General features: G+C 48.9%; 45 protein-coding genes and 2 riboswitches (1 of these 47 cut by a window edge). Of the genes, 8 read left to right on the top strand and 37 right to left on the bottom strand.

Going from position 1 to position 57,671, the window contains the following annotated elements; translation table 11 throughout:
• The 11 genes from C1I60_RS23795 to gcvH all read right to left on the bottom strand — a co-directional run.
• Window positions 1-1,180 (bottom strand): ECF transporter S component (locus C1I60_RS23795; protein WP_289306545.1); only part of this gene is annotated, 1,180 nt, incomplete at its 3' end.
• A 52-nt stretch (window positions 1,181-1,232) separates the two neighbouring features.
• Window positions 1,233-2,219, bottom strand: a complete 987-nt coding sequence (locus tag C1I60_RS23800; protein WP_137063973.1) for a S66 family peptidase — start codon at window positions 2,217-2,219, stop codon at window positions 1,233-1,235.
• A gap of 306 nt (window positions 2,220-2,525) precedes the next feature.
• Window positions 2,526-3,167 carry a 50S ribosomal protein L25 gene (locus C1I60_RS23805; RefSeq protein WP_137063974.1) on the bottom strand — a complete coding sequence of 214 codons (642 nt, stop codon included), beginning with the start codon at window positions 3,165-3,167 and terminating at the stop codon, window positions 2,526-2,528.
• Between the two features lie 232 nt (window positions 3,168-3,399).
• Window positions 3,400-5,901 (bottom strand): type I pullulanase, encoded by a 2,502-nt coding sequence (gene pulA, locus C1I60_RS23810; protein WP_137063975.1) that lies wholly within the window; start codon window positions 5,899-5,901, stop codon window positions 3,400-3,402.
• 286 nt (window positions 5,902-6,187) lie between these two features.
• The gene (gene cydC, locus C1I60_RS23815; RefSeq protein WP_137063976.1) at window positions 6,188-7,843 is read right to left on the bottom strand and encodes a thiol reductant ABC exporter subunit CydC; all 1,656 of its coding nucleotides are present in this window, start codon (window positions 7,841-7,843) and stop codon (window positions 6,188-6,190) included.
• Entirely contained in the window at window positions 7,836-10,001 is a 2,166-nt protein-coding gene (locus C1I60_RS23820; protein ID WP_137063977.1) for a DUF454 family protein, read from the bottom strand. Before C1I60_RS23820 ends, cydC begins: the two co-directional genes overlap by 8 nt.
• A 217-nt stretch (window positions 10,002-10,218) precedes the next feature.
• Window positions 10,219-11,364 carry a mannitol-1-phosphate 5-dehydrogenase gene (locus C1I60_RS23825; protein ID WP_137063978.1) on the bottom strand — a complete coding sequence of 382 codons (1,146 nt, stop codon included), beginning with the start codon at window positions 11,362-11,364 and terminating at the stop codon, window positions 10,219-10,221.
• Window positions 11,361-11,795: a PTS mannitol transporter subunit IIA gene (locus C1I60_RS23830; RefSeq protein WP_137063979.1), complete on the bottom strand. Its 435-nt coding sequence runs from the start codon at window positions 11,793-11,795 to the stop codon at window positions 11,361-11,363. The genes C1I60_RS23825 and C1I60_RS23830 overlap by 4 nt, the downstream gene beginning before the upstream one ends.
• Window positions 11,792-13,870, bottom strand: coding sequence for a BglG family transcription antiterminator (locus tag C1I60_RS23835; protein ID WP_137063980.1), 2,079 nt, complete (start codon window positions 13,868-13,870; stop codon window positions 11,792-11,794). Before C1I60_RS23835 ends, C1I60_RS23830 begins: the two co-directional genes overlap by 4 nt.
• 82 nt (window positions 13,871-13,952) lie before the next feature.
• Window positions 13,953-15,437 (bottom strand): PTS mannitol transporter subunit IIBC, encoded by a 1,485-nt coding sequence (locus tag C1I60_RS23840; RefSeq protein WP_137063981.1) that lies wholly within the window; start codon window positions 15,435-15,437, stop codon window positions 13,953-13,955.
• 515 nt (window positions 15,438-15,952) lie between these two features.
• Window positions 15,953-16,348 carry a glycine cleavage system protein GcvH gene (gene gcvH, locus C1I60_RS23845; RefSeq protein ID WP_137063982.1) on the bottom strand — a complete coding sequence of 132 codons (396 nt, stop codon included), beginning with the start codon at window positions 16,346-16,348 and terminating at the stop codon, window positions 15,953-15,955.
• A gap of 399 nt (window positions 16,349-16,747) precedes the next feature.
• Window positions 16,748-16,838: riboswitch (glycine riboswitch) on the top strand.
• Window positions 16,839-16,935, top strand: a riboswitch (glycine riboswitch).
• Window positions 16,936-17,015: 80 nt separating this feature from the next.
• Between gcvH and gcvT the strand changes: the two genes are divergently transcribed.
• From gcvT to gcvPB, 3 genes are all read left to right on the top strand, one after another.
• A complete protein-coding gene (gcvT, locus tag C1I60_RS23850) occupies window positions 17,016-18,116 on the top strand; it encodes a glycine cleavage system aminomethyltransferase GcvT (RefSeq protein ID WP_137063983.1) in 1,101 nt (366 codons plus the stop codon).
• Between the two features lie 128 nt (window positions 18,117-18,244).
• The gene (gene gcvPA / locus C1I60_RS23855) at window positions 18,245-19,600 is read left to right on the top strand and encodes an aminomethyl-transferring glycine dehydrogenase subunit GcvPA (protein ID WP_137063984.1); all 1,356 of its coding nucleotides are present in this window, start codon (window positions 18,245-18,247) and stop codon (window positions 19,598-19,600) included.
• Entirely contained in the window at window positions 19,597-21,123 is a 1,527-nt protein-coding gene (gcvPB, locus tag C1I60_RS23860) for an aminomethyl-transferring glycine dehydrogenase subunit GcvPB (protein WP_137063985.1), read from the top strand. Before gcvPA ends, gcvPB begins: the two co-directional genes overlap by 4 nt.
• A gap of 119 nt (window positions 21,124-21,242) precedes the next feature.
• Here the strand turns inward: gcvPB and ptsP are convergent, their stop codons facing one another.
• The 10 genes from ptsP to C1I60_RS23910 all read right to left on the bottom strand — a co-directional run bounded on the left by ptsP (window position 21,243) and on the right by C1I60_RS23910 (window position 34,164).
• Complete coding sequence (gene ptsP, locus C1I60_RS23865) at window positions 21,243-22,955, bottom strand: phosphoenolpyruvate--protein phosphotransferase (RefSeq protein ID WP_137063986.1); 1,713 nt, start codon at window positions 22,953-22,955, stop codon at window positions 21,243-21,245.
• The gene (locus C1I60_RS23870) at window positions 22,948-23,223 is read right to left on the bottom strand and encodes an HPr family phosphocarrier protein (RefSeq protein WP_014282905.1); all 276 of its coding nucleotides are present in this window, start codon (window positions 23,221-23,223) and stop codon (window positions 22,948-22,950) included. The genes ptsP and C1I60_RS23870 overlap by 8 nt, the downstream gene beginning before the upstream one ends.
• A 121-nt stretch (window positions 23,224-23,344) precedes the next feature.
• Window positions 23,345-25,390, bottom strand: coding sequence for a glucose-specific PTS transporter subunit IIBC (gene ptsG, locus C1I60_RS23875; protein WP_137063987.1), 2,046 nt, complete (start codon window positions 25,388-25,390; stop codon window positions 23,345-23,347).
• Between the two features lie 256 nt (window positions 25,391-25,646).
• Window positions 25,647-26,504: a glucose PTS transporter transcription antiterminator GlcT gene (gene glcT / locus C1I60_RS23880; protein WP_137063988.1), complete on the bottom strand. Its 858-nt coding sequence runs from the start codon at window positions 26,502-26,504 to the stop codon at window positions 25,647-25,649.
• A 193-nt stretch (window positions 26,505-26,697) separates the two neighbouring features.
• Window positions 26,698-28,233, bottom strand: coding sequence for a flotillin lipid rafts scaffold protein FloT (gene floT, locus C1I60_RS23885; RefSeq protein WP_137064060.1), 1,536 nt, complete (start codon window positions 28,231-28,233; stop codon window positions 26,698-26,700).
• Between the two features lie 48 nt (window positions 28,234-28,281).
• Complete coding sequence (locus C1I60_RS23890; RefSeq protein ID WP_137063989.1) at window positions 28,282-28,797, bottom strand: NfeD family membrane protein; 516 nt, start codon at window positions 28,795-28,797, stop codon at window positions 28,282-28,284.
• 183 nt (window positions 28,798-28,980) lie between these two features.
• Window positions 28,981-30,144 carry an iron-containing alcohol dehydrogenase gene (locus C1I60_RS23895; RefSeq protein ID WP_137063990.1) on the bottom strand — a complete coding sequence of 388 codons (1,164 nt, stop codon included), beginning with the start codon at window positions 30,142-30,144 and terminating at the stop codon, window positions 28,981-28,983.
• Window positions 30,145-30,332: 188 nt separating this feature from the next.
• Window positions 30,333-31,976: a UDP-glucose--hexose-1-phosphate uridylyltransferase gene (locus tag C1I60_RS23900; protein ID WP_137063991.1), complete on the bottom strand. Its 1,644-nt coding sequence runs from the start codon at window positions 31,974-31,976 to the stop codon at window positions 30,333-30,335.
• Between the two features lie 18 nt (window positions 31,977-31,994).
• Window positions 31,995-32,984, bottom strand: coding sequence for a UDP-glucose 4-epimerase GalE (gene galE, locus C1I60_RS23905; RefSeq protein ID WP_137063992.1), 990 nt, complete (start codon window positions 32,982-32,984; stop codon window positions 31,995-31,997).
• A 1-nt stretch (window position 32,985) separates the two neighbouring features.
• The gene (locus tag C1I60_RS23910) at window positions 32,986-34,164 is read right to left on the bottom strand and encodes a galactokinase (protein WP_137063993.1); all 1,179 of its coding nucleotides are present in this window, start codon (window positions 34,162-34,164) and stop codon (window positions 32,986-32,988) included.
• 219 nt (window positions 34,165-34,383) lie between these two features.
• Here C1I60_RS23910 and C1I60_RS23915 point away from each other — a divergent pair, with 219 nt between their 5' ends.
• On the top strand, window positions 34,384-35,250 hold the full coding sequence (locus C1I60_RS23915) for an AraC family transcriptional regulator (RefSeq protein ID WP_137063994.1): 867 nt from the start codon (window positions 34,384-34,386) through the stop codon (window positions 35,248-35,250).
• Window positions 35,251-35,446: 196 nt separating this feature from the next.
• Here the strand turns inward: C1I60_RS23915 and mgrA are convergent, their stop codons facing one another.
• The 4 genes from mgrA to C1I60_RS23935 all read right to left on the bottom strand — a co-directional run bounded on the left by mgrA (window position 35,447) and on the right by C1I60_RS23935 (window position 38,883).
• A complete protein-coding gene (gene mgrA / locus C1I60_RS23920) occupies window positions 35,447-36,466 on the bottom strand; it encodes an L-glyceraldehyde 3-phosphate reductase (RefSeq protein ID WP_137063995.1) in 1,020 nt (339 codons plus the stop codon).
• An 84-nt stretch (window positions 36,467-36,550) separates the two neighbouring features.
• Window positions 36,551-37,294 carry an NAD-dependent protein deacylase gene (locus tag C1I60_RS23925; RefSeq protein ID WP_137063996.1) on the bottom strand — a complete coding sequence of 248 codons (744 nt, stop codon included), beginning with the start codon at window positions 37,292-37,294 and terminating at the stop codon, window positions 36,551-36,553.
• Entirely contained in the window at window positions 37,282-38,061 is a 780-nt protein-coding gene (locus C1I60_RS23930; protein ID WP_137063997.1) for an HAD family hydrolase, read from the bottom strand. Before C1I60_RS23930 ends, C1I60_RS23925 begins: the two co-directional genes overlap by 13 nt.
• 15 nt (window positions 38,062-38,076) lie before the next feature.
• The gene (locus C1I60_RS23935; protein ID WP_137064061.1) at window positions 38,077-38,883 is read right to left on the bottom strand and encodes an alpha/beta fold hydrolase; all 807 of its coding nucleotides are present in this window, start codon (window positions 38,881-38,883) and stop codon (window positions 38,077-38,079) included.
• Window positions 38,884-39,196: 313 nt separating this feature from the next.
• Between C1I60_RS23935 and C1I60_RS23940 the strand changes: the two genes are divergently transcribed.
• From C1I60_RS23940 to ilvD, 3 genes are all read left to right on the top strand, one after another.
• On the top strand, window positions 39,197-40,231 hold the full coding sequence (locus C1I60_RS23940) for an acyltransferase family protein (protein ID WP_137063998.1): 1,035 nt from the start codon (window positions 39,197-39,199) through the stop codon (window positions 40,229-40,231).
• Window positions 40,232-40,406: 175 nt separating this feature from the next.
• Window positions 40,407-40,655, top strand: a complete 249-nt coding sequence (locus C1I60_RS23945) for a KGG domain-containing protein (protein WP_137063999.1) — start codon at window positions 40,407-40,409, stop codon at window positions 40,653-40,655.
• A gap of 359 nt (window positions 40,656-41,014) precedes the next feature.
• The gene (gene ilvD, locus C1I60_RS23950) at window positions 41,015-42,703 is read left to right on the top strand and encodes a dihydroxy-acid dehydratase (protein WP_044648168.1); all 1,689 of its coding nucleotides are present in this window, start codon (window positions 41,015-41,017) and stop codon (window positions 42,701-42,703) included.
• A gap of 89 nt (window positions 42,704-42,792) precedes the next feature.
• Here ilvD and C1I60_RS23955 read toward each other — a convergent pair whose 3' ends face one another.
• Complete coding sequence (locus tag C1I60_RS23955; protein ID WP_137064000.1) at window positions 42,793-44,190, bottom strand: polysaccharide deacetylase family protein; 1,398 nt, start codon at window positions 44,188-44,190, stop codon at window positions 42,793-42,795.
• Between the two features lie 269 nt (window positions 44,191-44,459).
• On the opposite strand from C1I60_RS23955, the gene C1I60_RS23960 reads away from it, so the two are divergent.
• Window positions 44,460-45,614 carry an AI-2E family transporter gene (locus C1I60_RS23960; RefSeq protein ID WP_137064001.1) on the top strand — a complete coding sequence of 385 codons (1,155 nt, stop codon included), beginning with the start codon at window positions 44,460-44,462 and terminating at the stop codon, window positions 45,612-45,614.
• Here C1I60_RS23960 and C1I60_RS23965 read toward each other — a convergent pair.
• The 11 genes from C1I60_RS23965 to alaS all read right to left on the bottom strand — a co-directional run.
• Window positions 45,569-47,377 (bottom strand): peptidoglycan D,D-transpeptidase FtsI family protein, encoded by a 1,809-nt coding sequence (locus C1I60_RS23965; protein ID WP_170970891.1) that lies wholly within the window; start codon window positions 47,375-47,377, stop codon window positions 45,569-45,571. The two genes, C1I60_RS23960 and C1I60_RS23965, sit on opposite strands and share 46 nt — an antisense overlap.
• A gap of 148 nt (window positions 47,378-47,525) precedes the next feature.
• A complete protein-coding gene (locus tag C1I60_RS26080) occupies window positions 47,526-47,627 on the bottom strand; it encodes a sporulation protein YjcZ (protein ID WP_137064002.1) in 102 nt (33 codons plus the stop codon).
• Between the two features lie 368 nt (window positions 47,628-47,995).
• Window positions 47,996-50,245: a methyl-accepting chemotaxis protein gene (locus C1I60_RS23975; RefSeq protein WP_137064003.1), complete on the bottom strand. Its 2,250-nt coding sequence runs from the start codon at window positions 50,243-50,245 to the stop codon at window positions 47,996-47,998.
• 227 nt (window positions 50,246-50,472) lie between these two features.
• Window positions 50,473-51,804, bottom strand: a complete 1,332-nt coding sequence (locus C1I60_RS23980; RefSeq protein ID WP_137064004.1) for a peptidase U32 family protein — start codon at window positions 51,802-51,804, stop codon at window positions 50,473-50,475.
• A gap of 33 nt (window positions 51,805-51,837) precedes the next feature.
• On the bottom strand, window positions 51,838-52,767 hold the full coding sequence (locus tag C1I60_RS23985) for a peptidase U32 family protein (protein WP_137064005.1): 930 nt from the start codon (window positions 52,765-52,767) through the stop codon (window positions 51,838-51,840).
• 11 nt (window positions 52,768-52,778) lie between these two features.
• Window positions 52,779-53,807: an endolytic transglycosylase MltG gene (gene mltG, locus C1I60_RS23990; RefSeq protein WP_137064064.1), complete on the bottom strand. Its 1,029-nt coding sequence runs from the start codon at window positions 53,805-53,807 to the stop codon at window positions 52,779-52,781.
• A 95-nt stretch (window positions 53,808-53,902) separates the two neighbouring features.
• On the bottom strand, window positions 53,903-54,208 hold the full coding sequence (locus tag C1I60_RS23995) for a DUF1292 domain-containing protein (RefSeq protein ID WP_014282931.1): 306 nt from the start codon (window positions 54,206-54,208) through the stop codon (window positions 53,903-53,905).
• On the bottom strand, window positions 54,205-54,507 hold the full coding sequence (locus C1I60_RS24000; RefSeq protein ID WP_025682191.1) for a DUF1292 domain-containing protein: 303 nt from the start codon (window positions 54,505-54,507) through the stop codon (window positions 54,205-54,207). Before C1I60_RS24000 ends, C1I60_RS23995 begins: the two co-directional genes overlap by 4 nt.
• Window positions 54,508-54,520: 13 nt before the next feature.
• Window positions 54,521-54,937: a Holliday junction resolvase RuvX gene (gene ruvX, locus C1I60_RS24005; protein ID WP_014282932.1), complete on the bottom strand. Its 417-nt coding sequence runs from the start codon at window positions 54,935-54,937 to the stop codon at window positions 54,521-54,523.
• 9 nt (window positions 54,938-54,946) lie between these two features.
• Complete coding sequence (locus C1I60_RS24010; protein WP_007431624.1) at window positions 54,947-55,207, bottom strand: IreB family regulatory phosphoprotein; 261 nt, start codon at window positions 55,205-55,207, stop codon at window positions 54,947-54,949.
• Window positions 55,208-55,349: 142 nt separating this feature from the next.
• Window positions 55,350-57,671: the 3' portion of an alanine--tRNA ligase gene (gene alaS / locus C1I60_RS24015; RefSeq protein ID WP_137064006.1), read on the bottom strand. 306 nt of this gene lie beyond the right edge of the window; only the last 2,322 of its 2,628 coding nucleotides appear in the window; its start codon lies beyond the right edge, outside the window; it ends in the stop codon at window positions 55,350-55,352.

The following is a 57,671-nucleotide window of genomic DNA, read 5'->3' on the forward strand; positions in this document are numbered from 1 at the left end:
GCTCTCGTGCCTTATCCGGCTTGGTGCGCGTCGTAGAGGCAATGGCGTTCAGCGCGTTGAACAGAAAATGCGGATTGATTTTAGTCTGGAGCGCCTTCAACTCGGCTTTATTCGCCGCTTCCTTAATTTGCTCCACACGCGATACTTCCATTAACGTGGATATAATTTGGGACAAGCCAATCGCCATTGTTTGCAACGGGTACGTGATTTTATAAGCTTTGCGGTAGTAAATTTTCAGGGTTCCGGTAACCTCTCCCCGTTCCTCCAACGGGATAATGAGCAGAGACTGGATTTGGGGTGTTTTATCGTCGGCAATATGGTTGCGAATCGTGATTTTACCGCTGCGGATCGTCGATTTGGTCACATCGCTAATGATCTCGTCGCCGATATGATAACGTTCCTCTCCAAAACCAACGTAGGCCAATACATCCCTGGTATCCGTAATCGCCACCGCGTCCGCCTTGATATCCTCCTTAATGATCGAACAAATGGTATGCAGCGATTCGGCATTAATGGAGCGAAAATAAGGCAGCGTCTTGTTGGCAATATCTAGAGCCAGCTTGGCCTGTCTGGCCGCGATATTTTCCTTTTCCCCCTCGACACTCTGAATCAGCAGAACGATCAGACCGACGCTGACTTGCCCCATAATCATGGGCAGACCAATCTTCGAAACGATGTCCAAACCAAGCTCATACGGTTGTGCCATCACCAGAATGAGCAGCATCGTTAATGTTTCGCAGATCATCCCGGCGGCAATGCCGACCAGCCACCTCTTGGAGCGGTCGACCCGGCGCCCGATATATCCCGATACCACACCTGCCAGAATACTCGTAATCAGACACGGAATCGAGGTCACTCCCCCGATATCAATCAGATAACGGTGAATACCCGATACAATACCCGTAATAATCCCGACCCACGGTCCAAATAAGATGCCACCCGCCATAATCGCAATAATCCGAACATTTACGAGCGACCCTTCGACTTCGATCCCGGTATAGGTGCCGAACAGCGCAAACATACAAAAAATCATCGTCAATAGCGTCAGCTCTGCCGGGGAATGGCTATTCTTTTGCAAGGTTTCTTTAAACCGGGGAATACGGGTAATAAAAAATAGACAAATCAGCAACAACGCTGCGCGTTCAAATAGCTGCATCAACGTTTCCAAAAAGCCGTTCACATGCGTTCCTCCCAAATATAAACCCATCATCAAGCCTTCTCTCCCCCACTCACTATTCACATATTTCAAGATCAATCATGCCATTCCGGGCACGAATACTTGCCTTCCCGCCAATCGGATATGTAAATTGCGGTGTGGTGTGTCCGAAATCCGCATCTGCGATCACCGGGATCGAGGCCAGTTCCTTTTTCGAGCTAATGATTTGCCGCAGCAGCTTTTCCGTCATTTTAGATGCCTGCTGAAAACGCCCGATGATGATTCCTCTCACCTGATCGAAGCCCGGCTGGAGCAGCAGGGATTGCAAATCCCGATCAAACGTAGCAGGAGAGCTTTCATAATCATCCTCAACCAATAGAATCGTTCCTTCCAGGCTCGGCATATACGGCGTTCCCTGCAACAAATTCAGGGTACACAGGTTTCCACCCACAATCGTACCGTGTGCTTCTCCTTCGTGAATCGCATAAGGCCCGACATTGGGGTAAAAGATTCGTTGATCCTGATCCAAATACCATGTATCGTCACTCCACTCAGGCGAGGACTGAATTTGGATACTCCCCTCCTCCAACATCATTTTCTGAAAATACGCTAATGTATATTCATTTCCTTGCAACATGCCGAACGTCAAAAAATGAGGTCCTGCATACGTGATAAGCCCTGTTTTTGCATATATGGCATGACTTAAAGCAGTAATATCCGAATAACCACATAACCGTTTAGGATGAGCGCCAATCAGTTCATAGTCAAGGTGGGCAAGGAGCTGATTAGCATTATACCCGCCAATGGCAGTCAGAATGCCCTTCACCTTCGGATCGGCAAAAGCTTCGTGCAAATCTGCTACTCTGGATTCTATTGAGGAAGATGTAAAATCATCGCTTTCCAGCACATGTTGCGAAAAGCTCACCGCAAATCCAAGTTGCTCCAGCTTTTGCTGGGCGATCAGGCGATTTTTCTCGGAAACGATAGACAAACTTCTGGACGGCGAAAGAATGCGTATCTCGTCTCCAGCCTTTAGTTTGGGCGCTTGCTTTCCGATGATCATGGTCATTTCCCCCTATATACGAAGCATTTAAAACTGCCACAAATTATACCATCAACTTCCATCAAATTATAGCTTTTAGAAATACGCTCTCCATTAGCCCGATGATGAAGCTATCAATATTCAAAATCGGCATAACCGCTGCGACAACAAAACCTACTCCATTAGACACACACACCGAGGGATTAGATAATGCCGGGACATATGTAAACGCAAAAAATCGCCCCCTGATCAGGGAGCGATTTTACATTTATCTTTGAATAGCCGTCTTTAGCAGGAAGGCACCCATCTATTCGATGACCTACAGCATCAGGCTTCCTTGTTTTCGGAAGCCTTTTCTGTACCTTCTGTTGCAGCTGCATCGCCTGCCACAGCAGCATTTTCCACCTCAACCGAACGCGGAACGATAATGGAAGCAAGCAGCTCTTCCTCAGGAACGTGCAACGTTACTCCTTTAGGAAGTTTCAGGTCGCTTGCGCTCAGCTTGTCACCAACATCCAGTGCGGATACATCCACCTCAATGGTAGATGGCAGGTCAGCAGGAAGACCCTCAACTTCGACCTCGGTTTCCTGGATTTGCAGAATACCGCCCGTTTTTGTACCTACAGGTGTACCCTGATAATCAATAGAAACCCGTACGCGAAGCGGCTTATTTTTGGAAATTTTCAGAAAATCGGCATGCAACCAATGGTTGTCACGCTGCTGATAATCCTTAATGATGACCGGAATGGTTTCTCCACCCTCTACTGTGAGGTTGAACACCTCGGAACGTCCGGTTCTGACTACTTTATTAAATTCTTTGGCATCAACATGTACAGGGGTTCCTTCAAGCTCAGAGCCGTAAACCACAGCTGGAATCCGTCCTTTTAACCTCAATCCACGAAGTGCCGAACCCTTCTTCTCTGTTCTCGGCTGGGCGGTCAGTTGAATACTTCCTCCATTAGAACTCATGATATACAACCTCCTTCAGGTTACCTTACAAATGATTATTCCTCAAGAATCTTGCCTGTTCACCAGTCGCACTACAAGGTATAAGCCAGCAAGCTGGCAAAACCAAACAAGTCCATAATTATATATTACCCCTTTTTTCTGAAACTGACACACGTTTGCATAAAAAAATAGCATTTCTCGAAATCCTCGAAAAATGCTATTCAATGTACGAAAGACAACCACCCCTATAGAGCTATCCTGCCCGGTTGTCGTTGACCAGCAGCAAATATTCTTCTCTGCCACTGTGAATCAATACCTGCATCACAGATCGGTTCAGGTCTACATCAATATACCGATCGGCCTCAATATCCTTGGCATCCCACTGATTGAGGCGGACGATGTAGCCGATACGCCGCACATAAGGAGCCACTTGAATACGCGCTACTGCGCGACCGTCATCCAATTCACTCAATTCTACATGTCCGTCCCGGTATCCGGTGCCCCATACCCACACATTCCAGCCGGAATATTGTCGATCCGCACGCTCGTAAATCAACTCAACGGTGCGATACAACGCTGCTTCTTCGTAGTGACCTGCGATTTCCTGGTCTGTTCCTTCATCCGAGCCTGCCAATCCGTTCTCCCCTAGCTCGGTCGTCTGATCCTGTAAAGTCAAAAGGGATGACTGAGCGGGTTCCTCCTGATCATACAGTACCATCATCGACCAGCGCGAAACGGCCACACGATGGCCTGCTACTTCATACCGTATCTCATTTCCAGCCCCGTGAGCATCCACAACGACATGCCAGCGATCCGATTCCGGAGGCAGCAGTATCGTCTGCTCCATATCCGAGCCGTTATAAATCACCACAATATAATTCCAGGTATCGCCGTTTGCATGGTGCCTCAATGCAAAAGCCACCACATGCCCACTGCTGTGCAGCACCTCCATATGCTGCTCCACCAGCTCCCGGTGATCCATTCGGAATGCCGGGTGACTGCGCCGTAAAGCGATTAACCCCTGATAGTAATCAAATATAGGACGAAATCTCGCCTTGTTCTCCCACCGAATAGCATTCACCACATCTACACTACGATAGCTATTATGGTCTCCATATTTGGAGCGCAACAGTTCATCACCTGCATGGATAAAGGGAATGCCCTGGGAGGTCAGTACCATGCCGTTTGCCAGCAAGGATTTGCGTACAGTTTCGTCCTCCAGCAATTCATGCTCATTCAATTCCCGGTACGGGTCTGCTTCCGCCACGGCTTGTTCAGCTGTTCTCCCATCCTGCGGCTGACCCTGCTCCCATTGCGGAAAACCGCAACGCTCCCGCAAATACCGCACCGTCAAAATTTTATCCCACAGGTTGAGATTATCGTGAGCCGTGACATAATTGACCGTTTCCGAAGGTTGAGCCGTAAAATCATGAATAGCTCCAAAAGCACCTTTAAGCACCAACTCCTCCTGATCCCATGCCCCCGTAGCAAAGCCGCTTGCGGTACCATCACTGTCACCCTTAATAGCAGAACGGTAGTTGTCATTGAAAACGGCAAAGCCTTTGTCCCGTTGTGTTCCTTTTAACGTAAGCAGAGTCTGCGGGGATTCTCCTCCCGTCCAAGGCTCTCCATAAATGAGCAGATCGGGCCGAACCTCGGAGCGAAGCTCCTGTGTAAGCTGCTCCACCGTCGGCGTATCCATCAGGCCCATCAGATCAAAGCGGAAGCCGTCTATATGATATTCCTCTGCCCAATAGCGCAGTGAATCCTTGATATACTTGCGAACCATCGGGCGTTCGCTTGCCACCTCATTACCCACACCCGAGCCGTTGGAGAGCTGCCCATGCTCATCCGTACGGTAATAGTAACCCGGTACAACGGGCTCAAACGGCCCTTTTTCCACCGAGAAGGTATGGTTGTATACGACGTCCATAATGACACCGATGCCAGCAGTATGCAGGGATTGCACCAGCAGCTTCAACTCCCGTATTCGTGCCTCCGGGTCAGCCGGATTCGAGGAATAAGATCCCTCAGGCACATTATAGTGCTGCGGATCATAGCCCCAGTTATATTCCGTGCCCTGTTCCGCAAAATCATTTACCGTATGGAAATCAGCTACTGGAAGCAGATGGACATGTGTAATGCCCAGCTCCAGCAAATGATCCAGTCCGATGCTGTTGCCCACCGAATCTTTTAGTCCCGTATACGTAAAGGCTGCAAACCGTCCTTGTGCGGCAGATAAGCCTTTTTCTCCAGTATTAAAATGTGTATCCATTGAAAAATCACGCACATGAAGCTCATATATAATAGCATCCGTAGCCCGGGCAAGTGTGGGTCCAGCATCCTCTTTCCATCCGTCCGGATGGGTTTGAGCCAAATCAACAATGGCCGTACGCTGTCCATTGGCTGATACCGCTGTCGCATAAGGGTCGGCGGCATAATGAAGGGTACTGTCTGCCCATTCCAGCCTGTACATGTAATAATACTTGTTCCAGTCGCCTTCCAGCTCTACGGACCATACACCACGCTCATCACGGCTCATCGGAAATTCCCGGCCACCGCTATGGTCCTGAACGTTACCTTCCTGGTCGTACAATCCAACGTTGTCATATAGCGCTACATGGACCTGCTTTGCAGTCGGTGCCCATACTTTAAACATGCTGCCCGCAGGCGTATAAGTAAGACCCAAATCATGGCCTTCATATGTGGGATATGTTGTGTGCTCAAGCTCCTTGAGTTGATTGAAATCAGACATTCCTGTTCACCACCCATTTCTGTACATCGGCTTTCAGCCTCTGTTCATCCATCATTTATGATGTTTACGACTTGTCAATATACCTCAGGATTTTGCAAAAATCCTTACCTACTAGGCTATCAAAATAAGACAAGCTTGAAAAGTCGGATGATTTCAAATACGGATGCTGCTTTCATTTCACACGCACACTCCATTTTATGACAAAACTATGAACAGGCTACAGCAGCAGCCCTCCAAGCACCATAAATAACTCCCTTTATCCCTTCAAACACATATGTAAAAAAAATCAGGACAGCCTGCGGTTATCCATCTGAAACATGTCGTCCGCAATCCGCATGGTGGAGCTTCGGTGGGAAACAAGGACAATCGTTTTATCCTGCTGCTGTTCCTTTAACGATTTTAAAATGATCGCTTCGTTCAGGCTGTCCAAATTGCTGGTAGGCTCATCGAGCAGCAGGAGCGGAGCATCATGAACCAAGGCTCTGGCCAGCCCCAGCCGCTGACGTTCACCACCGGACAGCCTGTCCCCCAATTCTCCGACACGGCTGTCATATCCTTGAGGCAAGGTCATAATAAAATCATGCACCGACGCCCTGCGGGCTGCTTCCACAACCTGCTCATGCGTAGCATCAGGTTTTCCAATTTTAATATTGGCCGCAATCGTATCATCAAACAGGAACGTATCCTGATCCACATAGCTTTGCAGACCTCTCAAATGCTTCGTTCCGATTTCTTTCAAATCATGTCCAGAGAACAATATCCCGCCCTGCTGTGGGTCCCTGAATCGCATCAACAGCTTGAGCAAAGTGGACTTGCCAGAGCCGCTTTTACCCTGAATACCTGTAATCCGCTTGTGCGGTATCGTGAGACTTACATCATCCAACACCGTCTGGCCCTCATATGCAAAAGTTACCTTGTCTACCTTCGCCCCGGAAAAGGCAACGCTCATTCCCCCGATATTTTCCTCGACCTCCGGGGTTTCCTCCAGCAGACTCAGTACGCGTTCCCCGCTCGCCAGCGTTTGCAGCAGATTGTTGGACAAATTGCTAAGCGCAACTACCGGGCCAAACGAGCTAAACAGGGCAATGACGGAAATAAGCATCCCTGTAAAGCTGACTTGCCCCTTGGACATACCATACAATCCAGCCAGCAGCATCAGAAATGAAAATCCCACGACCGCCGCATCCGTTATCGCCCTTGTAATGCCTTCATGATGCTTCAAGCTCTTCTGCTTGGCATCCAATTGATCCGTGCGACGGTTAATCTCAGACAGTCGCTGTTCTCCGCGCCCGTATTGCACAATTTCCTTCATACCACGCAGGCTGTCCAGAAAATAACTGCTCAGCTTGCCGAAGCTGCTCCGGTATTCCATGCCCTGACGTCTGCCCATACGCGAGGTTAGCAGAGGAATAAACAGGCCGACTGTGATGTAAGCAAGCGCAGCGAGCCAACCTAATAGAGGCTCATAAGAACCGATAAAGAATACCATTAGCAGTGAAATGATGATGCCGATCATAACAGGCGCTATCGTGTGTGCATAAAACACTTCCAGCAGCTCAATATCACTCGTAATCAGCGAGATCAGATTTCCTTTGTCCTTGCCTTCGAGCTTGGCTGGCGCCAGTCTGCGCAGGGCTTGAAGCACCTTGTCACGCAGCACAGCCAGCAGTTTGAAGGCGAGGTAATGACCACTCATTTGCTCGCCATAACGGAACACCCCACGCAGTACAGCACAAATCACGATGGCCGTGAGCAGAAACGTCATACTGTAGCCTGTCGTGATGCCCGTTGCTGTAAACAGGGCAAGGGCTCCATAGACAATAATGCCAATAGCACAAGCAAATCCAAGCACTCCTGTAACAATCGTTATGAGTAGCACTGGTAAAAGAGGCCCGGCCAGTACCAGTAATTGGGCCATGATCCGTAATCCGTGTCTACGCATATACAGCACCCCCTTTTACAAACTGCTCTACCCGGAGTTGACTGAGATACATCTCCGCATAATGTCCCTGCTGGCTCAACAGCTCATGATGCGTTCCCGATTCTGCCACCAAGCCGTTTTGCAGCACATAAATACGGTCGGATTGGACAACATTTTCCAGTCTATGCGAGATGAGAATAATGGTTTTTCGGCCTGCCAACGCATGTATAACCTCCATAATACCTTCCTCGCTCTCACTGTCTATGTTAGAGGTAGCCTCGTCAAAAATGTACACGCTACTATCATGCAGCAGCGCTCTTGCCAGCGCTAGCCGTTGGCGTTGTCCCCCTGACAGGTTGGTTCCCTGCTCCTCCAGCTCTACTTCCAGCCCTCCCTGTGAGAGAACAAAGTCATACAGCTTCACCTGCCGCAACGCTTCCAGCATTTGTTCCTCATTCGCGTGCTCATTGCCCATTTTCAAATTAGCTCCGACCGTGCCCTTAAAAATATAGCTGTTGAAGCCGATCCAGGTCATATGCCGCATACGGCTTTCTTCTGAAATGGCGGCAAGCTCGGTTCCTCCAACGGTCAGACTTCCTTGATAACCCTCATGATGACCAACGATTAATCCGGCTACCGTGCTTTTACCAGAGCCTGATTCCCCGACAATGGAAATGAAGCTGCCCTGAGGAATATCCATAGATATATTTCGCAGGGTGTCCCTTTCGTCGTAGGCAAAATTCACCTGATCCAGTCGAATATCGGTAGTCTCGATGCTTTCTTTTCCTTGTACCAGTTCCTCTGTACTCAGAATTTGAAATATTTTGTCACTCGCTGCCATCCCGTTCATGGCGATATGAAAGTAAGAGCCCAGCAGACGCAGCGGAATGAAGAACTCCGCCGACAGCAGCACAATGATCAGCGCTCCCGCCAAGCCGATATGACCAGCGGTATATTCGCTCACTGCGACCAGAACACCAGCAGCGGCACCGCCAAATGCAATAAGGTCCATGACTGCCACCGAATTAAGCTGCATGGTCAGTACTTTCATGGTCATTTTGCGAAAATCCTCGGCCGCCGTGTTCATTTCCTGGTGCTTCTGCTGGTCTGTTCCATATATTTTAAGTGTGGTCAGACCCTGTACATTTTCCAAAAAGCTGTGACCCAGATTGACATAGCTGCCCCAATATTTGCGAAACAGCTTTTTAGCCATCCTCATAATGACTATAATCGACACCGGAATCAGCGGAACGCAGATCAACAGAATAATGGCAGCCTTGAAGCTGACAAAGGATAGTGTGATGAACAACGTTACGGGTGCAAGCAGACTGTAAAATAGCTGAGGCATGTATCTGCCAAAATAGGTTTCAAGCTGCTCCACTCCTTCTACAGCAACCTGAATAACCCCCGACGTGGAGGTATGATCCGTATACGCCGGCCCCAGCTTTAGCAGCTTGCCGTAAATTTGCGAGCGCAGCGTTTTTTTGGCATTCACGGAGGCCCGATAGGACAGCATACTGGCTGCATAATTGCACAAGCATCGGACTGCAATCGCAGCAATAACAATGGCCGTCACAGATAGGATCAGCTTACGGGTAACTTGTCCCGCCCATGCCTGCTGCAAAACATAGGACATGGACAAAACAGCGGCTATACTGCCTAAAAGACCAATCCACTGCACAAGCACGCCCAGAACGATATACTTTCGGGAATGCTCCACCAGACCAAGCAGACGGCTGTCGACCATTTTAGACCTTTTCTTCGTGGTATCAGCAAGCTCAGCTACAGATGAGCTTGAGGACGGAGTTTCCGCTGTAGTGCCTCTCACCGTTCCGATCCTGAATATAAAGTAATAATATTTGAAGAGGATGACTAACCCGATAATCACCTTGGCCCACACTGGCGGGGTTAAAATAAAGCCGGTAATGAGCATGGCTGACGCCAATCCCAGAGTCATTACTTTTGTGGACAGCTTCAACGATCTTGTTTGGACAAAGCTTTCCAGATGCTTATGGTACAAAGAGGTATTCGAAAACCAATGATGGAGCCGTTCAGACCCCCGCATAAAGAAAAAGGCTGCCAGCAGCAAAAACGGCGTAGTCGGCAGCAACGGTACCACCACGCCAATGACTCCAAGCGCCAAAAATAGAAACCCTAAGGTAACATAGATCGGTTTCACTGTAATCCTCCCTAAAAAGATATGATGATGACCCATTTGATGGATAATGATAATCATTATCAATATAAACAATTTAGACAGGTTGTTATGTGATGTAAATCACGCATAAAAAATCCTCTTGAAGCACATCTCTACAGAACACGCTTTTGCGGGTGTTGGTAGTAGATGTATTGGCTTCAAGAGGATTATCGAAAATAATGCGCGATATTACGTTGTTTTATGAATTTATAATATCATATTGCTCCAATACCTGCCGATGTAGCGGGTGGTCTGCGGGTATGGATGTATAGCGTGTCAGCGCCACACCCAGTCCTTCGCTGCGGATCACCTGCTGAAGCTCGACCGCCTCAGGGTCCTCCGCAATATCAAATTTACAGGCAGCAGCCATTCCTAGCGCCAGATGATCCGTCAAGATGTCATACTCCTCCGCTTGCAGTGCCGGACGTACAAGACGGTCATTGGGAGACAGCTTCCGCAATGGTGAACGTCCAACCCGAGTGACCTCGTCTGTCAGATTAGGGTTGCGGAAGCGATCTAAAATTTTGGAGATGTACTTCTGATGCTCTCCCTGATCCAAACCGAAGCGCTTCACAAGCACCGCCCCTGTTTCCTCCAGTGCCCCTTGGATAGAATCCACCACCTTGTCATCCTTCATCGCTTCCTGAATGGTGGCATAACCCGTAGCATAACCAAGGTAGGCCGCCACGCAATGTCCCGTATTCACCGTGAACAGCTTGCGTTCAATGTAAGGCTCCAGATTCTGCACGTAAAGGATACCTTCAATCTCTTCATGGTCAGGAGCCATTTGCGAACGATCCACTACCCACTCGTAAAAGGGCTCTACCTGCACATGCAACGGGTCCTCATGATGCTGGATCGGCACAATCCGGTCTACAGCAGCATTCGGAAAATACACCGCAGTCTCCGCCTTGGCACGAGTCGCCTCATCCAGTAGCGCAAAAACATGCTCCTTCAGTTGGGCGCTGCCTCCGATTGCATTTTCGCAGGCAATCACATGCAGCGGCGCTGCCCCGCGCTCTACCCGCCGCTTAATTCCCTCGGCAATGCCTGCTGCAATATGCTTGAGGATGCTGACACCCACTGCGGTCGTTACCAGATCAGCGTGGTCTACCGCATCCGCTACAGCCCCTGCATCTTTGCCGTCAATCGCGGTTACATTCGTGACCGTTTCCGTATCCCTGGTATCATTCGCCAACTCTACAGTGTATTGCTTGCGCCGCCGTAACTCGGATACAAGGGTGTCGTTAACATCCGAAAAGACAACCTCATAGCCTGCACGCGACAGAATCAATCCGATAAAGCCGCGACCGATATTTCCTGCTCCAAAGTGGACGGCTCTCATAGCTCCATCTCACTTTCGAACAGATCTATAATTTCCTGAGGGGTCACCGCGCTGCGAAGTTTGTCCATGTTTTCTTCCTCGGCACACACCACAGCGATACTCGTCAAAATCTCCATATGATCGCCGCCTTGTGCTGCGATGCCGATCACCATATATGCTTTTTCTTCCCCAAAATCTACACCTTGCGGGAACTGAATGATTGAGATGCCTGTCGATTGAATGAACGTCTTGGATTCCTTCGTGCCGTGTGGAATAGCCAGCCCGTTCCCGATATAGGTGGACACGATCTCCTCGCGTTCCAGCATCTTGTCAATGTACTCACCTGTAATATGTCCCGCATCCAGCAGGATTTGTCCAGCCATACGAATCGCCTCATATTTATCTTTGGCGGTTGCGTTCATTTTTACTTTGTCTATCGTCATAATGCTCACGGTAGGTTCCTCCCTGTCCCTAATTTACTGTGAAAAAATTCAGCCAGTTCACTCGATATATAATTGGAGATATGCTCACGGCTACCGTGTTTCAGTAGCGTAACCATGTCTTCCCGAAGTAGTAATGCACTAATCTCGCTCAATACCTCCAGACTTTCTCTCGGCAGTTCACGAGGTCCCAGCATAAGCAGCACGCAATCTACCTGTTCGCCTGCATCCGCCAGCAGCGGCTCTGCCAGCTTATACAGGGTAAGCGAAGGCTGGCGAATATAGTGGCTACGCGTATGAAACAAAGCAATGGAGGTATCAAGGATCACCTGACTACCCTGGCGCTCTCTTTCCATGAGTTGTGCAGCAATGACAGAAGGCTCTGTAATATTCCCCCGCCCCGCCTCCAGCATGCAGATAGCCTGTACGGTAGCCTGCATATCCATCCCCTGATTTTCTAGCGTATATACTTGAAATTGCTGTACAATGTGTACAATTTCCTCGATACTTCTTCGCAGCCCGGTGAGCCATTCCATCCCCTGACCGGGCTGAACGGACTGTTCCTGCTGCTGATCATTGGGGTGCTTGAGTGTAATATGCTGGATAAAATGACGCAGGCGATCACTTTCCTCCTGCGTCAGCAGCGGGCTGATCTTGAGATAACGATCCGGTTCAAGCGGTAGCTCCACCGTCGAAATGATCAGATCATAATCCTCTTTCGGAATCCGCGCTGCCTCATACCATGAGGCCCTATCCACGATTTTGATCTGTGGCAGCTCCTTGGCGAGCCTTGTTGCCAGCAGCCTGGAGGATCCAATGCCGCTCGTACAGACGACGATGGCCCGCACCTCCCGCCGCAATTGTCGCAGCCGCTCCAGCGAAGCTCCGAAATGCATGACGAGAAATCCGATCTCTTCATCCGGCACTTCCATTTCTGTCATGTCCGCCGCAGCCTTCTTCACCGAGTCGAACAAGTTGCCGTAATCCTTGCGGATTTGCTGGAGCAGAGGATTGCGGATGGATCTTCCTTCCTTCAAACGTTTGAGTACAGGAGCCATATGGGCAATCAGTCCTTCACGCAGAACGCGATCCTCTGCCAATGGCGTATCTGTCTCTTCCTCCACACGACGAATCAACTCATGAACCGACTCCAGCAGTACGAGATCATCCAGCGGCAGCAGCCGGGTGGAATGATCCTCGGCATCCCGGAACAACAGTCTGAAATAAGATCGTTCCGGCTCCGGAAAATCAATATCCAGCGCCTCTGACAATTCAGTGCATATGCGTTCCACCATAGCTGTGCGCAGCATGATATTCTCATCCGAATCTGATTTGGAATACGAGGGACGGTGATCCACAACGTATCCAAGTCGCAGACGTGCCAGCGAAACGCAAATTTGAATCAACAGCTCCATATATTTGCTTTCCACCATGCTTTTCAGCCATTTCTCATGGGGCTGCCAGAGGGCATTTTCCACGGTCAGCAGGTTCTCTCTGCCAATCATCTCCAGCAACTTGTCAGCGACACGTGTCACAGGACGGAGCTCCTCACGGCTAGAAAACAGATCCGATTCATCCAAATACTCTAGAGCCAGCTCGGAAATCGCCCGTCTTTTGTCCATCTCCCGGCCTGTAATCTCGACGCCGTACCCGCGTCTGCGAACAAGCACGAGTCCTCGTTTCCCAATCCAGTCTTGCAATTCGTCCAGATCATGACTGACAGTAGTTACCGTGACCTTCAAATCAGCAGCCAGCGCCAGCAGCTTGATCGGATCCTGTGAATCCAGCAGCATACAGAGGACTACAATCTTTCTCTCCTCAGCCGAATATTCGTCCGACTTCGTATGCATCAATTGCTCCCGCAGACATACAAGCTGAGCCGGGTCGGCATCCACATAGATACCAATCCCTGATTTTTTCTCCAGCTTTACCTCATGAGCCGCTAGCCAATGCTCGACTGCGCTGAGTTCCCGGTGAACCGTCCTTGTGCTGACATTAATCTTCGTGGCAATTTCCCCAGCCGTTACCTCTTGGGACTGCTCCAGAAGGTATTCCACGATGTCACGTTGTCGTTTCGTAATATTCATAAGCGATACCGTTCCTTCCCAAGCTCATCCCTTCAGCAGAACAAACGAACTGCATACAAGGCGGCCTGAATACTCCAGGGGATTAAGAATCGGATTTCAGACGTTCCACCAGCGCTTCGTATGCAGGACTCTTCAGGAAATTATCAATAGAAATATGCTCGGCATTTGGAGCCACCGTTTTAGCCCGGTCCGTCAACGTTTTTTGCGTAATAACAATATCCGCATCCTGCGGAATCTCACTGATTGCCGTGTTCGTTACCGTAACATCCACACCCGCCTGCTTCATTTTTTTGCGTAAAATCGAGGCGCCCATAGCGCTTGAGCCCATACCTGCATCACAGGAAAAGACGATCTTGTTCACATCTGATTTATCCTTGAGCGTTTGAACTTCGACAATCCCCGCAGCCCGATCAGCTTCGCGGTTATCTTCCGTTACAGTGGCATTTTCGCCTGCAGCCTTACTTTGAGTTTGAGTTTTCATATCCTTCATGCGGGAGGCCGCTTCCTCAAGACCCTCTTCTTTTTGCTTACCTGTCTTGAGTAACACAGCAGCAACAGCAAATGATACGACCGCAGCAGCAATCACACCGCTCAGCATTGGCAAATATCCGCCTTTTGGTGTCATCAGGAAATAAGCGATGATACTGCCCGGTGAAGGTGCTGCAACCAGTCCGGCACCTGTCAGCATGAAACAGAAGGTTCCCACCACGCCTCCTGCTATAGCAGCAAGAATCAGAATCGGCTTCATCAAAATATAAGGGAAATAAATTTCATGAATCCCGCCGAAAAAGTGAATGATGACCGCGCCGGGAGCCGACGACTTCGCAGAGCCTTTACCAAACAGGCAGTAGGCCAGCAAAATACCGAGCCCCGGTCCAGGGTTGGATTCAAGCATGAACAAAACGGATTTGCCTGTTCTTGAAGCTTCCTCCAGCGCAATTGGACTTAATACTCCGTGGTTCAATGCGTTGTTTAAAAATAATACTTTTCCGGGCTCAATAATGAGGTTGACGAGCGGCAAAAGCCCTGCGTTTACGAGGAACTGTACCCCTGCTGACAACACTTGACTGATAATTTGTACAAACGGTCCGATTGCCACGTGGGCAAGCAGCGCTAAAATCGCCCCGATAATCCCTGCCGAGAAATTATTGACCAGCATTTCAAAGCCTGATTTAACTTTGCCGTCAATCGCCTTGTCGAACTTCTTCAATATCCATGCAGCCAACGGACCCGCTACCATCGCGCCGAGGAACATCGGAATGTCCGCCCCGACAATGACACCCATCGTCATAATGGCCCCGATCACACCTCCGCGCTGTCCGTGAATCATGGTGCCACCCGTATAACCGATCAGCAGCGGCAGCAAATAATTTTTCATCGGATCAACCAGTTGTGCAAAACCCTCATTTGGGAACCATCCGGTCGGAATAAAAAGTGCCGTGATCAATCCCCACGCGATAAAAGCTCCCATATTGGGCATAACCATACCACTGAGAAAACGACCAAAACGCTGTACGGCAACGCGTGCGCCTCCGTTTGAATTGGACTTTGCGTCCACTGTGCTCATATTCATATCCTCCTTATAGGTCAGCATTTTGCATCATTCGATTCCCTACGCTCGAAAGTACAATAGATAGACGAACTAAACCGTTTCGATCTATCTATTGATGATTTGAAATCGCTCTTGGGATTGCTGCAAAATACTCAGGTAATAAGCATCACTACCTTTTCTTAAAATTCATACTAAATGACAACGCTATCTTCATCAACGAAATGAAAACGTACTTTCGTCATGAACGTTGATGACAACATTTAAATTTAAGATAAACAGGCGCGAAATCATTAGGCATAATTCCTCTTAATATGGCCTGTAACGTTAGAAATTAGTCGAGAAACCATGCGTCATCTATACCATTTCTGTACAAGGAATAACCTCTAAGTAAGGAAAAAACACGTAATTACGCTTGCTAAAAAAGACAGCAAAAAATAGCCGCTATGCCCAATCATCGCGACTATTTTTATACAAAACCGAGCGGACAAACGCCACTCTTATTCAGTTATCCAACCTAATTTGCCCCATTATTACTCATTGGCAGTCAACTGCTCGTACTGATCCGCAGACAGCAGCTTGCTTAGTGCTTCCTCTACATCTTCTCCAATCTCCACTTCGATCATCCAGCCTTTTTCATAGGGAGACTCGTTTACCAGTTCAGGCGTGGTTTCCAGTTCTTCATTCACCTTCAACACCGTTCCCGTCACCGGAGCGAACAGGTCGGATACTGTCTTTACCGATTCAATAGTACCAATCTCTGCCCCCTGCTCAATCGTTGCTCCCTCCCCAGGCAGCTCCACGAAAACGATATCCCCTAGTTGATGCTGTGCAAAGTCCGTGATACCGATTCGTACCGTTCCATCCTCTGTGCGCTGAACCCACTCGTGTTCCTCCGTGTACCACAAATGCTGCTTCACTTCACTCATCCTGCTCCGCCTCGCTTCCATATGGATTACATCGTTTCGCCTACCCATCTATGACAGGTTAAGATTATGACAAGAAGAACTATTATGTCAATAATACTAACAAAAATATTTCATATCCCTCCATATGTTGTTTTAATTAAAAATACGACAGGATATAACAAACGCTTACATATCCTTATCTATGAATAAAATGTTTTTAATAATATTTTTCATGACATTTTTGTTGACATTTCGAATAAATTTGCGTATTAATGGGTTATAACAAGTGCTTTTGGAAATACCCGATAACTGTAAACGCGGATGAACGTGGAGGGAGAGACTGCCAAAAACTCGCATAGCTGCTGCCACTTGTGAAAACAAGGTAGCAAGCGAGTGGAATCAAGCTGTTACCGGCAGGACCGGATGGCATATAGCTGATCCAAGGGCAGCGCCGAAGGAGTAAACCTGCATCGCAGGTGAATCTCTCAGGCAAAAGGACCTCTGCCGGACGCATCTCTGGAGAGCATTCGCCATACAGGCGGATCACCCAAGGGGAAACCTGGTACGCACCGGGGTAACTCTCAGGTATCAAGGACAGAGCTGAAAAAAAGTGTGTGGACTGCCGTTCATACGTTTTTTTCGGCCTGTCTTTTTTGTTTAGCTGATCACACCGGATAGGAGTGGAAAAATGACTAACTTGCGAAAAACGCCGCTGTATTCGTCCTACGGCACGCTGCCGGGGGTTCGTTGCATTGATTTTGGCGGCTGGGAGCTGCCTGTACAGTTCAGTGGCATTCAAAAGGAGCATGAGGCCGTCCGACAACGTGCGGGATTGTTCGATGTATCGCATATGGGTGAATTCTTGGTCGAAGGCCAGGAAGCCGAAGCATTTCTGCAACAGGTAACGACGAACGATGTCAGTCAGTTGGAGCCAGGTCAGGCCCAATACTCGCTCCTGTGTTACCCGGATGGAGGTGTAGTAGACGACCTGCTTGTTTACTGTAAAGGGTCGGAGCGTTACATGCTCGTTGTGAATGCCTCCAATATCGACAAGGATTGGGATTGGCTGCTTCGCCATGCTCCTGCATCCGTTCATCTGGAAAACGTATCAGATGCGGTAGCACTGCTGGCATTGCAAGGACCTGAAGCTGCTCGTATTGCCGCAGCCGTGACAGACACGGACATTACGAAGCTGGCATCCTTCCGATTCAATGAGGATGTGCAGTTGTTCGGGGCAAAAGCGCTCGTCTCCCGCACCGGATACACGGGGGAAGACGGCTTTGAATTCTATGTGCCTGCGGTGGATGCACCGGCAGTGTGGGACGGATTGCTTCGCATCGGTGAGCCGTATGGTCTGGTTCCCGCCGGACTTGGAGCCAGGGATACGCTGCGCTTCGAAGCGCGGCTACCGCTGTACGGGCAGGAGTTGTCCGCTACCATTTCCCCACTGGAAGCTGGTTTAGGCTTCTTCGTCAAGCTGAATAAGGGAGATTTTATCGGCAGAGAGGCCCTGCAACGTCAGAAAGAACAAGGTATTCCGCGCAAGCTGATCGGACTGGAAATGCTCGACCGCGGCATACCGCGTGCCCATTATCCCGTTTTTGCGGAAGGACAGCACATTGGCGAGGTCACAACGGGAACCCAGTCGCCCACCTTAAAGCGTAATCTGGGTTTGGCTCTGGTGGACTGCCGTTTCAGTTCCCTATCCACACCGCTGGAGGTCGAGATTCGTGGCAAGCGCCTGCGTGCCGAGGTGGTAGCAGCGCCCTTTTATAAACGTCCACGCTAATTTAAATGCTCGGCTTACTATAACTATCGTGATCCGTTACTAACGCTGCCCCGTTCGCAATCGTTTATTAATCATTCGTTAATCGTTCTACGTTTTTACGATTTGTTGGTTGAAAGGAGCCAGACCCAATGAAACAACATCGCTACCTTCCCATGACTGAACAGGATCAAGCTGAAATGCTACGCGCGGTCAGCGCATCGTCTATCGACGATCTATTCAGCGATATTCCTGAGGCGATCCGGTATGAGGGGGAGCTTCCCCTGTCTTCTGGGCTAGACGAAAGAGCCTTAACCCGCCACTTATCCGGACTGGCCGGGCAAAATGCCAATACAGACACGCACGCCAGCTTTCTCGGCGCAGGGATTTACGATCATCATATTCCATCCGTCATCCAGCATATCACTTCGCGCTCGGAATTTTATACGGCCTACACTCCTTACCAGCCGGAGGTAAGCCAGGGCGAGCTGCAAGCCATCTTCGAATTCCAATCGTATATATGCGAATTAACAGGCATGGCTGTAGCCAATGCCAGTATGTATGATGGAGCGACTGCGCTGGCAGAAGCAGGCTCATTGGCTGCCGCTGCCACCCGCCGCAAGCAACTCATCGTATCGCGGACCGTCCATCCAGAGGCACGCCAGGTGCTGGCTACTTATGCGCGCGGGCTGGATTTAGATATCGTGGAAATCGGCTGTGCAGACGGTGTAACCGACGTGAAAGCATTAGCGGTAGCCATATCGGAACAGACGGCGGCTATTTTGGTCCAAAGCCCTAATTTTTTCGGGGCCGTGGAAAATCTGAAGCCGATGGCTGACCTGGTCCATGCCCACAAGGGCCTTATGGTCGTCAGCGCCAATCCGCTGGCGTTAGGCCTGCTGGAAGCACCCGGCAAGCAGGGTGCTGATATTGTCGTAGGAGACGCGCAGCCGCTTGGCATCTCCTCCTCCCTCGGTGGCCCAACCTGTGGTTACTTTGCCGTTTCTCAGGCGCATATGCGCCGTATCCCCGGACGTATAGTGGGCCAGACCACAGATCGCAACGGTAAACGCGGCTTCGTGCTGACCTTACAGGCACGGGAGCAGCATATCCGCCGGGAAAAGGCCACCTCTAACATATGCTCCAATCAGGCGTTGCTCGCCTTATCCGCCTCTGTGTATTTGTCCGTCATGGGTAGACAGGGCATCGCGGAAGTAGCCGAGCTAAACCTGCACAAAAGCCGCTACGCATTGGAGCAATTACTCGGCTTGAAGGGCGTAACCGCCTCCTTTACCGCACCCACCTTTAACGAGTTTGCCCTTCGGTTGCCTGAGGGTACGGATATGAGTAAACTGCAAGCCGGATTGCTTGCTGCCGGCTTTATCGGCGGCTACGATTTGGGCCGGAATTATGAGGAATATGCAGGTCACATCCTGATTGCCGTGACAGAGCAACGAACAAAGGAAGAGATCGATCAATTCGTACACATCTTGGGGGGATTGCTATGACGCATACTACAGGACAGGATCAGGGTACACCGAATCCAGAAGTCGAATCCAGTCAAAATCAGAAGAAAAAGCATGAGCAGGCGCTCATTTTTGAATTGAGCAGACCGGGCCGTATCGCCTATTCCCTGCCTGAATGCGATGTTCCCCGGCGTCCAGTGGCAGAGCTTTTGCCGGATTATGCGCAGCGCAACGAGCCTGCGGCATTGCCCGAGGTATACGAAGTAGACGTTATTCGACATTATACCGCACTGTCACGGCGTAATTTTGGCGTGGACAACGGATTTTATCCACTCGGCTCCTGTACGATGAAATACAACCCCAAGGTGAACGAGGATGTCGCCCGTTATGCAGGCTTCGCCAAAATCCATCCGTACCAGCCGGAGGACAGCATCCAGGGCGCCATGGCGCTGCTCCATACGCTTCAAAACGATCTGGCCGCGTTAACTGGCATGGATGCTGTCACCCTTCAGCCCGCCGCGGGCGCCCATGGCGAATGGACCGGGCTGATGATGATTCGCTCCTACCACGAAGCGCGTGGTGAGCGGCGTACCAAGGTGCTCGTGCCGGATTCCTCGCATGGAACGAACCCCGCCAGCGCCACTGTGGCAGGCTTCGAAACGATAACCCTCCCCTCCACACCACAGGGGCTGGTGGATCTGGACGCGCTGCGTCAAGCCGTAGGCAACGACACCGCTGCGCTTATGCTGACCAACCCGAACACGCTCGGGCTGTTCGAAAAGCAAATCGCTGACATTGCCGCGATTGTGCATGAAGCGGGTGGCCTGCTCTACTATGACGGCGCGAACTCCAACGCCATTATGGGGATCACCCGCCCTGGGGATATGGGCTTTGACGTGGTGCATCTCAATTTGCACAAAACGATGAGTACCCCACATGGCGGAGGCGGGCCCGGCGCGGGACCTGTGGGGGTAAAGCAGCGGCTCATTCCGTATTTGCCCAAGCCGCTTGTCGTGCGTGATCCACAGGGCACGTACCGTTGGGACCGAGAACAGGGAGATTCTATCGGACGGGTCAAAGCCTTTTATGGCAACTTCGGTATTCTTGTCCGTGCCTATGCCTATATCCGCAGCTACGGTCCTGATGGCTTGAAGCGGGTATCCGAATGTGCCGTACTCAATGCCAATTATATGATGCACCGATTGGCTCCGCATTTTGACATCCCTTATCCGGGGTATTGCAAGCACGAATTTGTGATGTCTGGGCGCGGCTTACAGAAATTCGGAGTGCGTACGCTTGATGTTGCCAAGCGATTGCTCGATTTCGGCTACCATCCACCTACGATATATTTCCCGCTGAATGTAGAGGAATGTATCATGATCGAGCCGACCGAAACGGAAAGCAAGGAGACGCTTGATGCCTTCATCGACACGATGATCCAAATTGCGCGGGAAGCTGAGGAAACGCCTGAATTGGTGCTGAATGCTCCGTATACCACTCCAGTCACGCGACTGGACGAAGCAACTGCAGCTCGCAAGCCTATATTGAATTGCTCATGCAGCTAAAAGCAAACTTAAATTTTGGGCATACAAAAAAGCCGGTATCTATTAGATACCGGCCGCTGTATGTAGACAGCACTTTTTGTTGGAAAAAGATATAACCTTTGAAAATGTGATACCCTTCCTTAGCCTTCAATGCTTTGAACCAATTCAACAACCTGCTCGGCTGTTTGCATGTCCAAAGCTTTTGCAGCCAGTTTCTCCATATCCGCGCGGGACAATTTCGAAATTTGACTGCGTGCTGGCAGAATGGAAGTGGCACTCATGCTGAACTCATCGAGTCCCAGACCCAGCAGCAATGGAATTGCTGTTGTATCCCCTGCCATTTCGCCGCACATACCAACCCAACGTCCTTCACGGTGAGCGGCATCAATAACCATTTTCACCAGACGCAGAATGGATGGGTTATATGGTTGATACAGGTAAGAAACCCGCTCGTTCATGCGATCCGCTGCCATTGTGTATTGAATCAGATCGTTCGTACCGATACTGAAGAAATCAACCTCTTTTGCGAATTGGTCAGCCAATACTGCTGTAGAAGGAATTTCTACCATGATGCCCAACTGAATTTCTTCAGATACAGCTACACCCGCTGCTACCAACTTTTCCTTTTCCTCCAGCAACACAGCTTTGGATTCACGGAATTCGTTCAGTGTAGCAATCATTGGGAACATGATCCGCAGGTTACCGTGTACACTTGCCCGCAGCAAAGCACGCAATTGAGTACGGAAAATATCCTGACGATCCAGACACAGACGAATAGCACGGAATCCGAGGAATGGATTCATTTCCTTCGGCAGATCCAGATAAGGAAGCTCTTTGTCGCCACCGATGTCCAACGTGCGGACTACAACCGGTTTGCCTTCCATTCTTTCCAGAACGGTTTTGTATGCTGTGTACTGTACTTCTTCGGATGGAAGCTTATCGCGTCCCATATACAAGAATTCAGTACGATACAGGCCAACGCCTTCGCCACCGTTATCCAAAACGCCAGCTACATCGTTAGGCGTACCGATATTGGCTGCCAGTTCGACATGCACACCATCGACGGAAATTGTAGCTTCGCCGCGCAGCTTGCGCCACTCTTCGCGTTGCTTGTCGTATGCCACTTGTTTAGCCTTGTACTCCGCAACGATCTCTTCGGAAGGGTTCACGAATACGTGACCATCCAGACCGTCGACGATAATCAAATCGCCGCTTTTAGCTTGGGACAGTATATTTTTAGTTCCAACAACCGCAGGAATTTCAAGAGAACGAGCCATAATAGCCGAGTGCGAAGTACGTCCACCGATATTGGTTGCAAAGCCTTTAACAAATTCGCGATTCAGCTGAGCTGTGTCGGAAGGTGTCAAATCTTCTGCAAGTACAATCGTTTCTTCGGCAATTTCTGCAGGACTGACAAAATGAACACCAAGCAGGTGATTCAGGATCCGCTTGGTTACATCCCGCATGTCCGATGCGCGTTCTTGCAAATAAGCACTTTTCATGTTTTCGAACATGGAAATAAACTGTGTAGCTACCTCGTTCAGAGCATAGTCAGCATTAAGCTGCTCATCTCTGATTTTGGCTTTAACTGGATCGATCAATTCAGGATCATTCAGGATCAACAGGTGAGAAGCAAAAATCTCTGCTTTTTTCTCGCCAAGCTCCTGTAAAGTTTTCTCCTTAATCGCTTCCAATTCGGTTTGAGATTCTGCCAAAGCCGCATCCAATCTTGCAATTTCAGCTTCAACATCACCAACCGCGCGTCTCTCTACAGCGTAATTCGGATGCTCCAAGATAAACGCCCGGGCAATGGCGATGCCTGCCGAAGCGGCAATCCCGGAAATTTTAAGCATGAATTTCGCCCAGCCCTTCGTTAACGATTACATTTTCAAGAGCTTTCAGAGCGTCAGCAGCTTCAGCACCTTCACAGATGATGTTGATTGTATCGCCTTGTTCCAGACCGAGAGACAATACACCCAGAATGGATTTCAAAGTTACTTTTTTACCGTTAGCTTCGGCGAAAGACTCAGCACCGCTGAATTTGTTAGCTGTATTTACCAGCGCAGTTGCAGGACGTGCATGGATACCGTCTTCATCTGTAATTCTAAAAGTTGTTTGCATAATTGTTCCTCCCACTTTCCTAATGGATAATATTTGTTTACACGCAGTATACGTGTAGTGAAACCGGGTCATTGATGAGGCGGCCTAGGCCGCCTCATCACGAATCCGAAACACATAGAGTTTATTTTATCGTAATTATACCATCTTCGCCAGCCTTCAATACTCCAGTTTTGTTTAAAGTTACCGAAGAACCTTCTGGAAGGTTGGTAAAAATGACTGGTGAGATGATGGATTTTGCGTTTGCCTTCACGTATTCCAGGTCTACTTTCATAATCGGCTGACCGGCTGACACAAGATCGCCTTCGTTCACCAAAACGTCAAATCCTTGGCCCTTAAGCTTCACTGTGTTCACCCCGATATGAACAAGCACTTCTTTACCGCCATCAGATTGGATACCAATGGCATGCTTGCTTGGGAATACATTGAATACTTTACCATATACAGGTGACACAATCGTTCCATCATTTGGCACGACAGCAAAACCGTCTCCTGTCATACGTTCTGCAAATACCGGATCGGGAACAGTCGAAATATCAACCAATTCTCCGTTAACAGGCATCACGATATCTTCAACGATAATGGTCTGTTTTTCTTCACCAGCTTCCTTCTCTTCTTGCGGAGCAGGTTGAGCCGGGGCCGGAGCAGGTGTGCGTCCCGCCATAATATCAGCCATTTGCGTTTTAATCGTGTCGGAACGTGTACCGAAAATGGCCTGTACGTTGTTGCCGACTTCAAGTACGCCCGATGCGCCAAGCTGTTTCAGACGAGCCTTGTCAACATTGGACTTTTCGTTAACTTCAATACGAAGACGTGTGATACAAGCATCCAAATGCTTGATATTGGACGCCCCGCCGAAAGCTGCCAAAATATTGCCTGGAAGCTCGTCTGTGGTACCGACTGCGGCTCCTTCAACATTTTCTGTGGCTTCTTCACGACCTGGTGTTTTCAGGTTAAACTTCCGTATGATGAATCGGAATCCGAAGTAGTAAATAACCGCCAAAATCAAACCGACGATGATGACGTACCACCAAGGCGTACGATTCGGAATAATCCCGAAAATCAGGAAGTCGATAAATCCGCCAGAGAAGGTCATACCGATTTTAACATTCAATATTTGCATCGTCATAAACGACAACCCTGCAAACACAGCATGCACTGCGAACAGCAGTGGAGCTACGAACAGGAAGGAAAATTCCAGTGGCTCCGTAATCCCTGTCAGGAAAGAAGTCAAAGCTGCTGAACCCATAATACCTGCTACATATTTCTTGTGTTCCGGTCTTGCTTCATGATACATCGCAAGCGCTGCGGCTGGCAAACCGAACATCATGAACGGGAATTTACCCACTTGGAACGTACTTGCTGTCAATGTAACTCCATCACGAAGCTGGTTAAAGAAGATTTGCTGGTCACCATGAATCGTTTGACCTGCCTTGTTCACATACTCGCCGAACTCAAACCAGAACGGGGAATACCAAATGTGATGCAATCCGAAAGGAATGAGTGAGCGTTCAATGACCCCAAAAATGAAAGCGGCCAGTGTCGGGTTGGAATCAACCATGAAGTGAGACACGACGTTCAGTCCTTGCTGTACGGGAGGCCACACAATGACTAGCAATAGTCCGATTAGCAATGAAGATACTGCTGTTACAATCGGAACGAAGCGCTTACCCGCGAAAAAGCCCAGATACGAAGGAAGCTCGATTTTGAAAAAGCGATTGTACATGGCCGCGGCCAATATACCGATGATAATCCCGCCGAACACCCCGGTTTGCAGCGTTGGAATCCCCAACACGTTCGCATAGCCCGGGATTTTTTGAGCAATCAGACCCGGTGTAACACCTACGGCAGTACCCAATGTAATATTCATAACGAGATAACCGATGATCGCAGCCAAACCTGCTACACCTTCACCGCCTGCCAGACCGACGGCTACGCCGACTGCAAACAACAGTGCCAGATTATCAAAAACAATTTGTCCGGCATTCATCATGATCGTCGCTACCGATTGAACCCAGCCCGCATTTAATGCCGGAATGTACTGGAGAAAATCGGGATTGACCAGCATGTTGCCGATTCCCAATAATAGTCCCGCAGCCGGCAAAATGGCTACAGGAAGCATTAAAGCTTTGCCGACACGCTGTAAAACGCCGAAAAGCTTTTTAAACATACGTTCCACTTCCTTCTCTGAAAATTAGAATACAGAGGCAAAACAACAAAAAAGGCATGAGCCGAATTAAGTATGTTTGAACACAACCTTGGGATATAGCTTACCCCAGTAGGCTGTAAACAATCATAACTTAAAACAACTCATGCCTGATCGAATCAGTAACACGTTAGATATTCATTTGTTGTCTTGCTCATTACGAAGTTTATTATAGCATTCTGCCAAAAGTGAGGCAATACTTTTTTCGATTCTAGCTGTTCTAACGTTGCTCTCCCTGCTCTTTGCGTTGGGACAACCGCTGTAAATGCATCGTCAAATAGCTAACCTCAGCCGTATAAACGGATTTGCGTAGCCTTTTCTCCATAATTTTCGTGAGTTTCCAGGCTAACATATACATTTCTGGATACTCTTCATTCAAAAGCTTGTCCAATCGGTAAATCTCCTGCACAATCTCTCCCCGACGTACACGTTCAATCGCAAACCTCAGATGGGTCAGCAGACGCGAGTAATCCAGGGATTGGAGAGGAATGCGATAATCCAGCGTAGTCTCTACTACCTGTACCATATCAGCAATCAATTGAGAATCCTTCCTGACCTCGGAAATATGCTGGTTCGTCATAGCACTGTAAATATGCAAGGCCACGAATCCGATTTCATCTTCTCCCAGATCCACACCCATTTTGTCCTTGATCAAAGAGACTGCCTGTTCAGCCATCTTGTATTCCTGAGGATAAATTTCTCTCGTTTCATACAAAAACGGATTATGGATCGTAATGCCCTGCTTCTGACGATTAATGGAAAAGGCGATGTGATCGGTTAAAGCAATCAATATGTGCTCATTCAGAGGCTTCTTCGCTTGAAGCTGAACATGGTGAAGCACCTCACCGATGACCTCAATGAGCTTTTCATCCAGTTCAGGAAGCAATCGCTTGTATTGCTCCTGCTCCTCATGGCTTTTTAATATAAATAATTTTTCAACTGAATCCAACGAAATAAGATCGCCGTTTTTACGATTGAAGCCGATTCCTTTTCCAATCACAACAACCTCATCATGCTCGGGATGCATCCCGATAATCACATTGTTATTCAGCGCTTTCGCCACTTGTAGGCTGCTCACATCCGCACCTCTTTTTATCTGAACCTTGTTCCTAATAATTAGAGCATGAAGCTCAGAGGAATCCACGTTAAAGTACCAAATATTCCGCTAAAGGTCAATAAAAAGAAAACGCTTTTCTTCACAATAGTCGGGAAAACCAGTGATGAAAAGCGTTCTTTCTGTTAAGGGATATCTGCTCCTGAAAGCCCTGCGGCTATTCTTTATCCCGCGGCGCAACCTCAACCGGGGCATGAATATGCAGCTTATCCGTTTCACCGAAGGACGGTGCGGAATGAAGGCCCTTTTTCCCCGTGGTCAGCCCCCTGATTAACTGCTCCACATCAATACCGGACACACTCTTGAGCATCTCTGGAGCCGTAGCCATTAGCTCTGTGACATAATTGCTGACACGCGCTGCTCCTTCTCCCTTGCCTGTATCCACAACTGTTAATTTATCAATGGACGCAATCGGCTCGGCAATCCGCCCGGCCAGCTCAGGCAGCATGTTCACGATAATATCGAGTACGGCTGCCTCGCCAAATTTCTGGAACGCCTCGGCCAGCTTTTCCTTGGCCTCGGCTTCCGCAAGACCACGTAAACGGATGACATCAGCATCCGCCGTACCTTTGGCTCGTTCCGCATCCGCTTCCGCTTGCCCATTCAGCCGTTTTTGTTCAGCTGACGCTTTAGCCTGTGTCTCAATCGAGTATTGCAGCGATTCCGCCTCACGCATTTTACGCGATTTATCCGCCTCCGCGGCTTGCTCTACCGCATACCGATCCGCTTCCGCTTTCTTCTTCACTTCCGCATCGTATTGTTTTTCACGCACCTGAATTTCCTTGGTTTGAAGATCAATTTCCCGCTCCTTGCGCACCAGTTCGACCTTCATCTGCTCTTCGACGGCAGTCTGCTTGGCACGAGCCTCCTGAATGTGATAAGCCTGATCGGCTTCCGCCTTGGCTGTATCCTGCTCCTTTTTAAACGAAGCCACTTTCAGTTCCTTCTCCTTGGCTGCCTCGGCAATGTTTGTATCACGCAAAAGTTCAGCCTTCTGCCCCTCCTGTTCCGCACGTGCCTTTTGAATCCGCGCATCCCTTACCGCCTCAGCTTCGGCAATTTCTGCATCCCGTTTCACAGCGGCAATTCTCGGCTTACCGAGCGCATCCAGATATCCGTGCTTATCACGTACATCTTTAATCGTGAACGAGACAATTTGCAGCCCCATCTTTTTCAGATCGCGAGCCGCCACGCCCTGTACTTCCTGCGCAAACCGATCCCGATTACGGTATACTTCCTCCACCGTCATGGTGCCGAGGATCGCACGCAAATGGCCCTCCAGCACTTCCTGAGCCTCTCCCCTAAGGGCCTCCAGCGGCTTCCCGATGAACTGCTCCGCTGCTGTTGCAATATCCTCAATGGAGCTGCCTACCTTGATGATTGCCACACCGTCCGCTATCACGGGAACTCCTTGCTCGGTATACACTTCCGGTGTTGTTACATCCAGCTTGTGGGACAATAAAGAAATAAATTCGGACTGCTGAAAAATAGGCCATATAAAGGCGCCACCGCCGCGTACAATTTTGATTTTGCGACCGGAATCATCCTCGGAAATATTTTTATTTCCCAAAAATGAGCCCGTCACGATCATCCCTTCATCCGGTCCTACCGTTTTGTAACGGGCCCAAAAGGCGATCCCTAATATGACGATAACGATGACGACAATCCCCGGAACCAACACAATATCCTGCAAACTTGACACTCCCGTTCACGCTCCCTTCAAGTTAAGCGAATGCGTCGTCTATGTGTCCAGATACGCTACGCGGACGACACCCTCTGCGACCTCAACCACGACGATACGGGTTCCCGCAGCCAGCGGTTTGTGATCAAAGCTCGATGCTGTATGTATGGTGTTGCCTGCACCCAAGCGGATCATAACCTCCCCGTAACCAACCTCAGGTACCGGAACGGTGACCTCACCGATTCTGCCAGTCAGCTCACGCATCGAGAAGCCGCTGGATACCTCAGAGTTCGCCATTGGCTTGATAAACGCAAAAAACACAAGTACTCCGATCACAAACGCAATCGCAAGGGCAAGCAGAACAACCCGGTTCATGCTCAACCCGGTATATTTCGTCAGCAACACACCCGCCCCGCCAAAAGCGGTCATCGCTCCAAGTAAAACGACGGGTCTGAACCAATCGAGGCCGGGAAGCTCCAATCCATCCAGCCAACCACCGAGTACATCCCCGATCAGCACACTGACCACGGTAAAGATAGCGCCCCCTGCCAATAACCACCAAAATATAGTTTCCATGCGGCTCCTCCTTCCATGTCCCTATTTCAGTCTGGTTTCCAGCCTATAACTATGTTTACGTATTCAACCTTAAAAAGTTTCAAAATTTTCCTCTAGAATTCCAAATCAAACCCAAAAAAGCACGTCCATACGTCTAATGACGTACAAACGTGCTTGCAATTATCCAATGACTGAATGACTGGATTACAAAGATGCTTTGTAAATTTCCACTACATCTTCACGATTCAGCTTGTTAAATCCGCCAAAAGATCCGAATTTCACAGCTTTATCAGCCATAACGTCGATTTTGGAACCGTCAATATCGTAATCAGCCAGACGGCTTGGCGCACCAATCGAGTTCCAGAAATCACGCAACGCCTGAATACCTTCCAGCGCTACTTCTTCATCACTCTTGCCTTCCGGGTTCACATGGAACACATTCACAGCCAGTTGCTTGAAGCGTTCAGGCTTCACATGCAGGTTGTGCTTCATCCAGTTCGGGAACAAAATCGCCAGTCCTCCGCCATGTGGAATATCATAAACAGCAGACACCGCATGCTCGATATTGTGAGTCGCCCAGTCACCTGTCAGCCCCATGTTCAGGAAGCCGTTCAGCGCCATCGTACCACAGTACATCATCGTTTCACGCAGCTCGTAGTTCTCCAGATCGTTGACCAGGCCCGGAGCCGCATCCATAACTGTACGCAAAATCGTTTCACACCAGCCAAGCTGAACCGGAGTGTTAGATTCCAAATGGAAGTAGTGCTCCAGCGTATGTGACATCATATCCACGATTCCGTACACCGTTTGATTTTGTGGCAGAGAATACGTGTTCACGGGATCAAGAATGGAAAACGCAGGGAATGCAAATACGCTGCCCCAGCCCAATTTTTCCTGTGTTTCTTCGTTCGTAATGACAGAACCTGCGTTCATTTCGGAACCGGTAGCTGCCATCGTCAGAACTGTACCTAAAGGCAATGCTGCCTGTGGAGCCGCTTTACGCTCTGCAAAATCCCACATATCCCCATCATATTTCGCCCCGACAGCAATCGCTTTGGAGCAATCCAGCACACTACCGCCGCCAACAGCCAGTACGAGGTCGATTTGATGCGTTTTACACAATTCCACGCCTTTATGTACTGTGGACAAGCGAGGATTTGGTTCTACACCAGCCAGTTCCGTTACCTCTGCTCCAATTTCTTGAAGCAGACTGATTACATTATCATACAAGCCGCTGCGTTTAATACTGCCGCCGCCATATACAAGCAGTACACGTTTACCGTATTTAGGAACTTCACGCTTGAGAGCCTCTAATTGCCCTTTACCGAAGATCAATTGAGTAGGATTATAAAATTCGAATGCTTTCATCGCAAACGTTCGCCTCCAATATTTTTTGAAATTTAATGTTAAGAAACTACTCTATTATAACCTTCTCAGTTACAGGAAACAAATTTGCTTCTTTTTCAGAAAAAAAACCATGTTCCTAAAGGAGCATGGTTTCCATGTCATATCTTGGGAGGGTTCTCGCACAGTATTATGCGCTGCCTGCAATTATTCTATTCCCCTGTTGTATAACCCAGTTGCTTTATAAAACGTCCAAACGCTTGCTGACCTTCCGAATCACGCTTGTACACTCCTGCATGCTCCAAAATTTCACTGAACTTCAGTCCAACTTCATTTTGTACCGTGCCAACAGCCGTCTCCTTGTCAGGCAAGCGACCGAATCGGGTGTTTAACTGGTGAATCCAGTCCGCGTGCTTGAATAGCGGATGCCCTTCCTGCTGCATAGCTACAGCCAACTCGTCGTTACCGCATAAAATATCTGCAATACCATCCAGTTCATCCTTAAGCCGCCCCGGCAAAATCGCAAGTCCCATAACCTCGATCAGACCGATATTTTCCTTCTTGATGTGATGCATCTCGCGATGAGGATGAAAAATACCTTCCGGGTACTCATCACTCGTTCGGTTGTTTCGAAGCACCAGATCCATCTGGTACTTTCCTTCCGCATCCCGGCGTACAATCGGTGTCACTGTATTATGCGGCACCGTTTCTCCGTCCTGCTCCGTATGAGAGAGGACATCGGCTGCGGGATCGCTGTAAGCCTTCCAGGCTTCAAATGCGGCATTCCCCGCCTCCAGCAACGATTCGGCATCCGTTGAAGTAAAGCGGATCACTGACATCGGCCAGTTCACAATCCCTGCTGTGACCTGCGGGAAGGCTTCATTGCGATACACAACGTCCACACCCGCTTTTTCAATCGGGAACGTATGACGTCCACCTTGAAAGTGATCGTGAGTCAGAATAGATCCTCCGACAATCGGCAGATCGGCATTGGAACCGATAAAATAGTGCGGGAACGCTTTCGTAAATGCCAGCAACCGCCGCAGTGTATCCTTCGTGAGCTTCATCGGTACATGATCGTGATGGAACACAATACAATGCTCGTTGTAGTAAACGTAAGGAGAATATTGAAAAAACCACGGTTCCTCGTTCAATTCCAATGGAATGATGCGCAGGTTTTGGCGGGACGGATGATTCACCCTTCCGGCATACCCAACGTTTTCACGGCATAATTGACATTTTGGATAAACTGGCGGCGGAAGAAGCTTCGCCATTGCGATTTCCTTTGGACTTTTCTCCGGCTTGGACAGATTAATTGTGATTTCCATATCTCCGTAAGGTGTCGGCTGATTCCAGTACACATTGCTGGCAACGCGGTCCATTCGGATGTAATTCGAGTCGATGGACAGTTGATAAAAAGCATCTGTCGCTGCCTCTATGCCACGTTCGGCCTCCGTTTGGCGAAAGTCACGGACGACCTCAGAAGGTCTGGCCATCAGCAGTCCCATGATTTTGGAATCCAGCAAATCACGGTACGTATCTGTGTTTTCCGATATGAGTCCAATCGCATACCCATAATCAATCAATACATTAAGCACAGGCTGGAGAACCTCGGGGGCTGTGATGCCCCCTGCCTCCACGCCGGAATAAGGCTCCGAAAACCCGAACTGCTCCAGCAGCAGATTACGGCTGTAATCTGTATCTTGCAGACCGATTAATCCCCGGTTTTGTGCGAATGCAACCAGTTGCTCAATCGCATACAGAGCGGCTTGTTGTAGAATTTCATCGATGTCATGGGCCGTATGTCGGGAATGCTCCCGGCCTTGACCTCTATCTGCGGATTGACTCTTGCTCATTATGTCATCGTCTCCCGTCTATTCGTCGCCGTAGCCCTGAGGATGTGACTGATGCCAGCCCCAAGCTCCGCTAATAATGTCCTCCAGTTGGGTACGCGCCGGACTCCAGCCCAGCACCGAACGTGCCTTTTCAGAAGAGGCAACCAATACTGCCGGATCACCCGAGCGCCGTGGCTCTGTAACGACCGGAATGTCGAGTCCAGTGACCTTGCGTGCCGTCTCGATCACTTCCTTCACCGAGAAGCCCTGCCCGTTGCCCAGATTAAACACGTTGCTGTCATGGCCTTCGCGCAAATAATTCACCGCACGCACATGGGCATCCGCCAGATCGCTCACATGAATGTAATCTCGGATGCACGTTCCGTCAGGTGTAGCATAGTCCTCACCAAACACCGCGATGTGCGGGCGCTGTTTCAGTGCTGTCTGGAGTACCAGCGGAATCAGATGGCTTTCCGGACGATGATCCTCACCGATTTTGCCGCTCTCATGCGCACCAGCCGCATTAAAGTACCGCAAGGACACATATTTGATGCCCAGTACTTTATCAAACCACGACATCATACGCTCCATCATCAGCTTTGTTTCACCATATACATTCGTTGGCTCCGTACGGTCGCCCTCTTCAATCGGTACCTTTTCCGGTTCGCCATAAGTAGCCGCAGTGGAGGAAAATACGATCCTGCGTACACCGGCATCCTTCATGGCCTCCAGCAAGCTCAACGTGCCGAATACGTTGTTGTCATAATATTTACCCGGATTTTGCATACTTTCCCCGACCAGCGAGTTGGCTGCAAAATGAATAACTGCGTCGATACTATTTTCGGAAAACAGTCTGGAAAGCAGTTCTTTATCTCTCAGGTCACCTTCATACAGCTTGCCTCCGAGCAGTGCTGCCTTGTGCCCGGTTTGCAAATTGTCCAGCACCACAACTTCTTCTCCCCGATCCAACAGCTCTGCTACCGTATGTGAACCAATATATCCAGCTCCGCCTGTTACTAAAATGGCCATGTTATTCGTCCTCCTTCTGTTCTTTAACTCCGTCTCCCGCCTTACATACATAAAAGCTGGCTTCCAGCCCTGTACGGGTCTGATAAGCTTCGCCGATTTCCTTCACAAACCGTTCCACATCGTCCTCATGGACAAGTGAAACCGTACAGCCCCCAAATCCGGCTCCCGTCATACGCGCACCGAGCGTGCCAGGAATGCGCCGTGCTTCCTCGACCATCACATCCAGCTCCGTGCAGCTAACCTCATACAAATCGCGCAATGAATCATGCGAAGCGTTCATCAATTGCCCAAAAGCTTCGAGATCATTCGCAGCAAGAGCATCGACAGAGGCCAGCACGCGAGCGTTTTCCTCTACCACATGCTGTGCCCGGCGTCGTACCGTTTCATCCGCAATATAATGCTGGAGCTCATCAAAACGGGTCTCATCCAGCTGAGCAAGGTATTCCAGCGTAGGCTCCTGCTGCTGCAAAATGGACAGAGCTTCGGCACATTGGCTGCGGCGCTCGTTATAGGCTGAATCCACCAGCCCGCGGCGCTTATTCGTGTTGCCGATCACTAGCTTATAGGCACCGGTACGGAATGGGACCTTACGGTATTCCAGCGTATCGCACATCAGCAGAATCGCATGGTCAGCCGCACCGTTTGCGACAGCGAACTGATCCATAATACCGCAATTGACACCTACGTAATTGTTTTCTGCCCGCTGGGACAATAAAGCAATTTCGACTGTGTTCGTTTCCTGTTTTTCGGTAGTGAGGAACGCGTATCCCGTTACAACCTCAATGGAGGCAGAGGAGGATAATCCGGCACCATTCGGTATTTCTCCATGATAGAGCAGGTCGTATCCACTAGACGGATAAACTCCCTTTTCAGCCAGCTCCACCAGAACGCCGACAGGATAGTCCACCCACTCATCCGTTTTACTTTTACCTATTTCTCCGCGTGGGATAGATACTTCATACGAAAGGTTTGTCGAAGTAAAATGAATTTCATCATCATTACGCGCACGAAGAATCAGCGTGGTACCGAATTCCAGTGCAGCCGGGAGTACATAACCACCGTTGTAGTCGATATGCTCCCCAATCAGGTTAACACGCCCAGGAGCATGAAATATTCGCAGCTCATGGCTGCTTTCACCATATTTGTCGATAAAACGTTTCTTTATTTCAGTAGTGTTCATATCCACATCCACCTCATCACGGTTAGTAAAGTCCCCCCTGACTTCCTTGTAACAAACTTAATCAGGCTGGCGCTTCTTATGATTTCAGTATAAATGAAAGCGTTAAATAATGTAATGCATCCATGTGTTAAAGCTATGGATAAATGTGACTTGGATATGTACAATGTAAGTATACCGTATCTAATAAACCATTCACAAATCTAGGAAGGATGACCCTATTTGCAAGCGCATTCATATAGTTATGCTGTGGCCTCCAATCCAGTGTTTTATGAAAATAGCCCGCTGCACGTGCTTTTTGCCGGCGAGAGCCAAACCAAATCCGGTCATGCCGTCGGGCCGAAGCTATATGATTACTATCTGCTTCATTTTGTAGAATCTGGAAAAGGCATCTACCGAACAGAGCAGCACTCATATCAGCTTGAAAAAAACGATTTTTTCCTGATCCATCCCGGTCAACTCGTAAGCTACACCTCCGATGAGGAGGAACCGTGGCGGTATCGCTGGTCTGCGTTTACAGGACAGCATACCGAAACCATGGTGCAGGAAGCAGGACTGCTCGTGCACCAGCCTGTCTTCCACGCTTCCAGTGAAAGCCTGATCCCCAGCTATTTGGAGCAGATGCAGTTAGCCTTTTACAGCCGAAAATCCAGCTCGCATCTTGCAGCCCTCGGCTACCTGTATCTGATCATGGGGGAGGCGGGTAATCATTTAAGCGACTGGTCTGACCCAACCGGCGCAGATTCGCAAATTCGGCGGACGGTCAAGCAGATGGTCCAATATATGTCCACTCAATATGCGCATCCCGTTTCTATCGAACAAATGTCCGAAGGACTTGGTTATAACCGTGCGTATTTGTCACGTATATTCAAGAAGGAAACGGGCGTCTCTCCGGTCACCTATCTGCTCAAACTGCGAATTGACAAGTCTCGTCATCTGCTACGCGAGCGTCCCGAGCTTTCGGTGGAGCAAGTGGCCGCTTCGGTGGGATTGACAGACGCTTTGTATTTCTCGCGTCAATTCAAGCGCTTCTGCGGTCAGTCGCCAACCCAGTACCGAAGCAAGGTTCAGCAATATCCGCATCCTTAGCAGGCTTTAACCGTTCACATATCCTTTCTGCTTCGTCTGATGATTGATCCTCTGTTCCGGCATGGGCAACGACCAATCTGGTATGGTTCGGAAAATAGCAAACAGCCCGCATCCTTTAACGATGTGGGCTGTTGTGTGTATATTGGGCATGAAAAAATGCACGTTATGCCCATGATGATGGAATAGCTTTTGGGCTTTAGGCTGTGCCGCCGTCCTGTAAATTCCCCGCATTCAGAATCGAATCAATCCGATCCAGCTCTTCCTGCGAAAAGTCCAGATTGGACAGGGCGGCAACATTTTCTTCAATTTGGCTCACACGGCTGGCCCCAATCAGGACGGAGGTCAGACGTTCACCACGCAGAGCCCAGGCTAACGAGAATTGAGCCAAGCTTTGTCCGCGCGCAGCCGCCATCTGATTAAGAGCACGCACCTTGCGAAGTGTCTCGGGTGTCACATTGTTCTCATTCAAGAAGACAGATGCACTTGCCGCGCGTGAATCCTCGGGAATTCCGTTCAAATATTTATTCGTTAGCAATCCCTGAGCCAAGGGGCAAAAGGCAATGCTGCCGATCCCGTTTTCGTCCAGTACATCCTGCAACCCGTTTTCAATCCAGCGGTCGAGCAGAGAATATTTGGGCTGATGAATCAGCAGCGGTGTTCCCAGCTCCTTTAGAATACGAGCCGCTTCTGCCGTTTGCTCCGCGCTATAATTAGACACGCCCACATACAGCGCTTTTCCGGAACGAACGATATGATCCAGAGCCTGCATTGTTTCTTCCAACGGCGTATCAGGATCAAAGCGGTGGGAGTAAAATATGTCGACATAATCCAGACCCAACCGCTTCAAGCTCTGATCCAGACTGGATATCAGATATTTGCGCGAGCCCCAATCACCATAAGGTCCTGGCCACATAGTGTAGCCCGCCTTGGTCGAAATGATCATCTCATCCCGGTACGGCTTCAAGTCACTCGCCAGCACTTGTCCGAAAAATTCCTCTGCTGAGCCCGCTGGAGGACCATAGTTATTAGCTAGATCAAAATGCGTAATCCCCAGATCAAAGGAACGAGTAACCATGCTACGACCGTTCTCCGCATTGTTGATCCCGCCAAAATTGTGCCACAAGCCCAGTGAAATGGCAGGCAGCTTAAGGCCTGATCTCCCTGTGCGGTTATATTTCATACTTTCATAGCGTTCATCGCCAGCCAAATAAACCATGCTATCCCAGCCTCTCTCGAAACATTGTTATGTCCAGTACAACAACATCATAGCGCCTTTATCCGGCCGTTGACAAGAAAACGATTACAAACTCAATTGATTGCCGAGTTCTCCCAGAACCCTGCCGATGGGATCGATAATCAGGAGATCCGCCTTGTGATCATATGAAGTGGGATCTGTATTAAGCAGTACCGTATGTTTACCGTGAAAATAAGTAATCAGTCCCGCCGCAGGATGCACCGTCAGTGAGGTTCCTCCAATTAATAGCAGATCGGCCTGCGAGATAGCCTGAATGGATCGGACAAGCGTATCCTGATCCAGCTCTTCCTCGTATAAAACGACATCCGGTTTGATCATTCCCCCGTCTACTGGACATTTGGGCACCACCTCGGAGCTGTCCATCACTTCGTTCAGACTGTAAAAACGCCCGCATTCCATACAATGGTTGCGATGTACCGAGCCGTGAAGCTCCAGCACATTCACACTGCCTGCGACCTGATGCAATCCGTCAATGTTTTGCGTCACGACCGCTTTGAGTCGCCCATGCTGTTCCAGTGATGCGAGGAAATGATGGCAACCGTTAGGCTCCGCATCGGGATGCAGCATTTTGCTGCGATAGAAGCCAAAGAACACTTCAGGATGCTTTACAAAAAAAGAACGGCTAAGCATAACCTCCGGGGGATAAGGCAGCTTTTCCTCACTCTGATACAGACCAGCCGCCGAACGAAAGTCCGGGATACCGCTCTCCGTCGATGTACCCGCCCCGCCGAAAAAAACAATATTTTGCGATTGCTGTATCCAATCAGCCAACATTTTTACTTTGTCCATGTTTCACGCACCTCCAGCTCTTCATATCCGCGGACGATGATGTCCGCATCCAGCAAATGACCGGAACGTTCCTGCTCTGGCGCAAATCCGATGGCCAGCCGCACCCCGGCACGCTTGCCCATCTGCATATCCCCGTTGCTGTCTCCAATGACAACTACATCTGCTGGCGTCAGTCCCAGCAAATCGCAGGCTTTTTCAGCCATTTCCGGGTCTGGTTTGCCGTATGTAACCCTGTCGTGACCGATGACCTCATCAAAATAGGATGTCAGCCCCATCCACTCCAGATGCTCCTGCGCGGCCTCTGTACTGTCAGAGGTGACGACCGCCAGCTTCAATCCGGCACGGCGGCTTTGCTCCAATAACGTGCGTAAACCCGGAAACGCCTTCGCGGCCCGATGTCGCCGAATATCAGCCATCGCCATTTTGTTAAAGTCCCGAACAAGCCTCACCGCTTCATTCCACGGTACACCGACAGTATAAAGCTGCCAAGCCAGCACGCCCGTGCTCTCATCCACTGTCCCCATCGCCAGCGGGCCAGAAGGATCATAGCCGATCACGCTCCCCTCAGGGTCGTGGATGGTGCCCAGAATGCTGCCTTTTTCCACCGTAAACTCAGTACCTGCCACGGCAAGCTGCTGTTCCAGCATATCCAGTATAGAACGGGCCCAGGGCCCCCACAACTGAATAAAATCCAGCAGCGTTCCATCCTTGTCCAATAAAATGCCACGGCATGGAAACCGCTGTCCCCGCACGACTAACTCAGACATGCAGCCGCCTCCTTTTTACTGATTTTTTGGAGCTGAATCTACACTCTCTTTCATCCAGTCCTGCAAAGCTGAAACCGTTTGATTCCATTGCTCGGCCGGGCTAATTTTCCCAGGGTTATCGCCCTTTTGGGCTCCGTAGCTGCCGAATTGGGCATGGTTTCCTCCCTCAACTGTAAAATACAACGTATTGGCTGGTAGATAAGCTCTTCCACTCTGAACACTATCCATTTTAATCACTCCATCATCACTTCCAAGCAGGGAAATGACCGGCAGATTTTTATCCTTCAAATTCCCCTTACTGTCCGGGTAGGAAGCAAGGAAAAATACGCCCTTGACCTGATCGGGATGTGCAGCGGCATAGCGGGCAGCCATAACACCGCCTAACGAATGGCCTCCGATCACAAACGCTTCTTTCGGATATGCCTTCAGTACCTCACCCGCCAAATTCGGGGAAGTCAATGCAAGATTCAGCGGCATTTTTGCTATGATCACATGATGACCCTTTTCCGCCAAACGGCGGGCCAATGGAGCGTAGCTTTCAGGCTTTACCAACGCACCCGGGTACAAAATAACTCCGGCACCATTTCTTTTTGCAGGCTCAAAACCAATCCAATGCTCCTGTTCGTTCACCTTCACAGCATCGGCTGCTTCTGCTAATGCGGCAGTGGCCGTGTTGTCAGGCTGATAGGGTGTGAATACTTTCCATGCTCCCCAAGCTGCAATAAGCACAATGACCATCAGGATACCCAATATAATTTTCCATATCTTCCTATTAGCGCCTGTCCCATATGAGCTGTATGATCTTCTCGTTCTTCTTCTCATTTTAAAGGTTCCTTTCGTAATTCGTACCTTATGATTCATGATTGGTATATGAAATTTTTGCTGCGTAAATCAGCTTATCTATAACCTTGTTAGGGTACCATCGTGCGCGCACAGGGTCAAATAAGAAGACATTTCCAGACATTTGCCTGGTCTTTGTCCCCTGTTCAAGCTTCCGCCACATAATAAGGACATGATAGCGCTTACCATTGTGAATAAAATCACAATTGTAAGACTCAGAGTATCGTACCTTGTTCCTTGTAAGGATTATTTTGCACAGAGTTTACTCGGCTTAGTGCCGTTCGGAGGGAATTACATGACGACAAGCCATGACATACAAGGAGAAAGCTTTTTTCTCAATTTGCGCTTTATGCTGATCGTATGCGTATTTGCAGGCAATGCTCTGGAGCCCTTGGTTGGCTCGCTTCACATCGCCCAACAATGGTTTAGCTGGATATTCATGTTTCATATGCCGTTGTTCGTGCTCGTTACAGGCTACTTTGCCAAATCATCATTAGGGGGGCCCACAGGCCGGAAAGTTTTGCTTCAGATCGGTATGCAATATCTTATTTTTCAAACCCTCTATTCGATATTGGATGCTGCACTCTTCCATGTCCCTCATATTCATCATTCTTTTTTTGCACCTTATTTGCTGCTCTGGTTCCTTGCCAGTCATATTTGCTGGAGACTGCTGATGCTTGCTTTCCAGGGAATGCCGCCTGTTGTCCAATTAGGTATATCCGTGCTGCTGGGTATCCTTGTCGGATATCTCCCGGTGGATGGCGTCTGGCTCAGCGTGTGCAGAACCTTTGTTTATTTGCCTTTTTTTGTAGCAGGGTATCATTTGAATTATACAGATGTTCGGCGCTTCTTCACGACTCCAGTCCGTGTGATCGCAGGCATAGTGTCCCTTCTGCTTATGGTACTGGCGGGAACGTCGTACTACGGCATTCCGACAGGCTGGCTGTATGGCAGCATGACTTATGGTGAGCTGGGTCATGCCGAATGGTATGCGGGGATTTACCGAATTGGCATTTACGGAGTGCAATTCATAGCAGCTATCGCGTTTTTGAGCTTTGTTCCAGCCGTCACTGGACGTATGACTGAAATGGGGCGGCGGACATTATACGTCTTTTTGCTCCATGGTCTGATTGTCCGTACCGCTGCTGCCAAGGGGATTTACGATTATATAGACACTCCGGTGGAAGTGATGCTGATCGTAGCGTGTGCTGCGGGTCTGTGCTGTCTACTGACTCTGCCTTGGGTGCGAAATGCAACACATCCTTTAATCGAGCCACGGGTTGACTGGATGCTTAAGCCGTCTCCTTATCTTTTTAAACGATCCGCATAACTTTTTATGTCCATCCTATAACAAGCGTCAGCACGCGACAAACGGCTATCAGACGAAGAACTAGGCGGACCCGGATCCTCTTTACTTAGCAAGAGGCCTGTTTCATCAAGGCATGATGTGGTAAGTAAAGGATGCGCGCAACAAAAAACAACTTTTCATAAAGGAGTGTTTTGTAATGGCACGTAATCAGGATCAAGGTAAAATGAGCCGCGAAGAGGCAGGTCGTATGGGTGGGGAAGCTACATCCAAGAAGCACAACAAGGAATTTTATCAGGAGATTGGTAAAAAAGGCGGGCAAGCTACCGCTAACTCCCACGATAAAGAATTTTATCAGGAAATTGGTAAACGTGGCGGCGATGCTACCGCTGAGTCTCATGACAAAGATTACTACAGGGATATTGGACGCAAAGGCGGCAAAAATTGAATCAAGTACCACATAAAACACCTTTTGTAACTATAAAAAGCAAGCTCAAGCCCATCCCGCTTTATTGCGGAGTGGGCCTTTTCATATTTTGCGACATCACAAATATCCAAACGATTACTTTTTATCAACAGCATTTTACACAAAATTCAATTCCAGCTGCTCCAAGGTGCAATATATAGACGAACCAAATCATTTCGATCTATATATTGTCGATTACAGGTCGCTCTTGAATTTTCACAAAATCCTCATATATGTAGAAATATGCGCACATGTATGATAGACTCTTTAGAAAACATCTGCGCTAATTCGGCGTCTTCGAACGCCATAAAATTTTTTAACTTTGGGGGGAAACCAGCATCATGACAGCAAAGACGAAAATGCGTTCCGATATGATTAAAAAAGGCTTTGACCGCGCTCCTCACCGCAGCTTGTTGCGCGCAGCGGGCGTTAAAGAAGAAGATTTTGACAAACCATTTATCGCGGTGTGTAACTCGTATATCGACATCGTACCGGGCCACGTCCATTTGCAGGAATTCGGCAAAATTGTCAAGCAAGCCATTCGTGAGGCAGGCGGCGTACCTTTTGAGTTTAACACCATTGGTGTAGATGACGGCATTGCCATGGGACACATCGGTATGCGTTATTCTCTACCAAGCCGCGAAATTATTGCCGACTCGCTGGAAACTGTCGTTTCCGCTCACTGGTTTGACGGCATGGTCTGCATTCCAAACTGTGATAAAATCACACCCGGCATGATGATGGGCGCATTACGCGTGAACATCCCGACTATTTTCGTCAGCGGCGGCCCCATGAAAGCTGGTAAAGACAAGAACGGGCGCTCCATCTCCCTGACCTCCGTCTTCGAAGGCGTAGGTGCATATCAGGCTGGTAAAATCGACGATCAAAGCCTGCTGGAATTAGAACAATACGGCTGTCCAACTTGCGGCTCTTGCTCAGGTATGTTCACAGCGAACTCTATGAACTGTCTCGCTGAAGCAATGGGTCTGGCTATGCCTGGTAACGGCACCATTCTCGCAGTAGCGGAAGAACGTAAAGAATTCGTTAAACAATCTGCACGTCAATTGATGGAATTGATCAAGCTGGACCTGAAACCACGTGATATCGTGACTAAAGAAGCTATTGATAACGCATTTGCGCTGGATATGGCCATGGGTGGTTCCACCAATACGGTATTGCACACATTGGCACTGGCTCATGAAGCTGAAGTAGACTACCCTATCGAACGGATCAATGAAGTGGCGAACCGCGTACCTCATTTGTCCAAATTGGCACCTGCTTCCGACTATCATATCGAGGATGTTCATAATGCAGGCGGCGTAAGCGCAGTGCTGAATGAATTGTTGAAGAAGCCGGGCGCACTGCATGGTGACTGTATTACCGTAACCGGAAAAACGATCCGCGAAAACGTAGAGGGGCAGGAAATTCTGGATACCAATGTTATCCACAAGCTGGACAACCCTTATTCCGAACGCGGCGGTTTGGCTGTATTATTCGGTAATCTGGCACCGCAAGGCTCCATCATTAAAGTCGGTGCAGTTGATCCGTCTGTTGGTGGTTATCATAAAGGCCCTGCCATCTGCTTTGATTCACAGGAAGATGCGCTGGCTGGTATTGCCAATGGTAAAATCGCAGAAGGCCACGTTGTTGTTATCCGTTATGAAGGTCCTAAGGGTGGACCGGGTATGCCTGAAATGCTCGCTCCAACTTCGCAAATCGTCGGTATGGGACTTGGTGCCAAGGTCGGCCTGATTACAGACGGGCGCTTCTCAGGCGCATCACGTGGTATCTCCATCGGTCACATTTCCCCCGAAGCAGCAGAGGGCGGCCCTATCGCTTTTGTTGAAGACGGCGATATTATCGAGCTGGATCTGAACAATCGTACGATTGAGCTGCAAATTAGTGACGAAGAATTTGAACGTCGTCGCGCAAACTGGAAAGGCTTCGAACCGAAGGTTAAAACAGGTTACCTGGCACGCTACTCCAAGCTGGTGACCAATGCAAGCAACGGCGGTATTATGAAAATCTAATCCTTATCATGAATGTTATAAAAACGAATAAACAAAAGCCTCCCGAACCCCCTGTTAACTGGGGTTCGGGAGGCTTTTTTAGCGTTAATTCAACTACTTGATCTCGTATCTGCTGCTTGCGAGGCTCTAACTGTTTCCTGAATAGGATCTATTTTGCTTTGACCTTGATCCGTAGGGTAAGAATCCCTCAGCCAGAATCGGTCAAACAGAGTATCAATCGGCATCACAATCATCTTCGGCACCATCTCGTCCCTTTTTTCATTCAACAGCTCTGAGCCGGAAGGATGGATAACACTAAATAACAGCTTTAAATATAAGGTTGACACTAGCCTGAACAGTCCCCTGGGAAGCTCTCGTATCTGAAAACCCAGCTTCTCCGATCCCCGATTAATCATACTCACTGCATAGACCGCCTTAATACCGTTCATTTTGGGATCATTCGAAATTCGATAGGCGAGATCAGGAAGTTGTCGTTTTACAATCCGAATCAGTTGAATGGCCAAATGCACCATAGACTTGGCTGTTGTGCCTAACTGAAACAACATTTTATTATCAAAATGCAGCTCAACCACGGCGTCCCCTTTTTCCAGCCACCTACCGTTCTCCATGTTCACATTTGGCCCGTGATAGGTACTACGCTTGTAATAAAAGATCGTGTCCTCCTTACGCACCGGACGTAGACGGAACAGAATGTGAAATAGCCGCTCATACAGCAACCATCCGAATACTAACGTTCTTTTAAACCAACTCGTATTGGGTGTTTCAGTAGTTGCAGGTCTGCTCGCAGACTCACGACAAAATAAGGTATCGACCCGTACGCTGCGCAGCTTCCGTTCTTGGGCAACCACCAACAGCTTCTCCAGCGCAATCAGCATGTTTTGCGGAGCGCCTACGTCTGCCCCCAGTGTTGTACCGCAGTCATGGAGCAGCATCACCTCGCCACCCCTCAGCTTTTTGAGCATTCGCTCAGCCAACTGTTTGGCTCCAACGCTTGCCTTCCAGTCCCCAAACATAGAGGACCATAATACGATTCGGCGACCATTCGAGTTGGAAATATCAAAGAAATTCACAATTCCCCATGGCGGGCGGTAAAAGGTCGTTCCTTCTCCGGTTACCCGGCGAATAACAACCTCTGTCCGGGCAATTTGTCTTCTGACCGTGACAGGCCGCATAAGCCAATTCGACTTGTGCACATAATTATGAATACCGATCAAGTGACCTTCGTCATGCATGCGTTTCAAAAGCTCCGGGTGTTTTTCCGCATGTATGCCTACAACAAAAAAAGTAGCCTTGGCATCAAAACGCTTCAGCAAATCAAGCAACTGCGGCGTATACACTGGATCAGGACCATCATCGAAGGTGAGCGCATACTCTTGCTCACTTTTGCCCCGCCGAAACACTCGGAATCCAAACATTCGACTGACCAGCGCCGGAATAAACGCATAAAAAGTTGAAATGTAAAACATCCATAACAGTAAAGTCTGCACGTTTTATCCCCACTTTTCTATTTCTGGACTACCAAGCAGGCTTCCTGAGGAAAACTCACTTACTTATATGTTATCACAAAGACGTAAGCGTGCCGAGATTTTGCTGCATTCTTTTCTTGAGCATAACGATCAACTACCGGGCTAACCCGTTGCTGCTTTAGGCGGTTATACTGTCGGTTTTGATTCTGTATTTTAGGACTGTATAAGCAGCATAGAGATCCAATTTAGTGTACAATAGGTTAAAATCTTAAAGGAGTCGTTGTATACACATGCTTCCATTGTACAAAAAATATTGGCGAACCGTTTTTGATATCGGCCTGATTGTATTAACCGTGTATTTAATTATGTTCGTATCCAGTAAGCTGTATCAGCTCGCGGCCCCTGTGTTCCTGTCGTTCGTTGTGTTTTGGTGCATTGAACCTGTGGCCCGTTATTTCCACCGGAAAGGTATGAAGAAGCCCTTCGCTTCCGCACTCTCTGTTTTGCTGTTTATCATCCTTTTACTCGCTATTTTTTTTGGATTAGGTCTGATTCTGGTTACACAATTTACGAAAGTGGCGCAAAATCTCCCACAGTATACCCAGATTATCCAAACGGAATTCACACGGTATCTTCATCTTTCCCAAGATAAAATTGCCGCTTTGCCGCCGGGGATTACCGAACGTGTTAACGATTATTTTGAAACTGCGACTGCTATTGCCACCAAATGGGCGCAGTTGGGGCTCTCCTTTTTCATACAGTTTCTCAGCTCCTTCACAGTCTTTATGGGCAACTTTGCAGTTGCCATTATTTTAGCTTTCTTTTTAAGTATGGAGATTAATCTTTGGAAAGGCATTGCCCGTAGTAAAACACCCAAGACGCTTAAAACCGCTTATCTTTTTCTTAAAAATCATGTACTCAAAGCAATTTCGGCCTTTTTAAAGGCACAAGTCATGCTGGTAAGCATCACCTTTGTTCTCGTATTTATAGGTTTACTCATTTTGCAGGTGGATAATGCTCTGTCGTTGGCTCTTGTGGCGGCTTTGTTCGATATTTTACCCTTACTGGGTGTACCTGTTATTTTTATTCCGTGGGCAGTCTATTTGTTCATCACAGGCAACACCAGCCTGGCTATAGGGCTGCTCATTGTCATGGCTGTTACGGTAATCGTTCGCCAACTGGCAGAGCCTAAAATCACAGGTCATTCCATCGGTGTTTCATCCGCTTATCTAATGCTTTCCTTTGCCATCATATCACTGTCGATCTTCGGATTGGCCGGGCTGATCCTGTCTCCAATCCTGATCATTTTACTGAAGGAATTATGGCAGCAAGGCTATTTACAGCAATGGATTCGATTTCCGACAGAAGAATTCGAGGAGCCTCCCTTTATCGTCAAAATTCAGGAGGAAGATCGTGTAGCTCCTCGTGGAACCGAGGAAAATTGAGCCAACAGGTCCATCACTTGACCGAACAGTGTTGTTGCCTGATTTGCAGAATGCTGTGGCGCATTTTGTACCAAGACGGCAACGGCATAACGAGGATGCTCCACCGGACCATAACCGATAAACCATTGGTGATTCACGGGTTGCCCGTCCTTTAGAGCTTGGGCTGTGCCCGATTTTCCAGCCAGATGCCAAGACTTGCCACGCAAGGATGCACCTGTGCCGTGGGCTACAACCTTCTCCATCGCTTCACGAAGCGCGCGGGCTGTTGAAGCGTGAACTGGACGGCTTCCTTCGGGTGATGGAGAAGCATGGGCTGCCAAATCCAGCAACGTGCCTCCGTCTGCGTAGCCAATGTGCTTCACTAGCCGTGGAGCATGTACCTGACCATCATGCAGCAATGTCACGATAAGATTGGCGGCTTGGAGGGGCGTGACCAGTACGTCTCTCTGACCGATAGCTGTCTGGACACGTACACCCGGATTAGCCGCATCTGTATGGGAGCCGAAAACGGCTCCCTTTTCTTCGTGATCCAACGGACTAAACTGCGCTATGCCCGCAAGATTCTGCTCCTGCCAGCCGACGGTCCGGCTCAATCCGAGCGCAGAGGCTGTCGCCTGAATTTGGGCGGGACTAAGCCGTTCACCCAGATGAGCGAACACGATATTACAGGATACGGCCAGCCCCTCCTCCAGGTTCAGAGTACCGTGTCCTTCTTTTTTCCAGCAAGCCAAACCATACTTCCCATAGGTCCCATGACAATGGAATTGCTCCTTCGGTTGGACTACCCCCGATTCAAGCGCAGCAGCAGCCGTAACAAGCTTAAAAATGGAGCCGGGCGTCACCGCCTTGAGGGCACGATTAGACCAACCTGTTGTCTGGTGTGGATCGACGCGACCAGGGTTATAAAAAGGACGAGACACCATCGCCAGCACATCGGCGTTCCCCGCATCCAGCACAACCACCGCCCCTTCTGTTAGATGATTGGTTTCCGTCAGCTTTTCAAGCTGCTGCTGTAATGGAAGATCAATGGTCGTCTGGACCTGTAGAGGATAGTGGCCATTGGAAGGGGCACTGACACGCAACGGCAAATGAGCCAGCGGACGGCGCTGTGCATCCACAAATCGGGAAACGAAGGTTTCACCCACACCACTCAGGAGTGGCTCCAGCGTTCTTTCCAGCCCGGCTGCCCCAATTGGCAATTGCCCCGGTCGATCTGGTCGTTCGTACAGAAATCCAAGCCACTGCTTGCCATTGGGTACATTGTTGTAGCGTGTCGAATACGGTACAAGCTCTACCAGAGAAGGTGCGAGGCTAAGCAGTTGATCCGCTTCATCCGGCTTGATATGCAGGGGTTGTCCGTGTCCGTCTCGCCATAACAGCGGGGATTGCAGCTCCTTCCATTGAGCCAGCAGCTCCTTCTTATTTGTCCGCAGCAGCTTGGCAAGCTGTTCTCCATGCCCGGCTGTTTTACCGTCTACATCAGGAAAAAGCACTGGCGTCCATACCACGCCCCCAGTTAACGGTCGTCCGTACCGATCCGTAAATTGTCCCCGCCCCGAGTCGATTGCAATGCCCTCCTGCCGCTGGCGCACAGACATTTCCTTGAGCGAATGCCCCCCGTAAGCAGACATTTGGACACCCGCCGTCCCCTGTATCCAGGCCAGCCGCAACAGCAAAATGAGTAGCAAAGCCGTAATGCCCACAGCCATATATGCAATTCGACGTTTTCGAATGAAACTACTGCCACGCCTCGGCACATGCATCCTTCTTTCATCTTTTTTCCAGTAGTATGTCCTGTAAATGTTTTTTCCAATCGGTATGCTGTATAGCATGTCATTTGTTAAAAAAAGAAAACCACCCAGCTTGAAAAGCTGGGTGGTACTGAAACATTCCTTCACGATTCTTTACAAATTAAACCCAACAGGCTTTAGTGATGATAACCAACAGAATAAAGAGTACCAAAATTGCACCTGTAGAAGTCCACACGCCGCAACCACCTTCAAATCCACCCATGGCTTGATCCCCCCTTCGATGAAAGTACACTTCAATATATGTAGAAGATTACTCAAGGGCAGGGCATTCAGGCAAACAAATAAGGCTCTACCCATACAACGCGGTAGAGCCTCCAATGTTATAAGAGAAACGTTTTCAAGATGATCACTAGCAAAATAAACAGTGTCAGGATAGCAGCTATTGATGTCCACACTCCTCCGAAGCCTCTTTCCATTCCCCCCACAAGAACGCCTCCTTTGTTTTAGCGTACTGTATAGGCTATGCAAGGTCTTGATGAAGGAAAGGGCTTCTGGGTAAACAATAAATTCATATAGCACGATAATCCTCAAACGTCAGCAGGCTCCTACAATTTATGAAGACGCACGCCCTTACACTGTAAACCGTGAAAGCTGTTCCTTCAAATTGACCGATACCCCTTCCAGCTTATCAGACAATCCTACCAGCTGATTGCCGATATTCGCCTGCTCGGTACTGAGAGAAGCGACTTCCTGCGAAGTGGCGGAGGACTGCTCGGCTACCGCACTCACATTGGTCATCGCCTCCGACAAAATCGCCTGCGATTCACTCAACTCCTGAATGGATGAGGTAACCGTACCTAATCGAAGCGCAAATTCTCCCATTTGCTGCTGTACCGATTGGAAAATGTCCGTCGTCTCCTGTACCGCTCCCATCTGCTGGCGGAACAGTGGATACACCTCAGATAACGCCTGAACCGTCTCATTCATCTCGCCGACGATGTTATTAATAATTCCCGTCGCGGTGCGAATGGCTTGACGTGATTGTTCAGCCAGTTGCCGAACCTCATTAGCCACCACCATAAATCCACGCCCTGCCGTTCCAGCCCTAGCCGCTTCAATCGTAGCATTCAGCGATAAAATATTCGTTTGCTTCGCAATATCCTGTAGCACGTCCAGCACCTTAAAGACATCGGAGGTTGTTTCCTTCAGCTTGTCTACTTTGCTCACAAGCGCATGTGTCGTTTCTTCGGTAACCTTGGTCTTACCTAGAAGATTTTTCAATTGAACCGTTCCTTGTTCACTGGATTGCTCAACCTCGTGTGCAACCTTGCTCATTTCATGGTTGGAGGCTATAACCGTATCCATTTGCTGTGAAATGTTTCCGGTCAGTCCGCTGCCACGTTCAGCCTCTGTGGCCAAGCTGGCGGAGCCGTGAGCAATCTCCTCCGTTGCTGCTGCAATTTCCTTGGCTGAGATGGCCGTTTTCTTTGACGCATCACTCAGTTCCGTCGCTGTATTCAACACCTCTTGGGCTGAAACGTTCGTCTGTTCTACCAGCAAAGTAATCTGCTCCATCATCGTATCAAAGCTTTCAGACAATTGCCCGATTTCATCCTTAGCGTTGTAGTGGGTACGAACCTGCAGATTGCCCTTGGCTCCTTCCAGCATCAGATCTTTTAAATGCGTTAAAGGGAGCGCCACAAGTCGCACCATCCACAAACCGATGAACAACGCGATCAGTGCAGCCACTACAGCAAAAATCCAGGTCGTCGTTAAAATCCCTTCAGCATCTTTAACTAGCACTGATACAGGTATGACACCCAGGAGAATCCACTTGGAGGTGCCCAGCGTATTATGCACGGCCAGCACATTTTGCACTTTTCCATTAGCTGACTGCTCCAAAATCTGATTTCCTTCAATACCCTGGAGTTTCGAAACGTAATCCAGCTTTTGTTTTCCTCCTGCCAGCGCCTCAATGTTCGAGCCTATAAAAGCACCATCCTGTGTAATCAGGCTAATCATGCTGCCCGCACCGAGATCTATACTTTTCAACTGATCATCCACGGCACTGGACTTCAAATCCATAACCAAAACATAAGTCCCACCCAAGCCGGACATGCTGTTCATAGAACGAGCCAGACGAAACGTCTTGCTACCGTTTTCATTTACCTGTGTAGGCAACCAGACGATCCCTTTATTTTTTAAAATACCCTTGAACCATGCTTCCTGCCGCACATCTTTTTGTGTTCCTGTGCCCATAGCAGCCTGATCCGTTTGTTCCGGATACAGATAAAGCGAATCAATTTCCTTGTTCGTAAATGCAATATTCGTTAACTTTTTGTTTACTTCACCCATAGCAACAAAGGATTCAAACGAGTTTTTCTCCTGCTTTGCCGCCCTTTGTAGCTGATCACTTAATTCACTATCGAAGAACACCTGTGTCGAGGTATCCTGAAAGCGTTCTAAAATGATATCCAGCTTCTCTGCTGTTTGTTGAACCGTTTGCTGATAAGCCGTAGCCGCATTTTGCTCAATTGTATTTTTGGCTTTGAAGTATGAAATCATTCCCAAACTAATCACAAACAACATAATCGCTGTAAAAAAAATCAAAAACAGCTTCATGCCAACTGAACGGATCGGATTATAATTTTTAACCAAATGCATAAAATCTTTACTGTATTTTTCCGGCTTGAGTAAGCGCTTTAAATTGTATGCGCCTACACGAGTAGCCTTAGACAACCAGGAAGCGTCCTTCAAAGACCCCCCAACTGTTTTGTCTCCTTTAGCCGTTGTCATCTTGCTGCCCTTTAATCCTTTAACTAGAGCTGTTTTCTTTGGCTGCTTCTTCGTTGTATTCCCCTCTTTTTTCCAAAAAACCATTTCTCTCACCTACCACCCTATAATTAGTTTCCTGATCCACGTATCCTTTATGTATCTATTAATTATCTATATCATATCTATCGGATTTATTCGACAAGGAATGTAGCTTTCCTTTCAACAACCACTAAATTTTGTGAAACTTTTTTCCTAGAAAAGTATTCAAAAAAAAGCCCCTCCAACCGATAGGAGAGGCTTTGGAATCTTTTTATCCACGACTTAAGACTTAATTACTTCTTTTTACGCATCATGTCAAAATAGGATACAGGCTGATCTACCTTCATTTTGATCCGTTGAAGCGGGTGACGGGCAGCATCCAGTTCGTTGCCTTCCTCATCCCAGATCGTTCCAACCGTTTGTTTAAAGAACGTTCCGTTCGGACCAAAAAATTCAATTTCATGCCCCGGTTTAAAATGGTTACGCTGTTGAATGGTAGCTATACCACTCGCCGCATCGTAGTCCATAACCAGTCCGGCAAAATCATAAGGCGCAGCCTTTTCTTCCGGCTCATAAATATGATCTTCGTGATCCGGTGTATCGTAGAAAAAGCCAGTGTTCAGCGGACGATTAGCCGCCTTGTTTATTTCATCTATCCATTCCGGTTTGAGCACATAATTTTCAGGATCAGCCATATACGAGTCAATCGCTTGACGATAGACATTTACAACCGTAGCCACATAGTGAATGGACTTCATACGTCCCTCTACTTTGAAGCTGTCCACACCGACGTCAATCAGATCAGGGACATTTTCAATCATGCACAGATCCTTAGAGCCCATAGAAAAGGCATTATCACTTTCTTCAAACAATGGCATTTGATTAACGCCAAGCTGGAACTGCTTCAGAACATTGCTATCCTGCGCCTCTTCCTCTGATATCCACACCTCGTCTTTACGGGCATCCTCAAACAAATCGTATTTCCAGCGGCAGGACTGACAGCAGCCCCCACGATTGGAATCCCGGTCCGTAAAGTGATTGGACAGCACGCAACGACCGGAAAATGAAGAGCACATCGCACCATGGACAAAGGCTTCGATTTCGATGTCCACATGCTTTTTAATTTCTTCAATTTCCTCCAAGCTGGTCTCACGCCCCAGTACCACACGCGGCAGTCCTTCATTCTTCCAGAACTTTACCGCCTGCCAGTTCAGCGTCGATTGCTGGGTGCTCAAATGTACTTCCAGCTCCGGCACCGTACGCAATGCCACTGATACAATCGCCGGATCAGCGACAATGACAGCATGAATACCAGCCTTGTACAAATTACGCAGGTATTCTTCAATCCCCGCAATATCCTCATTGTGCGCATAAATATTGGTAGCAACAATAACTTTGGCGCCATATTTTTTCGCAAACTCTACGCCTTCCCGCATTTCCTCAAAGCTGAAATTATCGGCATTGGAGCGCAGACCGTATTTTTGTCCACCAATATACACGGCATCCGCACCATAGTGAATAGCAAACTTCAGCTTTTCCAGATTTCCGGCAGGAGCCAGCAGCTCTGGCTTATCCAGACGATTCCGCTTGCCCGTATATTTTCTCGTTTTGGTCATCGTTCCCATGACGTTCCCCCCTCTGTGCACTCATTTTTAAAATTAATAAACCTGTTCTTTATAGAAAAATCCGAAGGACAGTTCCCGTTCAGGATCTTGAAGACGGCGAACCTCATCCAGCCAGCTTTCATCATAAACATAAGCTTCAGGATCGGCTGTAAAGGTATCCATCGCTTTGCGATAAGCACGAACGACCGCCACGTTATAAACCGTAGGCTTCAACAAGCCCTCAATCTTAAAGCTGTGCACGCCTGCCTCCATCAAAATATGCAGGTCCTCCATAATACAAAAATCATCCGAACTCATAATATGCGTTCCGTTGATATCCTCATAAATCGGAAACTTCTCTTCCTGTCGCTCTGCTTCGATCAGAAACAAGCCTCGATCTCTGCCCAGATCACCTTCCACCGGGCGTCCCTGATGCAACATATAACTTTGTACAAGCTTGCGCTTGGAATGATAAATATTAGTCATGCCATGCACCTGAACCTGCGCCTCCATGTTCAGATTTGGCACCATTTCCGTAATTTCGTCCATACTCAGCTCACGGGCCAAAATGACGCGAGAGGCCCCCTTCTCTCCCCAATAGTTGGCGGTTGCGAAGTTGGTGGAAATCATCTCACCGTTCCAGAACAACTTCACATGAGGGGCATATTCCTTTACCGCCATCAATACGGCCGGATCATTAAACTCAATGGCATCTACGCCGCATCCGGCAAGCGTCTGCACGTATTCGGGAAGGAACGGCAGTAGCTCGTTCGTCATCAAGTTGGTCATGGATACATATACCTGGGCCGTATGCTTTCGAGCTTCTTCCACAACCTCACGGATTTGGTCCGGTGTAAAATGTCCCGGGAGCCGCATCCCAAAGCGGTCATCTCCAATAAGTAATGCGCTCGCGCCAGCCTCCAGCATTTGACAGGCATCCTCCGGAGAGCTGGCAGTTACCAATAGTTCGGGTTTGTAAGCCACAGGCTCACCTCCTAATTTGTCTTACGGTTGCTTACCTGAATATTATGCAAATGTTCTTTATATGTCTTGGCAAACAAATGTCCGTGCGTTCCATCTTTTTTGGTCACATAAAATAAATAATCCGTAGCATCCGGCTGTAAAGCCGCCACCACTGATTTCAGGCTGGGGCTTGCAATCGGCCCCGGTGGAAGTCCCTGATGCAAATACGTATTATATGGGCTTTCTACAGCCAAATCCTTGTAGTACAGCCGTTCCTTTTGCTTGTCCAGCATATATTGAACGGTAGCGTCAATTTCCAACTTCTTATCCTGCTTGAGCCGGTTATAAATGACGCTAGCTACAACAGGCCGTTCCTCATCCACAACCACCTCGCGCTCTACTAGAGAGGCAACCGTCAGCAGTTGATGCAGTGTTTCGCCCCGCTGTTTCAGCTTGGCGTCCAAATCGGGAACGGTCTCCAGACGTTTTTGCGTCTGTTCCAGCATCGCCTGTATAATATCTTTGGTCGTACTGCCCTTTTTCAGCTCATAGGTTTCCGGGAAAAGATAGCCTTCCAGCGCATAGCGAAGCCCCGCCTGCTTTGGAATATCCCGCACCAGCGCGACGTCAAAAGCGGACGGATCGTTGGCCAGCTGCAAAAATTGCTTCTGGTCCGCCAGTCCTTCCTTTTGCAGCTTATCAGCCATCTGTCTGATCGTAAATCCTTCCGGTATCGTAAAACGGATCATTTCCTCTTTCACAACGTCCCCTGCCGAGAGCTTAGCAATCAGCTGATCGAAGGTAGCACCGGGCTGAGCCTCATATTTTCCAGCCATAAACGCGCTGCCTTGCTGTTTGAATTTAAGGTAAGCCTTAAATACGAGCGCATTACGTATGAGTCCCTTTTGCTCCAGTGTATCTGCTATAGCGGACGTGCCCGTTCCCTTCACTATTGTAAATGCAACCGGCTGCGTTTTTGCCTGAACAGGCTGCATGGCATTCCAAATATAGAGAGTTGCTACGCCTGCTATGGTCACAATCAACAGAAGCAACGTAACCAACGTCGTCCTTCGCTTCACTTCCACCCAACTCCTTCACAGCCAAAAAGGGCGGACTGGTCCGCCCTTTCAGGTTTGATCTCCTCGTTATCCAGACCTTACAGCTCTTCCGGCAGCGTGCATTCATCATACAGCTCGGAAATATCTTCCCACTCATCGTCATCCTCAATCGTGGTGATGGAAATATCGCCTTCCGGGGATGGGCTCACATGATACAACTCATGCTCGCCTTCAGCAGCTCCAGGTTTGCGCAATACGGCGTACCGTTGCTCTCCTACCTTGAACTCTGCTTCCAGTTCCATGCGTACCGCACGACCCTGTTCATCCTGTAGCTCTACATCGCCGCCGAACGCTTCCTTCAAATCAGATGTCCAGCTCAGGTCTTCACGTGAATAGTTCGTCATTTCCCGTCTTCCTCGTCCTCTTCTTCCACAAATGTATTAAAGGTCTCTTCAACGATTTCCCATTCGGCATCGTCTTGGATCACAAACAATTTAATATCATCGCCTTCTTCCTCGTAACGGAAGGCGTACACATCGGACTCGTCGGCTTCAGGGTCCACTGGCGCAACCATCATGTACTTCGCTTCGGAACCGTCTACCTCAAACTTCATAATGACCTCGAACTCTTCCTCGTTGCCCTCGTCATCGGCAATGTAAATAATTTCCGGCTCTTCTTCCATACCCACTTGATTTTCAGCCATTACGAAATCCCCCTCACCTTGTACTGTGTGCGTCCAAATAGTTTTGCAAGATCAGGCTTGCGGCCAGTTTGTCTACCACCTGCTTGCGTTTTTTTCGGCTGACGTCGGCCTCCAGTAGCGTGCGCTCTGCCGAACGCGTCGTCAGCCGTTCATCCCAAAGGTGAACGGGTAAACCCAGTAACTCCTTGAGCCGGTTCGCAAACTCAATGCAAATCTCACCGCGTGGACCCACGGTACCGTTCATGTTTTTCGGCAAGCCTACTACAACCTCGCCGACCTCATTGTCACGGACCAGATTTGCAATTTTACCGAACTCGCTGTCGTCACCGCGTCGTTCTATGACTTCCAATCCTTGGGCGGTCCAGCCGAAGGCATCACTTACGGCGACCCCGATTCGGCGGTCCCCGTAATCCAATCCCATTACTTTCATGCCTGTCTCCTAACGGTGCTTGGCCAGATAGAAACGAACCAGCTCTTCAATCAATTCATCGCGTTCTTTTTTGCGTACCAGGCTTCTGGCATTATTATGCCGTGGCACATAAGCCGGATCACCTGACAACAAATACCCGACAATCTGATTGATCGGATTGTATTCTTTTTCCACCAAAGCATCATATACGGTCAACAAAATCTCCTGAGCAGAAGCTTCCTTCTCATCCGCCTTGACATTAAATTTGACCGTTTTGTCCATGGAATCCACTGTTGACACCTCGCTTCCACAAAACATGTGTACATGTTTATGCCAGCTTATTCTTATACATCATACCATAAGCAGAGCCCTTCAAGGAAATGTCTAAGTTCGGTTTTTTCCAAAATTCCGCAAAAATTATCGAACTTTATTCTTAAGAAGCCGCCACTACCAATTCACGGGCGCGCACAAGTGCTTCGTCCAGCTTGCTGGCATCCTTGCCTCCGGCTTGCGCCATATCTGGACGTCCGCCGCCGCCGCCGCCGCATACAGCAGCAATTTCCTTCACAAGCTTGCCTGCATGAAGCCCAGCCTTGGTATGCTCTGCCGGTACAGCTACGACAAAATTGACTTTGTCATCCATTGCAGCCCCAAGTACCAGCACAGCAGCTGGAAGCTTGCCTTTCAGCTCATCCGCAATCGCACGCAGCGCATCCATACTGGAAGCCTGTACACGTGCAGCCAACAGCTGTACTCCGCCAGCTTGCACGACCTGATCGGTCAACTGGCCCGCTTCAATAACACTCAGCTTGCTTTGCAGCGATTCATTTTCACGACTGAGGTCCTTAATTTGCTGCTGCAAGGATTCGATGCGTTTGGGCACCTCGGACAGCTTGGATTTCACCAGACCTGCTGATACTTTTAACAGTTCCAACTGGCCTTCCATATATTCAAAGCCAAAGCGTCCGGTCACCGCTTCAATACGGCGAACACCCGATCCGATACCGCTCTCGCTGACAAGCTTGAACAGTCCGATTTGTGAGGTGTTGCTCACATGACAGCCGCCGCAAAGCTCAATGCTGTAATCGCCTACCTTGACGACACGTACGATATCTCCATATTTTTCACCGAACAGCGCCATCGCTCCGAGAGCCTTGGCTTCATCAATCGGTTTCAGTTCAATATTTACATCCAACTGGCTCCAAATGGCGCGATTTACACGCAGCTCAATATCCGCCAGTTCTTCCGGCGTAATGCTACCAAAATGGGAAAAGTCAAAACGCAGACGCCCAGGCTCCACCAGGGAACCTGCCTGATTGACATGGTCGCCCAGCACTTCTTTAAGCGCTTTGTGAAGCAAATGCGTAGCCGTATGATTTTTTTCGATTTCACCGCGAGATGCTTGATCTACTTCCGCTTTCACCGTATCGCCAACGTTAAGCTCACCGGCTTCCACGACGACCTGATGTACATGCTGGCCTTGAGGCGCCTTGAACAGTCCTTCGACCTTCGCCGTTACCTTGCCCCCGCGCAGCAAGCCGTGATCACTTACCTGTCCGCCGCTTTCAGCATAAAAAGGAGTCACGTCCAGCACAACCTGACAAGTCTGTCCTTCACTAACACTGTCCACCAGCACATCTTCATATACAATAGCCACAATTTTAGACTCGGTTACGAGGTCATTATATCCAACAAAATCGCTTTTAACCGCCAGGTCAGACAGGGCTCCACCCTGAATCTTCATGCTGGCATTGTCCTGATGAGCGTCACGCGCACGTTGCCGTTGTCCCTGCATCGCTTCATCAAAGCCCTCACGGTCTACTTTCAAGCCCTGCTCGTCCGCATAATCCTCTGTGAGGTCAAATGGGAAGCCGTACGTGTCATACAGCTTGAATGCGTCCGCTCCACTGATGACATCGCGGCCTTCCGCTTTCGCCTGAGCACTGATATCAGCCAAAATAGCCAATCCGTCTGTCAGTGTCTCGTGGAAGCGCTCCTCTTCTGTTTTAATCACCTTGATGATGAAATCACGCTTGTCCACCACCTCAGGGTAGTACACGCCCATGACATCCCCCACCGTTTCCACCAGTTCAAACATAAATGGACGGTTCATGCCCAGCATTTTTCCGTAACGCACAGCACGGCGCAGCAAACGACGGATCACGTAACCACGGCCTTCGTTGGAAGGCAGCACACCGTCACCAATCGCAAAAGCTACGGTACGAACATGGTCGGCAATCACTTTGAGAGCCACATCGCTGTCCACATTTTCGTTATATTTAACCCCTGCCATAGCGGCTGTTTTCTGAATAATAGGTTGGAAAATATCCGTATCGAAGTTGGAATCCACATTTTGCAAAATGGATGCAAAACGCTCCAATCCGGCGCCTGTATCAATATTTTTGTTCGGAAGCGGCGTATAGCTGCCATCCTTGTTATGGTTGAATTGTGAGAATACGAGGTTCCATACTTCCAGATAACGCTCGTTTTCTCCGCCCGGATACATTTCAGGGTCTGTCATGTCGCTGCCGTAAGCTTCGCCTCGATCATAAAAAATTTCCGTACAAGGTCCACAAGGGCCTTCGCCGATATCCCAGAAGTTATCTTCCAGTTTGATAATACGTTCAGCAGGAAGCCCTACCTTTTCATTCCACAGCTTGTATGCTTCTTCATCCTCAGGATACACGGTTACAGCCAGACGCTCCGGATCAAAGCCGATCCACTTCGGATCAGTCAGAAATTCCCACGCCCACAC

This window comes from Paenibacillus terrae (assembly GCF_005217525.1).
Classification (GTDB): domain Bacteria; phylum Bacillota; class Bacilli; order Paenibacillales; family Paenibacillaceae; genus Paenibacillus; species Paenibacillus terrae_C.

Coding starts and splice junctions, on each gene's coding strand:
- C1I60_RS23945 (WP_137063999.1), top strand. CDS start 40,407: ATGGCACGTAATCAGGATCAAGGTAAAATGAGCCGCGAAGAGGCAGGT.
- ptsP (WP_137063986.1), bottom strand. CDS start 22,955: ATGCTTAAAATTTCCGGGATTGCCGCTTCGGCAGGCATCGCCATTGCC.
- C1I60_RS23895 (WP_137063990.1), bottom strand. CDS start 30,144: ATGAAAGCATTCGAATTTTATAATCCTACTCAATTGATCTTCGGTAAA.
- C1I60_RS23825 (WP_137063978.1), bottom strand. CDS start 11,364: ATGAGAGCCGTCCACTTTGGAGCAGGAAATATCGGTCGCGGCTTTATC.
- C1I60_RS23975 (WP_137064003.1), bottom strand. CDS start 50,245: ATGGTTTTTTGGAAAAAAGAGGGGAATACAACGAAGAAGCAGCCAAAG.
- C1I60_RS23800 (WP_137063973.1), bottom strand. CDS start 2,219: ATGATCATCGGAAAGCAAGCGCCCAAACTAAAGGCTGGAGACGAGATA.
- C1I60_RS23940 (WP_137063998.1), top strand. CDS start 39,197: ATGACGACAAGCCATGACATACAAGGAGAAAGCTTTTTTCTCAATTTG.
- C1I60_RS23805 (WP_137063974.1), bottom strand. CDS start 3,167: ATGAGTTCTAATGGAGGAAGTATTCAACTGACCGCCCAGCCGAGAACA.
- cydC (WP_137063976.1), bottom strand. CDS start 7,843: ATGCGTAGACACGGATTACGGATCATGGCCCAATTACTGGTACTGGCC.
- C1I60_RS23935 (WP_137064061.1), bottom strand. CDS start 38,883: ATGAGAAGAAGAACGAGAAGATCATACAGCTCATATGGGACAGGCGCT.
- C1I60_RS23835 (WP_137063980.1), bottom strand. CDS start 13,870: ATGAATATTACGAAACGACAACGTGACATCGTGGAATACCTTCTGGAG.
- gcvH (WP_137063982.1), bottom strand. CDS start 16,348: ATGAGTGAAGTGAAGCAGCATTTGTGGTACACGGAGGAACACGAGTGG.
- C1I60_RS23840 (WP_137063981.1), bottom strand. CDS start 15,437: ATGAGCACAGTGGACGCAAAGTCCAATTCAAACGGAGGCGCACGCGTT.
- C1I60_RS23910 (WP_137063993.1), bottom strand. CDS start 34,164: ATGAACACTACTGAAATAAAGAAACGTTTTATCGACAAATATGGTGAA.
- mgrA (WP_137063995.1), bottom strand. CDS start 36,466: ATGGTTTATTTGGCTGGCGATGAACGCTATGAAAGTATGAAATATAAC.
- ruvX (WP_014282932.1), bottom strand. CDS start 54,937: ATGAAAGTAATGGGATTGGATTACGGGGACCGCCGAATCGGGGTCGCC.
- C1I60_RS23890 (WP_137063989.1), bottom strand. CDS start 28,797: ATGGAAACTATATTTTGGTGGTTATTGGCAGGGGGCGCTATCTTTACC.
- galE (WP_137063992.1), bottom strand. CDS start 32,984: ATGGCCATTTTAGTAACAGGCGGAGCTGGATATATTGGTTCACATACG.
- gcvPA (WP_137063984.1), top strand. CDS start 18,245: ATGAAACAACATCGCTACCTTCCCATGACTGAACAGGATCAAGCTGAA.
- ilvD (WP_044648168.1), top strand. CDS start 41,015: ATGACAGCAAAGACGAAAATGCGTTCCGATATGATTAAAAAAGGCTTT.
- C1I60_RS23900 (WP_137063991.1), bottom strand. CDS start 31,976: ATGAGCAAGAGTCAATCCGCAGATAGAGGTCAAGGCCGGGAGCATTCC.
- C1I60_RS23960 (WP_137064001.1), top strand. CDS start 44,460: ATGCTTCCATTGTACAAAAAATATTGGCGAACCGTTTTTGATATCGGC.
- ptsG (WP_137063987.1), bottom strand. CDS start 25,390: ATGTTTAAAAAGCTTTTCGGCGTTTTACAGCGTGTCGGCAAAGCTTTA.
- pulA (WP_137063975.1), bottom strand. CDS start 5,901: ATGTCTGATTTCAATCAACTCAAGGAGCTTGAGCACACAACATATCCC.
- C1I60_RS23870 (WP_014282905.1), bottom strand. CDS start 23,223: ATGCAAACAACTTTTAGAATTACAGATGAAGACGGTATCCATGCACGT.
- C1I60_RS23995 (WP_014282931.1), bottom strand. CDS start 54,208: ATGACGAACTATTCACGTGAAGACCTGAGCTGGACATCTGATTTGAAG.
- C1I60_RS23980 (WP_137064004.1), bottom strand. CDS start 51,804: ATGGGAACGATGACCAAAACGAGAAAATATACGGGCAAGCGGAATCGT.
- C1I60_RS26080 (WP_137064002.1), bottom strand. CDS start 47,627: ATGGGTGGATTTGAAGGTGGTTGCGGCGTGTGGACTTCTACAGGTGCA.
- C1I60_RS24000 (WP_025682191.1), bottom strand. CDS start 54,507: ATGGCTGAAAATCAAGTGGGTATGGAAGAAGAGCCGGAAATTATTTAC.
- gcvT (WP_137063983.1), top strand. CDS start 17,016: ATGACTAACTTGCGAAAAACGCCGCTGTATTCGTCCTACGGCACGCTG.
- C1I60_RS23925 (WP_137063996.1), bottom strand. CDS start 37,294: ATGGACAAAGTAAAAATGTTGGCTGATTGGATACAGCAATCGCAAAAT.
- C1I60_RS23965 (WP_170970891.1), bottom strand. CDS start 47,377: ATGCATGTGCCGAGGCGTGGCAGTAGTTTCATTCGAAAACGTCGAATT.
- C1I60_RS23930 (WP_137063997.1), bottom strand. CDS start 38,061: ATGTCTGAGTTAGTCGTGCGGGGACAGCGGTTTCCATGCCGTGGCATT.
- gcvPB (WP_137063985.1), top strand. CDS start 19,597: ATGACGCATACTACAGGACAGGATCAGGGTACACCGAATCCAGAAGTC.